The organism is Hyphococcus sp. (assembly GCF_041986965.1).
In the GTDB taxonomy this organism is placed as follows: Bacteria; Pseudomonadota; Alphaproteobacteria; order Caulobacterales; family Parvularculaceae; genus Hyphococcus.
In genome coordinates this window covers 1650344-1708014 of record NZ_JBHIXB010000001.1, presented here as the reverse complement: position 1 = coordinate 1708014, position 57671 = coordinate 1650344, and the positions used below count along the sequence as shown (strand labels likewise).

Here is a 57671-nt window from a genome sequence, read left to right as displayed (position 1 = left end):
CGCACGATGCGCCAGCCGCTGCGGGCTAGGCGAGCCTTTGCAGCGCCCATTTTACATTGAGCGCCGTTTCTTCCCGCCGGTCAAAAGCGCCGGCGCGAATGACGATTTGTTCAGACGCCGCCGGTGCCCCGCCCGCGCCGCAATAGACGCTTTTTTCAAGCAGCAATTCCGGACAACTGGATTTAAAGCGCCAGCCTTCCTTGTTGGAAAGAAGCAGGATCACCGACTTTTTGTCCCGCGCGAGCGACGCCCTGACGCCCGGATCGAGATGAAACCGCCAAACCGCGGAATCGATTTCACGAGACGCGCAGCCCGCCAGCATCTCCTCCCCGCGCAGATCAGCGCCATTGGCGGCGAGAAAAAGCCGCCGCAAATAGGACGCGCCCTCAGGGTTGGCGGTCTCAATGCGGCGCTCAATTTCTAGCAGCCTGCCGGTCGTTTCCTCGCCGCGGCGTTGCGCCACCTCTCCGAACACCGGCGACGGCCCGCCTTCGGCAAAGGAAAGCGCCGTGTGGGCGCTGCGCTGTTCGAGCGCTTTGCGCCACGCTGCGCCGCGATGAACGCCAGAGCCGCAATTGACTAAAATGCGGCTTCGGCCGGATGAGAAATGCAGCGACCCTGCGCTCTTATAGGGAGCGGCGCTGTCATCGGCAGTGTCCGCGATGAGTAAAGCACGCGCGGCCGTCAATTTATGGTAGCGGGAGTGACGCGCGAAATCTGCAGGGCCGAGATCGGCGCCCGCTCCGGTCTGGACAGCGATGAGCGCTTTTGAATCGTCTTCATACCCGCCATTGAAAACGGCGAGCTTGCCATCGGGGCAGCGAAAGAACGCAGCCATCGCGCTCGCCCGCTGCACCTGATGACGCAAAAAACCCGGCGGCTGAAACCCGCGCGTTTCGATCGCCTTGATCAACGCCTGCAATCGCAGTGCAAGTTTTAGCTGCCGCGACGGGTTGCGGCTCACATGACCGCCATCAGGCCGCAATTGCAGACGCAATTCGCGCCGCGCCATTTCAAGACCGCGTTCGGCAGGGCCTTCACAGCCCGGCAGGGAATAACCGGCGATCCCAAGGCCAAGCGCCGTCATCAGCCGATCAAAGCCCGTCGCCGCGCGATGCGCTGAGCGCGCAAGGTGACGGGTCTGACGCGCCATGCAGGCGAGCACGCGGCTGCGCCACAGGGCATCGGTTCCTGAAAGAATAAGCGGATGATGCGCGCAAAGCTCCACCAGACGCTCCGCAGTGAAATAAGGCTCCCAGCTTTCCGCTGACCAGCGTTCATGGCGGTCGAGCCAGGCTTTCATCAGGATATGCGCCGGCGCCTTGCCGTCATCGCCCAGCGCCGACAGGTGACGCAGCCAGGAAAACTCCTGCAACCAGGCGTTCAGCGCGCCGTCGGGTTCGACAAGGTCCCACAGCTTGTCGAGTTCTTCTTCGCAGTCGACGCTTTCATCTCCAAGCGCAATCCGTCCGCGCGCCAGCGCCTGCGCAATGGTTTTATCGGGCGCGTAAGGATCATCGGGCTTGAACAACAGCCGGTCCGGCGCCGGGCCTTTGAGCTGGGCCTGATAGAACGGACTTTCCCCCCAGGCGCGGCGCACACGCGCGATCACGTCGCGGGAGGCTTTTCCGGAATGTCGCTGCGCGCGCGCCATGGTGCTATGATCCCGGCCGCAGGGCGGCGATATTGGCCGCATACTGACTTTCGCCGCCACGGAAAACAGCAGAGCCCGCCACCAGCACATCGGCGCCCGCCTCAATCGCGAGCGGCGCCGTTTGCGGATCGACGCCCCCATCGACTTCCAGATGAACCGATTTACCCGACGCATCGATCAGCTTGCGGACCGCTTCGATCTTTTTCAGCTGCGAGGAAATGAATTTCTGACCGCCGAAACCGGGATTGACCGACATGACGAGAACCAGATCGAGATCCTCGATGACCGCCTCAATCGCGCTCGCCGGCGTCGCCGGATTGAGCGCCGCCCCGGCCTTCACGCCCGCGCCCTTGATGCGCTGGATCGTGCGGTGCAAATGCGGGCCTGCTTCCGGGTGAACGGTGAGGATGTTGGCCCCCACCGCCGCAAAATCGTCGATATAAGCGTCGACCGGCGAGATCATGAGGTGGACGTCGAACGGTAAATCCGTCGCCCCGCGGATCGCTTTTACGACCATGGGCCCAATGGTGAGATTGGGTACGAAATGCCCGTCCATCACATCGACATGGATGAAATCCGCCCCGGCGGCCGCAATGGCCGCGACCTCTTCGCCCAGACGGGCGAAATCGGCGGACAAAATGGACGGGGCGATCAGAACACGACTCATGGATTTCAGGTATCGTGATGCGCCGTCAACGCGCAATAAGCACGGGACCGAAATCAGCCTTGCTGTGCATAAATTCCCGCAAGAAAAACCCCGCCTTCTGGCGGGGTTTTCTTTGGGGGGGTGCGTGTAAGAGCGTCAGGGACGGACGCTTTTGGATTTCCGGTGGACGATTGCGCCAACCTGATGAGGGAATTTGTAGGCGGCGAATGGGGCAAAAGTAAGACGAAACCGCCTTAATTTCATTCAAATTATTGTTTTTATTAGTTAATTTCCGTTATCCTTTACCGGATCAGGCTTCGCCTTAACCCTGACCGGCTTCAGGGCCAGCCGAGTTTTCCACATACCGAAAAGCGTCGCGCCAGTCAGCGCCGCGCCCGAGACAAGCCCGCCGATCCACTCGACGTCATAAAGGCCGATGCCGGCGAGCGCGAACAGCGCCAGGCCCAGAAGCGCCGCCAGAAAACGCAGGGGCGAAGACACCGTCCGCCCCACCGCCCGGGCCGCGCCGGAGGCGGTGGAAGCCGCAACCCTGGCCGTTTTGACCGCTCCTTGGGCGACAGCGTCGGCCACCTTGCGGGCGCCGATGAGCTTGATAATGCCGGCGAGCGCACTGGCTGCGACAGCAAGCAGCGCCCATTTCTTAGGGCTCAGGGGCGTCTTTTCCTGATCGCCATGATCCGCCGCATGGGCGATGACCGGCGCTTCCACCGCCACGGTGGGCGATGTCACCGCGGGATCGAAGTCGCTGGCGCCCGCAGGCGAAAGCGCCACTGTCGCCGCCGTGACGGACACGGCTGCAAGCAAGCCCGCCTTCATTTTCTTGAAATTCGTCATGTCGTCCCTCCAGAACGCTTTGCTTTGTAAATGGTGATGCAAAACAGCATTTTCAACAGGGATTGCGCTTCCCTATCCGCCGCGATCCTTCACACTCAAACCGTCACTATGCATGAAAACGGAGCCATACATGGAAAAACGCCGCCTTGGCCGCACGGATTTAGACGTTCCCGCCCTTTGCCTCGGGACCATGATGTATGGCGATCAGATCTCCGAGGCTGACGCCGTTTTGCAAATGGATGCCTGCCTGGACCGCGGGATCAACTTTCTCGACACCGCGGAAATGTACACCGTGCCGCCAAAGCCGGAAACGCAAGGCGAGTCAGAACGCATTGTCGGGCGTTGGGCCGCCTCCCGCAAAGCGCGGGACAAGATCATTCTCGCCACCAAGGTCGCCGGCCGCTCTCCCGCGGCCTATATGCGCCCTGAAGGCGAAGAGACGCGGCTAACGCCCGAGCAGATCCGTTTCGCGGTGGAACGCAGCCTTAAAAATCTGCAGACGGATTATATCGATCTCTATCAGCTACACTGGCCCGATCGTCAGGTGTCTCTCTTCGGCGGCGGCCGCACGGGCTATATGCATTACGAAGACAAAGGCGTTCCCATTGAGGAAACCCTCTCTGCGCTGGACGATCTCGTGAAAGAGGGCAAGGTGCGCCATGTGGGCCTTTCCAATGAAACGCCTTACGGCGTCATGAAGTTTTTGAACGCATCGCGCGATCAGGATTTGCCGCGCGTCGTTTCTATCCAGAACGCCTATAATTTGTTGAACCGCTCTTTCGAGTCGGGCCTTGCGGAAATCGCGCTTGAAGAACAGGTTGGCCTCCTCGCCTATTCTCCCATCGGCCAGGGCGCGCTCACCGGAAAATATCTCGATGGCGGCAACCCGCCAGGCTCACGCAAGGCGCTGTTTGACCGGCTACAGCGCTATGAAACGCCCATGGCGGATGAGGCGGTGCGCCGCTATCTGGCGCTCGCAAAACAGTTCGACGCCGATCCCGCCGCCTTCGCCATGCAATTTGTGACGACCCGGCCTTTCGTGACGTCGAACATTTTTGGCGCGCGCAACATGGACCAGCTCGAGGTGATTTTTGCGTCGCTCGATATCGCCTGGACAGATGAAATGGAAAAGGCCGTGAACGACGTGCACGGGCGCATTCAGAATCCGTGCCCGTAAGGCGCTACACCTCAACCGCGCCCAACCCTCTCCGACGTGCGGCGGCAAGCACCGTATTGCGCAACAGGCAGGCGATGGTCATGGGGCCGACGCCGCCTGGCACCGGCGTGATCGCGCCTGCGTTTTCCGCCGCCGCATCATAGTCGACATCGCCGACGAGGCGCGTCTTGCCGTCTTCCTCGATGCGGTTGATCCCGACATCAATGACGATGGCGCCCTTTTTCACCCAGTCGCCTTTAATCAAGCGTGGAATGCCGACCGCCGCGCAAAGAATGTCCGCCTCGCGGCAAACGGCGGCGAGGTCTTTCGTGCGTGAATGCGCCATGGTGACGGTGCAGTTTTCCGCAAGCAGCAGCATGGCCAGCGGCTTGCCCACCAGAATTGAGCGGCCAACAACCACCGCATTGAGGCCCGAGAGGTTTTCCGTCACTGTTTTCGCGAGAATGACCGATCCCTGCGGCGTACACGGAACAAGCCCCTCCTTGCCGAGAATCAACCGCCCCGCGTTCACTTCAGTCAGACCGTCCACATCCTTGTCGGGGTGAATTTCATTGATCACGCGGTCGGAGGAAATATGCTTCGGCAGCGGCAGCTGAACAAGAATGCCGTCCACCGCATCGTCGTCATTCAGCTTTCGGACCAGCGCGACAACATCATCCTCGCTCGTGTCTTCGGGAAGCTTGTGTTCGATGGAGCGCATGCCGGATTTTTCCGTCGCGACATGCTTATTGCGCACATAGACCTGGCTTGCGGGGTCTTCGCCGACCAGCACCACGGCAAGCGCCGGTTGAAGGTCATGTTTTGCTTTGATGTCCGCAACCGCGCCTGCAACTTTTTCGCGCACGCTTGCGGCGATGGCTTTTCCATCAATGATCGTCGTCATGTTTCCTCACCACCCTCACTTATCCCCCTCGCCGGCGAGCTTTTCCAGCATCGCCGCGAGCGTCTCTTTTTCGGCCGTTATATCAACCGTTTTCAAGCGCGATGTTTCACCGGAGGCAATCAGGAACGCTGATTTCGGCAGGCCAAGAGCTTTGGCGAGAAGTTTGACGATCGCCGCATTCGCCTTGCCCTTGTCCGGGGGCGCGGCGACCTTGACCGCCAATCGCCGCATGCCGTCGGCCCCGCGCCACAGCCCTGTGATCTCGTTCGCTTTGGCGCCGGGGCTTGCGCGGACAAACAGCCGGGCGCCCTCTTGCGTCATTTCATAGAATTCAGGCCCGCTCACCGGGAGCGCATTACTTCAGCGCGAGCCGCGCCGCGAGCCACCAGTTCATTTCCCGCAGGAAGTAAATGCCAAGCAGCAAGACGAGCGGTGAAATATCGATGCCGCCAATATAGGGAATCACCTTGCGAATGGGCCGCAGCGCCGGCTCCGTCAGAGACGTGACGAAGCGCCAGATCATATCCACAAACTGGTTATGGCGGTTGACCACGTTAAAGCTGATCAACCACGACATGATCACCGAAATGAAAACGATGAGCGAGTAGATCGACAACACCGCGTCGATCAGCGAAAACACCGGCATAGGGATCATGGGCTTTAAAGGCTCCTCATCAGGCGGTCCATGGGGACTTAAGGGCAGTCGGGGAGCCTTGCAAGTTTAGACACCCCGCCGCTGGGGCGAGGCAGGCGGGGCGAGACAGGCGGCCTATTCAGCAAGGTCTTGATCCACCGGGCGGCGGGCGCACAGGAGCGGCGTCGCAATCCCGCCGGCGCGGACAAAGCCGACCCCTTCCTTTTCAATGATGAGAAGCGTCACATCCGCCTCAAACCCGCCTTCGGGCCTGGTGGAGAATGGCGCGCCGTCGCCCGCCCACAAAAGCCTTCCGGACTGGTCGATCAGGGTGGTTTTCCCCTCCCAGCACCCCGTATAGGCGCAGATCGAAAAAGCGCCGTCGCGGCTCGCCGTAATCGACATGGGCGTCATCTCGCCGTCCGGCTGCGCCGCGCAACCATCCACCGCGCACCAGACCTCGACCGTGTTTTCACAGTCCCAGACATCGGGAGGAACCTCCGATTTTGATGAGGATAACAACGCGGCGAGAAGAAGCGTCAGCATGGGTCGGGACCTTCCATAGCGGCGGGAAAAGCTTAGCCCGCCCCTCGCCTTTGCGCCAGCACCAGCCGTCCCCGGACGCTTACCCGAACGCTTCCCTGCACGCCTGCCGGTAATTGACAGCCCGGCCTGCGAAGCCGTAAGACGCCGACTTCCCGAACGGGGCCTTTCCCTGACATTGGACGCGGCCCCGCCATTCCTGGAATGGGGCTGTAGCTCAGTTGGGAGAGCGCGTCGTTCGCAATGACGAGGTCAGGGGTTCGATTCCCCTCAGCTCCACCATTAAGTTCTAATTTTTTCAGAATGTTAGAACACAGCCGCGTCTGATCAATCCTCAACAAATTCATTCGGTCACACCTGTGTCACACCGATGAAGAGGAAGTCATGGCAACCATTAGAAAGCGAGATGAACGCTGGCAGGTTCAAATAAGGCGGAAAGACGCTCCATTCATTTCAAGAAGCTTCGTTCGAAAAGCGGAGGCTTTAGCTTGGGCAAGGGAAATGGACATTGAAGCTGATCGCGGCCTGTTGCAGAGCGATCCAAGAACGTTGCAACGCATTACCTTAGGCGAATTGTTGAACCGATATAAGGATGAAATCTCAATTGATAAGGGAGCGACTGAGACGGAAACGATTTTCATCTCAAACCTTCAAGAACATCCCTTGGCATCAAAATCACTGGCAACAGTGAAAGCCTCTGACTTTGCAAAATACAGGGATGAACGCCTCACTTGTGTGTCAGGATCAACAGTGAATAGGCACCTTTGCATCATCCAACATGCATATGAAATAGCGGTCAAAGAATGGGGCCTGCCAATAAAAGAAAATCCGGTAAAACTTATTCGCAAACCAAAGAACAATCCACCAAGGAATCGGCGATTACGAACTGGCGAATATGAAAGGCTACTACGTAGCGCAGAACAATCACGAAACAAACTAATCAAACCAATAATTATTCTCGCGGTTGAGACGGCTATGAGACGTGGCGAAATCCTAAACATTCGAATGAACGATCTAGACTTAAGTACAAATCTCCTTTGGATACCAAAGACAAAAACAGGGGTGCCCAGAACAATTCCACTATCATCAATAGCCTTGGATACAGTTCAATCTGTCATGAATGACGGGAGTGACGGCAATGACAGGATATTTCCTTTAACTCCGAACGCCTTTCGATTGGCTTGGGAACGAGTGAAAAAGAGAACGGAGATTGACGATTTACATTTTCATGACCTTAGGCATGAAGCCGTGTCGAGACTGTTCGAGCAGGGATTGGGAATTGCCCATGTTGCAGCGATTTCCGGGCATCGTGACTTTAGAATGCTGGCGAGATACGCTCACGTTCGTCATTCTATTGCTTAAAAGTATGATTTTCTATGCTTGTGTGTAGATCGAATTCATTAAACTGAAATGTGATGGCAAAAATGAAGCTTACCCACATCGCCTCATTGATTCTGCTTATGGCACCGAGCCCTTCCAAAGCAGAAGCATTCGACCGCACTCAAGAAGCTTTAGATGTATTGGAGAGGGTGGATAGTGGCGCTGCCTCGATGTTGGATTTTGAAGCAATACACGTAGATGATGTTCAAGCCATATACTCTAAATTTGACGATACTGGTTTTAAGGTGACCCCGATCTCGTCCGACAGAAAATTGGCCCTGATTTCCGAACTAGAAAGTTCTAATATTTGGTGGCATTACGGTGATGGAGGTGTGATACACATTCGGTTTAAGACTTCAAGGTTTGACTTGTTGCCACTCGGATATTCAATTGCTGGATTGAGACTAAACTTTTCACCGGATGATTGTGGGGGGACAAATTCTGTTAGCTTTTGGATTAGCCCAAAAGAAGCTGCGATAATTGGAAATGGAACAGAATATGTTGCGCGTACGAATCTAATTTATCCAGAAGATGACACAGATGGCATGGGCTGTCTTACAATCACCGATGTTATTCTCGCGAATTGGCAAATTACCGAAGCACTTCCGAATTCGAGACCGATGATACAATCTCGCTATTACATCCAAACTGCTCATAATGACGAGCTATTTGTAATTAACGATGAAGTTTTTTCGGCGCAGACTTTTTGTTTTGACATGGAAGCAGGGGATGAGGTCGTATTTGTTTCCGGAAGCCCGCTTGGTGCATGTGCGTCCGCAGAATTGTTGAATGTTCGAACAAAGAAAATTTGCAAAGTCTGGTGTGAATAGGTTGATTATTATCCCGATAAATTAGGCCAAGAGAAAGCCTTGGCCTTTCTTCTGGTCTGCTGCTGTCATCAGGTGGCGGTCATAGCACAGCAAATCTGGCACTCTGTCTCTTTGTGTGCCATTGTCTAATTCAAGCTTTGATCGGGGGCAAAATGAACCGGCTGATAACACTGATTTTGCTTGGTTGGGGTATGATTTCCACCTCTGCTAATGCAGCACCCTTGACTTATCGGATGATCCTTACAGGTGAAGGCTATAACGAACTCACGGGATTGACCGAAACATTCTCAGCAATTGGCACATTCGTTTGGGATAGAAATAACACTGTCGACTTTAACGAGTATTGCAGGGCCGAATGCTCGGAGATTCCAGAGTTGGCATTAGTTTCAGGCTTCAACCTATCAATCCCCGAACTTGACGTATTTGTTGATGGAAGCGATGACGAGTTTGGTTTTTTCAACTCCGAGTTCGGCTATATTGCATTTGATGGAGAGTCCCTCTCAGGATTCTGCCTTACTGAATACGCCGAAATTCGCGTAGGTTGCGTTCAGGCAAATACCGGATTTTTCAGCGACGAATATAGCCGAGAAACCTTCGTGTACGATAATAGCGACGCCTTTGGCTGGGCCTTTTATCTTTTTTCAAATAATAGTTGGCAATGGGCTTACGACAACCAAGGTGACTTCCGAGGGCAAATCTTTGGGACTGTTGACTTTCAGCCCGTACCTCTCCCCGCCGCTTTTTGGCTTTTTCTTGCGGGAATGGGAGGCTTATGCGCGACTCAAAAAAGACGCCTAAACATTCACTAAAAAGCAGCCTTATCAACAGAATATTTTAAAGCGTTTCGCACGTAATTGAGACCAAGCCCACCAGCGGAAAGTCTCAACGATTTACCCATGGGACGAACGCTTTGGTAGCTCCATTATGGGTTGCACTGAGCACAACTGGAAGGCAGTGATCGCGCAGGAAAAAGGGGCCAAGCAAATATCTTGACCCCATAGTCTTGATTAATTTGCCGTCATCGCTGTCATTCCGTCATGCGATAGAGACGCGAGCATATTCCTCAACCAGTTTTGTTATGGAGGATGCACGGCTTAACCTTATGGTTCGGGATTTTGCCGTCCGTTCTTTCTCATACTTAATGCCCATCCCCAATAAATTACCTTGGAGTCGATTCAGGTCTTTTGAGAAGTTTTCGACCGTCTTGGGCCAGTTTGATGGCCTTGGAATGCCGTCGGCGCTAAAGGTTTCTCCCAGAAGGTTATACAACTCCGTCGCTGTCCCATCCCATTCGGTGACCTTTTCCATAAGGCTCTGCACTGCTTGAAACACGGGATCAACCGACGCAATGTAGAGCCTTTGGTTATCTTGGACCTTCTCCATTGCCTTCACAACGGCGTCCGGTGTTGAGCCAAAAGCAGGTGATGCGCTGGCTGCAAACTTTGCACAGTCCGCCATCCTTGGTGGCTTAAGCAGTTTCGTGACCTTCCGCATCTGCAGGCCCATCTGAATCGCCTCACAAATTCCACGGAAAATTACAGGCTGATCTTCGACAAAGGATTTCTTCAACTCGGATTTAGTTTTCCGGTTCTTTTCTGATAGGCTGGTTAATTCGAGGATGTAAGTCCTTTGCGCTAGGTCTGGCTTTGAAACCAAATCGACGATACTATTCATGATGACGGGCTTAGAAAAATTGATCTCTAATACGTCTGTGTCTGTGTAAAGTCTTCGGATTTCAAAGGTTCCTCCTGTCGACAAACGGCACAGAAAATCCGAGATATTGAACCGAATTCCGGACAGATTGTCGAAGGTCATAAGATGAGAGCGGGATGCCGAAATTGCTAACTCGCGCTCGTTCTGGTTCATCGCCCGGTTAACACCTGTCCGAGGATCAATCACCGACGATAAAAACTCGGTAGCACTAGTTTTGCCGGAGCCCTCTTGCCCGGTTAAGATAAGCAACGGATACGGCCCTTCTGGCAGCAATGCATTGATGACAAATGACAGCAATGTCAGCCTTTGTTCATTTCCATCGACATTGATGTAGTCGAACAATTTCAAGATATCACCGCTGTCAGCCGGTTTTGGTAGAGGTAAAAGATTCTGCGGCCTTAGGAAGAGCACCGAAGGCTGATCAACTTCTATACTGTTCTTGGTAATTCGAACGCATTCACCTTGATCATTTCCAAGATCAATCTCTATTCCCTCGAAAGGGTTTGTAGGATCAATAGGAGCAGTTCGGATGTAGACGTTGCGTTTATCCTCTCCGAATAGCGCCTTGGCTCGACATGCCACAGCAATGGTCTTTAGCTGCCGGTCATCCATAGCTTTCCCGAACTTTTCGTATATCCGCAGCATCACGAATTGTTTGAAGTCGCCGGAATCCAAAGAAAGCGCGTAGGTTGCATCGCCTTTGCTAATTTTAGCATAGCAAAGCCCTTGGTCCGATTGAAAGAATTCAATCCCAAGTTCCTGAAGGTATTCTATGTACTGATTTTTAGTCACAAATTTTCTTCCTATAAAATCACTAGCCCGGACTTCCGGTATTAAAATTTCTAAGTACCAAATTTGCCCAACATGATGGGCTAGTATTTGTTTCAATAGTCTACGTTCGAAATACGAACGTTTCTCCCATGTAATACGATTAGGGAGTTTCATGTATAACGTCTCTGTACTGATGATTGCGGCCTAAGTCAATCTGGGGTTTTGTTAAAATAATCTAATGAAAATAGCGGTTTACTTTATCGCAAAAATATGCAAGCCTTTTTGCATATTAGCAGTTAGCCTCGAGTTCGCCTGCCCCCACCCAATCACTCTGATTGCCACTCCCGAGAATCACCTAGCAAAGCTAACATTCACCAAGGGTCAACCTGAGGAATCCCACTGCTCGCATAGGCTTTAAGTCAGCGGTGATTTATTGCTAACTCTGGGCTAATCCGAAGCTTGGTTGTACCAATTCACCGAATGTTAGCTCCAGATTTTTCATGTGCATATTTCTGTTCTGTTGAGCCGGGCCATTTTTTCCGGGTACCCCTTTCTCGGTCACACCTGTGTCACAGCAGGTCACAAGATATCGACATGAAGAGCAGGTATTGCCAAGGGAGCTTTCAGGGCTTATTTTGGTTTGTCCGTTGTATTTGCTAAGGTATTTTGATCAGACACTGTAGCTCAGTTGGGAGAGCGCGTCGTTCGCAATGACGAGGTCAGGGGTTCGATTCCCCTCAGCTCCACCAGGCTTTCTGAAAATATTTTTAGACTACCGTGACCCGCCTTTGAGGCCGGGGGGATACTTTATCTTTTTCTAAAGCGCCTAGATATTCCAATCAGCCGTTCATGCGCGCATGAATTTCTTACTCACCATCACACTCAACAATCTAACATGATTATGGGCGGCAAGCGGTGCGGGCTTGCGTCGCCATCTGGACATGCAAGGTGGATTTATAGGCGGCATCGCTCTGGAGCCAGAGCGCCGCAACTTTGTTTGCCGAACATGCGCAATACGCATCAACATCGCCGATATTGGACATCGTAGATGCGGACCGGCGGCATTCGTCATTTTCCTTCGCCTTCAAATAAGTATCGATTTTGCAGCTTGCGCCTTGATAGGTATAAAGCCCGACATTGCTCACTGGATGAGACATGGGATCAGGACGCGTTCTCAATTTTTCGAGTTCTTCTTTTGTGCGGGCGATCCCCTGTTTCAGGCTTGCAATCCGTTTGGGATCGGTTTCCTTCGCCAGACGCTCCTCTGAAAGGCGCAGCTGGTTTTCGCGATAGGGAATCCACTTTTCTTTCGCTTCAGCGAATTGTTTATCGCTGATATCCTCGCGGACCTGTTTCGCTTTTGTGTCGATGCAGCTGCAATCATAAAGCCCGCTCAATCTGCTGTCGCGCCCGCACGCCTCGCCGACTGGATCGGTGAAACTGACTTTCTTCAAATCAGCTTGTGGTTCGGGACTAGTAGAATGGTTTTTTTCCGGCGCCTTGGCTGCAGGTTCAGGTGTTTTCTCCTGAACGGCAGACGCCGGCGACGCGGCGGTTTTAAACGGCGCCAGAGACGCCATCTTCATATCCGCTGGAGGCACTTCAAGCGAAATGCGCACCGTGCGGGTTTCCTTGGTCGAAGGCGAATAGACATTGATGGCCTGCACGCCCGGGCGGAAAGGTTTTTCCGTCAGCAATCGTTGCGCCGCCGCGGATGACCCAACTTTCACGATCATGTCGCCGGAACGCAGGCCGACAGCATGCGCCGGACCGGCTGGCGCCATGTCGCCGAGGACAACAGCCCCTTCGGGGGCGCCGGCCCCCGCCGCTGAAAACCGGGCGCCGAACAGAACCTCCTGAATGCTCAATTGACCCAGGAGAGGGTTGGCTTGAATATTCGCGTCGCATTTCGCCTGCGCAGTTTCAAGCAACGGGCCAGCGTTTCCGTAATGCATGCCTGCAGGGGCTTCGAGAACAAATGTGTTTTGAACGCATGCGCATTTGTAGCTGAACTTTCCCTCACGCTGGACGCAACGATTTCCGATATTTTGCGAGAGCATCAACGCGCCCTGTTCGACATCAATGTCGGCCGGGGAAAGCGCATCTCCAAAACCTGAGAGAGGCAAGGTGACAGCCTTAGGCGCTGCAGCGGCGCCGAGTTCAATTGTCAACGCTTTGCCGGATTTCATGTCGTCGATGACGGACGCTTCGCGAAATCCTCTGGGGCGGTCCATGCCGCCGAAAACTTCACTGGCGATTTCAGCGCCGTCAACCTTGAGGCGGATCACACCTTGTGAGGGGGCGCTGTCGCTCGTCAATACAAGCGTATGGTAATTCGGCCCACTGGACGGGCGGCGAATATCGATTTCCAGTCCGCGAATTCCCGTCTCCGCAATGATGTTTGGATCGTGAATAAATGCGCGCACCGTTGTCGGCGGCTCAAACGGTTTGCGCTCCGCGACCCAGGCCATCTCGCTGGCCGGGACATCGATGGCGCCGGATGCTTTCACGGATTTCTCGGGAGCGGGTTTCTCACTCGACGGCGCAGGCTTTTCCGGCTTTGGCTGGTCTTTCGGGCCCGCCGCATCACCATCATCATCAGACTCTTTCAGGATCGCTTTTTCGGCTTCGTCTTTCGCTTTATCGAGAAGCTTTTTTCCAATACCGCCAAACTGAGCAGAGGCTGGGTTAGCCGCTGCGACGATGACGCATAACGCTATGACAGTTTTCTTGAGCATGATGTTCCCAGATTTCATGTGAGTTTTGGAAGCCGTGTGTCGTTCCCTGCCCCAAGGCTCAGGGCGCAGTTGGCGCCCCCGCGCGGCTTCCCGCCCCTTTGCGCGCCGCAAACAGACCGCCAAGGCCGGTAAGCAGCAATATGGCGGCGCCGGGCAAAGGAACTTCGCCTGGCGGCGTTGTCACATCGAGGATGTTGAAAGCGACGGAATTGATCGCCAGCGTGGTCGTCCCGATATTGTCCATGGCGTCATTGGTGAACACGACCTGCACCACGCTGTTGATCAGCATGGCGGTGATGAGACTGTCCGCGCCTGAAAGCAGCGCATTCGGGTCGCTGAAAAGAACATCGCCGCCGGGATTAGGGTTGGTCTGCAGAACGAGATCGAACGAAATCGGCGTGAAACCGGCGAGCATGCCGTCAAAACCGTCATAATCAAGCTCGTTCGAACCAAAGCTAAGGCGGCTTGTCTGCTGTTCCGCAAGGTTTTCCTGCTGCGTGAAGGTCATCACATTCGCCGGCTGACGGGATGGATCGGGCGCATAGGAAAGCCCGCCAAGCGGCGTATTCAGTTCAATTAGTAAGGGTGAAACCTCAAAAGACCCGAAGCTCGGCGACGCGCTGTCATCGGCGACGGCGTCCGTTTCATAAATAACACGGCCGCTAAATGTTCCGCCATCAGGATATGTCAGATTGCCGCCAGCGCCGTCGGTGGACCCGGAAAATGAAATCTCCACCGTCGCCGCGGCGGCCGGCGCCGCTACGATCGCGCCCAAGGCCGCAACCGCCGCAACGGCGCCGCTGCGGATCATCGTTCTTTGCATCCTCAACATTTACGCTCTCCTCAACCACACCACACGAACACGGGAGGGCCGTCGGCATCAGCCTCAAGCCTGATCAGGCTGAAACCTGAAACGCCCGTGTTACTTATGAAAACGCCATTGGCTCGGAGAATGGGTCAAAGTTTTTTTATTTTTTTGGCGGCCACCCAAAACGCCTTATTTCACCCGATTGTCAGGAACTCAGCCCGCATCTTCACGCCTGACAGCCCGGCAAGCGTTATAAATCCTGCGCGGCGCATTCCAGGAGAAATTCCTCAAGATCGCGAAGATTTTGCTTCTGATAATCCGCCGGCGCGTCAACGAGGGAGGCAACACGCTTCATTGCGTGCTCGGCCCGGCCAAACCCCGCACAAGCCGCCGGCCAGTCGCCCTGTTGTTTCGATAAATTCGCAAGAAGATATTCGATCCGATAAAGATGCTCCAGGTAATCCGGGTTTTCCGGTTCACGCGCCGTCTGCGCCTGACGCCTTTTCAGGAGGCGCTCACCCGTCGCCATCGCCGCCTCGACGTCGCCCAATCCGTTCTGGCACTCGCTTTTGACATAAAGAATATAGGACAAGCGCTCATTGAATAAGTCGTTATTCGGCTCATTTGCGAGAATTGACTGTGTCAGCGCTTCCGCCGTGCTGAGATCCTCGACCCCACCCGCCCGCGCATCGTCAATCTGGCATGCCGAATAAGCGCGCTTCAACAAGCCGGAAATATATTGCGCCCGTGTCAGCGGGGCTGCGTCTTCGGCGCTTGCAAGCGACCGCAGTAAATCGACCCCCTTGTCGAAATGCGGCAACGATTCTACCGGAAGGGCGCCAGCATACACCTCTTTGGACGTGCTCGCTTCACCGAGATAAATATAGGCATGCGCAAGGTTGAACAGCGTATCGAAATCATCCGGATGTGTTTCCTGTAGCGTTTCCAGCTTGGCGACGCCGCTTTGGGCCGCTGCAATCGACCCATCATAGTCGCCCAGGAAGCGCAGGCTTTGACTGAGGCTGAGGCTGACGGCGCCGTCAAGGACGCGATCCTCAAGGCGCGCTTCCGGCATTTTCTGGAGCCGTGAAAGCGCGGATTCAGCGGCGGTGAAATTTTCACGCGCCTTCTCGAAATTGCCTTTACTGGTCCATTCCAATGTGCCGAGGGCCCTGTGTATCTTTGCATGCGCGCGCAACGCCTCGGCGCTCGCGTCCGAACCTGTCACGACGAAGTCAATTTGCTCCGCCGCCTTGGTCAAAAGTTCGCTCGCTTCTGCGCGGCGCCCGAGATTGACGCTGCCGGGACTGCCCGCAACCTCGGCAAACCGCTGATACCCGCGCGCAATCTCGATGCGAAGCGCGGCGGGCGCTTCCGGCGCGGCGCCAATGGCGTCGAGATAATCAAGCGATGTCGCCACAATTTTCTCCCGCACCTTCAAAGAACCGTCGAGTTCCGTAACGTCATCATAGATGTCGAACATCATGAAGCCGGCAAGTTCACGCACTTCGTCAAAGCGATGCTGCGCCCGTTCTTCCGCGGCGTTGGCGCGAACATAAAGCGCGGACATAATGACGCTTGACGCAAGCACGGCGATGACGGCAAGACCGCCAATCGCGACGGCGAATTTTCGCCGACCGATAAAACGCGAGAGCGGATAAACCCAGCCTTTTTCAACAGCCGTGACCGCGCGCCCTTCGCGATAAGCCGTGATATCCGCCATGAGCGCATCGACCGTCGGATAACGTTCCTCCGGTTGCGCAGCAGCTGCTTTATGGGCGATAGCCTCAAGGTCGGACCGGCGCGGCGCCGGCAGGCCCTCAATCATGTCGCGCAAAATAACGCCGAGGGAATAAACATCCGTAATTGTCGAGGCGGGCGCGCCTTGCTTGCGTTCGGGCGCCCCATAGCCTTTCGTCATGGTCAGCGCTGACGCAAGCCCATCGTTGTCTTCTTCAAGACTTTGCGCAATGCCGAAATCAATCAGTTTTGCATGTCCGTCTTGCGTAATCAGGATATTAGACGGCGCCAGGTCACGATGAATGACCAGGTTTTTGTGCGCATAGGCCACAGCGGCGCAGACATCGGAAAAGATATCAAGCCGCGCCGCCAAGGACGGCGTCGCCTCCTTTAGATAAATGTGCAAAGGCGCGCCAGACGCATATTCCATGACAAAATAAGGCTCGCCGGCCGGCGTTTCGCCGCCGTCATACATTTGCGCTATATTGGAGTGCTTCAATTGCGCGAGCGTGCGCCGCTCAAATCGCAAACGCTCTAGAAGACGTTCCGATGTAGCGCTTCTAACAACCTTAATCGCAACCGCATGGTCAAAATCGGCTCCCGGCCGCCGCGCGAGATAAACCGCGCCCATGCCCCCACGCCCGATCTCGCGCTCAATCTTGAAGCCGCCGATTTCGTCAGGCATCGCCTCGCTCATCGCATCGGCAAGCCCCCCACCCGTTTTCAGGGAGCGATGACCGTCTGACCCGGCGCGCAACATCGCCATAGCGCGCTGACGCAACAGAGCGTCATCGCCAGCGGCGTCCGCAACAAAGGCTTCGCGGCGATGTTCGTCAACAGATAACGCGGTTTCGACAAGATCAATCGCACGCTTTTCAAGATCGTTGTCAGCCGATGTCATATTCCAGCGCGTCCTTCAGCCACAATCGCGCAGCCTCCCATTTTCTCTTGATTGTTGATGCCGATACTTGTTTTAAAATGGCGATCTCTTCGACCGTAAGCCCGCCGAAATAGCGTAATTCAACAATTTCTGCGCGGTCGGGATCGATCGCAGTCAGCCTGACCAGCGCCCGCTCCAGTGCTTCATAATCAGCGGTGTCGGACAGATTGCCGCCATGTGTGTCCGTAAGCGTGACATGCAAACTGCGCCGCTTCTGGCGATTGCGGCGGCGCGCGCCATCGAGCAAGACCTGACGCATGACGCGCGCCGAGAGCGCCAATAGATGCGTGCGGTCGGCAATCTCAATATCCGACGCATTAAAAATGCGGATGACGGCTTCGTTCACCAGGTCGCTTGTTGCGAGGGACACCGGACCGTTTTGCCGTCTCAGCAGCGTGGAAGCGATCGTCGCAAATTCGCTGTAAAGAATAGAAAACAAGCGGTCTCGCGCGCTGTCATCGCCGTCGCGCCAACGGCGGATAAGACTCGATGGAATATCAGCAACTGTCATGTTTGGGAGAGGTAAAGAAAACCAGCATACTCTGGGAGCTTAGAGCAACGAATTATGGATTTGCAATGACAAGGCCTCAGATCAGTTGCCGATCTACTATTTCTTCCTCCAGGTTCGCCTGAAATAGACGCCTACGCATCTCGTCGACACCCGTCTTGTTGCAGCTAAAGCCCGTTCCCGAACTTAAAGTCCGAGATCGTGAAAGGCATGACGGCCTGAATGCCGTTTTCGAAAACGATCAGTGTGGCGGAAAAAGACGCAGCATCCGTCTGATCAACAAGCCTCTTCCCCCCTTCAGAAAGATAACCCCAAAACTTAATTGAAACCCGCGTTGGCTGATTTGGCGTGAGAATGGACAGCTCGTTGTTGTCAAACATTCTCTTGCAGGAGCTGCCCCCCGGACAGCCCACAATTCCCGCCACATCTTCCTGCCGGTTCATGATCGCTTCTCCGTTTTCAGGCGTAAACGCAATTGATTCATCTTCCCCAAGCAACGCGACGGCAATGGGGTCGGGTCCGGTGTAAGTCACTTCCAAACCAATGCTCACCCAAACGCGCCCTTCAATCGAGTCCGGCGTCAGCGCGGCTGATTTTACGCAAACTGTCATATCGAAATTTTGTTGACAATTTTCACCGCTTCCCGATTGGGCCGCTGCATTGGCGGCGGAAACAAACAAAATAAGGAAAGCGGCGGCGATCTGCACAAATGATTCTCTGACTTTCATGGCGCGTCCTTCGCGTTTGAGTGATTGAGACAATCTGAATGAGGTTCAGGCGCTACTGGCGTCTCGAATTCTGGAAGTTGAATGCCGCTCGAAAAATCAGAATGAACCCGATAAAAGCGTAAATGATGCGCAAATTCGGATCACCGAGGAGGCGCGCTGACAGCGTGAGCGATATCCGGTCGCCTGTAGGAGAATCGGCCGAACTGCCGGAAGCGTCAAAAAGGGCAAGATTGTTTACAGACAATTCGTTTGCCGTCACGGCCGCGCGCACTACCATATCGTTGCTGCCTTCATCAAATGATAAATCAGCATTGCCCCACCAGACAGCGCGCTCCAGTTTGCCATCAACCAGCCGAGCTGCGCCGTCTATGTGCGAAGAGGGCGGCAACGGAAAACCATCCGCAACGTAAAACGCACCAGGTTCGAACGGGCCGAAGTTGAGCGGCAAAAAGAAAAGACGCTCAACAGCGCGCGCATAAACAGTAATCTCCGCACTGCTCATAATCGCGGGCACGAATGAGGGATCGAGGGCGATTTGAGGCTCCTGCCCGATCTCAAGATCGCCATTAAGGGGAAGCCGCAGTGACGATGGAATGCTGCAACCGCTGTTGGTATCGACCGTGATGCGCGCAACCTGGTCCGTTCCTAGCGCAATGACCTCCCCTGCGGCCTCAACGGTGGCAGGAGCCGAAACCACAACCACCAACACGCCGTCCTGATAACGGCGGTAAGTTACGTCCGAGCCCACGCCCGGACTGACATGGGTCGGGTCTTCACTGCACGCCGCTTCCGTTTCCGCCGCCTGGCTTCCGAATATTTCGGTCTGCCCGCCTGTAATGAAAAAAGCAGACTGATCCGGGCTTACGATCTTTTGACGAACGCTCTCCGTGTGCGCCTCAACTGCCAGGACCGTTCTTGGTTCCGGCAAGGAAAGCAGAATAATCAGCGCAACAATTGCGAGCAGTATAAAAGCGAAATTTCCGACAAAGGAAAGAATAGCGCTGATCAACGACCTCATGGCGACACACTCCCCAATTTCGAAAACTGTATATTCACGGCGTCCACACGGGTTGGCCCGCGTTCAGGCACGCGCCGTATAGCAAGCTCAGCTATTCCATCGATGTCCGGCGGAAGACTAAAAAGACATTGCGAATCGAAAGCGCGTGCAGCGGAACCTCGTAATGACGCGCAATCACCCTGTACGGATAAATCATCCCCCATCGTGATTGTTGCGGAAAGCTGAAGCGCGCGTTGCGAATTCAGGCTCACGACAAGCTGTTCGTTGCCCTCCCCTGTTGAAACTGGGGCTAGCGCCGCTTTTCGATTGGTTTCGCAATTCTCACCAAGACTAATCCGTGCAGCGAATTCTTCATGCGTGTAACGGCCGGCTTGATTGGCTAGCGCCCACGCATTCTCTTCGCGAACGCGATAGTAACCCGCAGGCGCGTTCGGTTTGGTCAATTCCCCTGAAGCAAAATAATACCCGTCTTTACTGACAGCGCGGAAACACACCTTTCCAGCATCTTGCGGCAAGAAAACCCCAAGCGTCCTCAAATCAACATTCTGCTGTGCGTCAGTTTGCGATTGAAACTCCAATCCAACAACCAAGCTTCCGCTAACCCTGACGAAATCGGCGAAGGTTTCCTCAATATCGCCATTGAGCGTCGCCAATTGCGCAGCGGCGACGCTTGGCGCCAAAAGGGAAGCGGCGATCACTATTGATTTCAACATCAAAGCTCATCCCTTAATACCGTGAGGTTGCTGATCGCGTCGGGCGGCATTCGGATGTCCACCCATACGCCGCGAACAATTCTGTTTTCGCGCGGCACGCAAACTGTATAATCAAAGCTTCTCATCGTGGACGGATCCGGGCGACAATTGATCAACTCCCATTGGGAATTCGCTCCGGGACGATTTTCCGACACGTAATAGCGGATTTCAGGCCGGCGTCTTCCCAGATACCGTAGCGATATGCCTTTGAAGAGATTATCGCGATCGCCAAGATCGAACTGCACCGAAAAACTCGAGAGCTTTTCAAAATCATGAAGGACAGGCGGGTCACGCTCATCCCCCCTTGCTACCCGGTAAGCCGTCCAGGCTGCGTGGCCACGATCAATTCGTGTCACCAGCCCATATTGGGAAGGCGAAATCACCTTGTTGGGGTCAATGGGCGCGAGCGCGTTATAAACCATTTCCGACGCCGTTTCGGCCGAGACTGCATCAACGCCTTGCGGAGAAACGCCGCGGACAAATCCGACTAGACGCGCGCGCTCCAAAAGGTCCGGATTCGCCGCATTCGGAGCCGTATCGGTAATGCTCCAAACCGGCATGCCGCTATCGGATTGTATGACAGCGCTTTGATTGGCCGGCTCCAGCGTCAGGGTTCCATTCGATACATTGCTGATACGCATGGGAATGAGCTGAAGTCCTCCCGCGCGCGCCGCAATACGGGTTCCAAATACGCGCGCCCGCAAATATCTTGCTTCCAATTCACTATCGGCGACGATCTCCGATAGATCGCGAACATCGCCGCAACGCTGCAGGCTGATGCGCTGGTTAAACATCGGATTTTGGGACTGAACATTTTGATCCGCAAAATCGAGAAGGGCCATGTCAAGACTGTCATCAGCAGCTTTAACAAAGCTTTTGCTGACAAAACCGGTCTGATCCGTAAGGCTGGCCGAAGCGCCGGCGCCGCCAACGACATGTTTGGGCGTTACGCCATAGCAGCTGTTTACCGTCGATCGGAAAAGAAGACCTTGACCATCTCCAACACCTCCCTCCACGTAAACAGGCACTGCTTGCGCATTTACGGCTCCGCTCATGCACCACAAGAATGCAAGCAAAAACACTACACTTCTTATCATGATTTCCCCGGAAGAACGCCCACACCCATCTCCAAATGCAGTTAAGCATTACTGAGCACTCTTTAAAAGGGGCCCACAAGCGTATCCAGCCGGATAAAATACGAAACGGAATCAATATGATCAGGCGCAGCTCAAAAACAAACGCGCCTTCCAGACCCTCAGGAGCTGTGACGTGGCGCATGCGTCATGACGACAGGAAGCGGTCAATCGTTTCGATAAAGGCCTTTGATGCAGGCTCGCGGCCCAGCAGAAGATGATTGTCGCTATCGAGGCCGACAAACTGTGCGTTTGGTATAGCCGCGGCGAGTTCCGTGCCGGTCTTCACCGGAATCCGATGGTCTCCGTTGCTGTGAAGCACCAGCGTCGGAACATTGATCGACGACAAACGCTCGCGCACATCAATATCGGCAAAGGCGTGCAAAAACCGGACAGCATTTTGAGGCGACGTGGTCTGGCGTTGAAACTCGTCGAACCAGGAAAGCTCCGCCGCTGTCGCCGACGGCATGAAGGTGCTTGAGAAAATATGCCTGTAAGCGGGGTCGTCACGGCCCCAGCCCGCTTGTGTCAGCACCATCACGGCCTCACGCTCCTGCGCCTGCTCAGGCGTCGCCGTATGGCGCCATCCGGCGGCGTAACCGCCAAAAAGGATAAGATGCGACACCCGCTCCGGATGGCGCGCTGCATACTCAATCGAAACGGATGCGCCTTGCGAAATTCCCAGCAACGGAAACCGGTCGATGCCGGCCGCATCGACCACCGCTTCAAGATCGGTGACGAAAGTTTCAAAGCTGATCTCCGCGACATTCCAGTCGGAAAGACCGCAGCCGCGCTCGTCATAACGGACAAGAGGACGCTTTTGCGCCAGGGCGCGAAAGAGCGGGCTCCAGATCGGCGCTTCCCAGTCGCGTTCGAGATGCGTCAGCCAGTTTGCGGCTTTCACAAGCGGCGCGGCGTTATTTTCAACGCCGACCCTTGACCAGGCGAGCGATGTGCCATCCGACGCTTTGCAAAAGCGCACGGTCTGTTGCGCTTGCGGTGAATTGGCGCTCTTCGTTTCGAGCGCGGCGCCCGGTTCGCCGTCTTCACGTAGCGATTTTCCTTTGTCATGAGGAATTTGTTCCACCGGCGGCAGGAAGCGATAGCCGCGCCCATGGGCGGTCTCGATAAAACGCGGTTGCCGCGCAGGGTCGTTAATAGCGCGCCGCAGCTCCTTCATCGCGGTCGCCAGGACAGAATCGGAAACGGCAAGCCCGTCCCAGACCTCCTCGATCAATTCGTCCTTGGACCAGAGTTTTTCCGGCCGGGACATAAGCGCGACAAGCAGTTGAAAAGGGCGGTTACTGAGGCGCACGGCCTCACCGTCCAGCCAGACGCGCCCTTGCTCTATATTCAATTCAAGCGGGGGCGCAGAGAGGCGCATGCCTTTGGGGAAACGATCAACCTTGTGATTCACGTCCATCGGCCTTTGGTGAGCGGCGGTGAAATCAGCTCATAAGTCACTCATAAGGACTATACCACAAGCTTTTTGCGGCTGCTCACTCCCAACATTCGTAAGTATTTTGAAGGGGTTACGGAAATTTCATCCGGCCCAAAAAGAAATCATCTCTTTCTCAAGATTTTTGCCCCGGCAGGTTCCATTCCGCAGCCATCGACGCCCCCACAAAGCGAAGAACGAACGGCGATCCCGCAGGTCACTCTGCGGGGAACAGAACCGACCGACAGAGTGGAACGGCGCCAGCAAAGAAAAGGAGAACGAACATGTCTAACTCAGGAGAACAGGCGATCGAAGTCTTCGTATTTTCGATCGCGATCGGCCTCGTCGCAATTTGCGTCGGCCTGATCATCTGACGTTCGGAGACCGCGGCTCAGTCGCACATGAGCGACGCTGCGGTCTCTGACCGTCCAACCACCACTTAAAAAGGAAACAAGACCATGAAACGCATTTCGCTTCGCGCGCCGCTTGCGGCCGCGCTCTCTACGGCCGCCCTGTTCGCAACATGCGCCGCATCGGAAATTAACGCCGTCTCCACTCAGGAAGGCGTCCTTCAATTTACAGCGGTTGAAACCGACCGCGCATCCTGCCGTCCTTATGGACCGCGCTTTTCTGAGAGGATGCAACGCTATCAGCGTTGCCTTGGTCAAAATCGCCGCCTTGAACTGGCGAAAAAAGCGTCCTTCCAGCAAGCGCAAAACCAGTCGAAGTAAGGAACAAGTCATGAGCTTTGCAGAATATATCTGGCTCGACGGCGCCGAACCGGTCAGCGAACTCCGTTCAAAGACCCGCTATGTCGGCGCGTCCAAGCAAGCCCCGGCCTTGTCGGACTTTCCTGAATGGAGCTTCGACGGGTCTTCAACCAACCAGGCGGCCGGATCGGACTCCGATTGCCTGTTGCAGCCGGTCGCTTTCTGTCGCGATCCGATGCGCGGTGAGGGAAATTACCTTGTGCTATGCGAGGTGCTTCGTCCCGACGGCGCGCCGCATGAGACGAACACGCGCGCACGGTTGCGTGACGTCCTTGACGCCGGCGCCCATGCACACGATCCGTGGATCGGTTTCGAACAGGAATATACGCTGTTTCAGGGCGGTCGCCCGCTCGGTTTTCCCGAGTCCGGTTTTCCCGGGCCGCAGGGACCGTATTACTGCTCGGTCGGCGCCGACCGCGCTTTTGGCCGTGCAATCGCAGAGCGTCACGCCGCGCTTTGCGTGGAAGCAGGACTTCTCTTCTACGGCATCAACGCCGAAGTGATGCCGGGCCAGTGGGAGTTTCAGGTCGGTTATCGCGGCATCGACGACGAAGACCCGTCGGCGCTGAACGTCGCTGACCATCTGTGGCTCGCACGCTGGCTCCTCCATCGCATCGCAGAAGACGCTGACATTCGCGTCTCTTTCGACAATAAGCCGATGAAAGGCGACTGGAACGGCGCCGGCATGCATACGAATTTCTCGACCTTGCTCACGCGCTCCGCCAATGGCGGCATCGAGGAAATCGAACGCGCCGTCTCGCGTCTCGCCGAAAACCATGAAGACCACATCGCTCTTTACGGCGACCGTCTCTCCGAACGCCTTACGGGCCTTCACGAGACATGCTCTATCCGCGAGTTCCGGTCCGGCGCGGGTGACCGCGGCGCATCGATCCGGATCCCGCTCGGCGTGGCGCAAAAAGGCAATGGCTATTTTGAAGATCGTCGGCCAGGCGCCAATGCCGATCCCTATCTTGTCGCGGCGCGGTTAGCGGCGACTGTCTGTGACGTCGACGACTCCGGATTGCGCTTCTACCGCGCGGACCGGAAAGAGGCGGCGTAACGCTCGCCCCCTCCCCCCGAGAGAGAGGACGCAGCGGCGGCGACGCCGTTGCGTCCGACCCACCCCATTAAATGAGGACGCCGACCATGAGCCCTGCAGCATTAGATCTTGCACCGAAGAACGCTCCCGCCGCTGAGAAACCGTCCGCCCCGGGGCGGCGAAGCACGCCTCAACAAGAAGGCGCGCAGCATGAATTTCGAAAAGCAGCGCCGACAAATCTGTTCAGCGCGCTCGAAGCCGACAATGATGGCGGGGTATTCGCCGACACTGTAATCGACGCTTTACAGCGGCAAGGCATACAGGATAACGACCCGCGTATCGCGTCATCCCTGCGTGAATTGCGCGCGCAGCCAGGGACGATGACGCAAGCGCGTTGCGCCGATCTGTTCCGCGAGAATTTCACGCTTGTTGAGCGCGCGATCCGCGATGATTTCGTGATCCCGCGCTTCTACGAGTTTCAGGAAGAAATCGGAGAAATCTTCGAATCTTGCACCGGCATTCGCGGCGGCGCCGTCGCCAACTACATACCTCAACTCGCACAGGTCGACCCGGAACAGTTTGCAGTCTCGGTGACGACAGTTGACGGGCAGCGCGCCGCCTTTGGCGACTGCGACACACCCTATTGCGTTCAATCCTCCTGCAAACCCATCAACTACGCCATTGCGCTCGAAGAACGCGGAGAGAAATTCGTTCACCGCCATGTCGGCCGCGAACCAAGCGGCCGCAGCTTCAACGAACTGGCTTTGAACGCGTCCGGATTGCCCCATAACCCCATGATCAACGCCGGCGCCATCATGTCCTGCTCCATGATCAGGCCGAAAGCGCCCCTGGCGGATCGTTTCGTTCATGTGATGGACACCTGGAAACGGCTCGCAGGCGGGAGTTCGCCCGGCTTCAACAATCCTGTTTTTCTTTCCGAAAAAGCCACGGCGGACAGAAATTTCGCGCTTGCGTATTTCATGCAGGAAAAAGGCGCCTTTCCAAAAAGGACCAATCTCCTGGAAACGCTCGATTTCTATTTTCAGGCATGTTCGATTGAAGTCACGGCGCGCAACATGTCGATGATCGCCGCGACGCTGGCGAATGGCGGCGTTTGCCCGGTTACAAACGATCGCGTTTTTTCCAACGACACCGTCAAGAACTGTTTGTCGCTTATGTATTCCTGCGGCATGTACGATTTTTCCGGCGAGTTCGCCTTCACCATCGGATTGCCGGCGAAATCCGGCGTTTCCGGCGCGCTGATGGTTGTCGTGCCGCAAGTCATGGGTTTCGCCATCTGGTCGCCGCGTCTCGATGCGCTGGGAAACAGCGTGCGCGGCGTCGCGTTTTGCCGCGAGCTTGTCAAGCGGTTCAGCCTGCACAATTATGACAGCCTTTTGAATCAGCAGACGAAACGGGACCCGGCGAGAAGAGATGCGCAGCATCGCGGCGATCAGGTCTATCAACTCATCAATGCGGCGAGCCTTGGCGATATCGACGAACTCTCACGGTTGATCGCTCAGGGGGCAGACATCAACGCCGCCGATTATGACGGCCGCTCTCCGTTGCACCTTGCCGCCTCCGAAGGCCGGAAAGACGCGGCCGCCTTTCTTGTCGCAAAGAACGCAAATTGCGCGGCGAAAGACCGCTGGGGCGCCACGCCGCTCGACGATGCCAAACGGCACAACCATGCTGACTTATTTGAGCTTCTTGCCTCGCCGCCTCAAAGCGCGGAGAGAATGCAGTGAACCGGGCGCATGCATTGACCGACACCGAAGACAAACTGTTTCCCGGCCCCTTTGAGAGCGATCAGGAAATCCGCCGGATTGGCCAGGGACTGCTTGATCATTCGCTGCCGAAAGAAGAGTGGGGCCACGCGGCCCATTGCGCGGCTGCAATTTATTTCACGCTCGAACGGCCGGAAATCGAGCTGGGCCGGCGCATGCCGCTCATCATTCGGTCCTATAATGTGGCGACGGGCGTCGAGAACACGCAAGATAGCGGGTATCACGAAACGATTACCCAGTTATACCTGAAAGTCATCAGGCAATTTCTCTGCGTTGTCAGCAACGACATGGCCCTGCACGAAATCGTCAATTTCTTCATGTGCTCGCCATTCTGCAAGCTTGATTACTTACTGCTATTTTATTCCCGCGATCGCTTGTTTTCTAAACAAGCGCGTCGCCAGTTTATTGAACCAGACCTGAGGCCGTTTCCGGCCTAGGCCTCGCGCCCGCTTTTTTGGCGCTGTCTCGCCCCCATATTTACAAGCGGCAATTTCGGAATCCATTCCGTTTTTCAGACGACTTTTTTGAAACGCATTCCGCATTTCACCGGTTTCATATAACGAAACCGGTTCCAGAAAATAAAACACCGCATACTGATGGTCTTTACCATGTTTTCATGCAACTGCGCGATAGTGCCATTCCGTTTGAACAAGAACATAAAAATTTCGGAGCCGGCTCCATGAAATATGTCGACAACATCAAACTCTCTGTCAAAACGCCAGCCCTTATACTGCCTATAGTGCCGGCGACCGCCGTCATGACATATTATCTGGGCCTGCCTCTTGCGGCGCTGATTGGCGCCGCGCTCGCCGGCGCGGCGAGTTTCTTCCTCGTCAGAAGCGTCACGGACCCGCTTCAGACCATCAAGAACGCGATTTCGCGCCTTACTGCGTATGAATTCACCGACACCACCGCAGAAGAAGGCGCCATTCGAGGCGATGAGATCGGCGATGTCGGCAAGGCCGTCAGCGAATTGAACGCAAGCCTCAAAGCGGACCTCGAACAACGCCAGAATGAAGTCTGGTCGGCGAGATTTAAGAGCTCCGCCTTTGAAGGCTCTACAAACGCCATGATGGTGATCGATCGCGACTTCAGAGTGATTTTTGTCAACGACGCCACCAATAAATTACTGACGGACAACATTCACACCTTCCGCGAGATCTGGCCGAATTTCGACCCGGAAAAAATCATCGGTTCATGCATCGATATGTTCCACAAAAAGCCGGAACACCAACGCCAGTTGCTTTCCGACCCGTCTCGCCTGCCTTATAAAACAGACATCACTGTCGGCGAGCTTAAATTCGAACTGGACGTCCGGGCGGTCAAGGATCGCGACGGCGAATATGTCGGAAATGTACTGCAATGGAATGATGTCACCAGCATTCGCACCAATGACGGCATCCTGAAAGCGCTGGACCGCTCACAAGCGGTGATCGAATTCACCCTCGAAGGAAAAATCCTTCACGCGAATAAAAACTTTCTCGATGTCACAGGTTATTCCCTGAACGAAATCATTGGCCGCCATCATTCCATTTTTGTTGACCGCAAGGAAGCCTCCTCGCCGGCTTACAAGGCCTTCTGGGAAAAGCTCGGCAATGGGGAATTCGACACCGGCAAATATAAGCGCGTAACCAAGGCTGGCGAAGATATCTGGATTCAGGCGGCCTACAATCCCATCCTCGACGGCAACGGCAAGCCCTTCAAAGTGGTGAAATTCGCGACAGACATTACCGAATCGGAGATCGCCACCAATGAAAACAGCGCCAAGATCAGCGCAATCAGCCGGTCTCAGGCCGTGATCGAATTCGATCTCGACGGAAATATCACGACGGCGAACGACGCCTTCCTGTCTGTCATGGGCTACAGCCTCAATGAAATTGTCGGCAAGCACCACCGCATGTTTGTCGATGAGGAATTTTCTAAATCGAGCGACTATCACCATCACTGGGAGCGTTTACGCAACGGCGAGTTCGTCGAAGGCAAGTTCAAACGTGTTTCAAAAGACGGTGAAGAAGTCTGGATTCAAGCCTCCTATAATCCCCTCTTCGATCTCGACGGAAAGCCCTACAAGATCGTCAAATATGCGTCCGACGTCACACAAGTCGAATTCGAACGCCGCCGCAATGAAGAAGAGCGTGCAAGAAAAGCTGAGAAAGTCCGGACGGTCATCGACCGTGTCGGCGCCGCTCTGCGCCGTCTTTCCGATGAAGATTACAGCCAGACTATTGATGACGCCTTTCCGGAAGAATTCGAACAGGTCCGGGCCGACATCAACAGGGCGATTGGTAAAATGGCTGAAGCCGAGCGCCAGCGCGAACTTAACGATCAACAGATGGCGAAGGCGCGTGAAGAGCAAAATGAGGTCGTCCAGGCCCTCGCCTCTGCGCTTGAGAGCCTGTCGGAAGGTGATCTGGCGATTGAAATCGAAAAGGCCTTTCCGGAAGAATTCGATCAGCTGCGACTCGATTTCAACAGTGCGATTTCGAAACTCTGCGACGCCATGCGCGGCGTCGTGATCTGTGCGGATGGCATCAAAACCGGCGCAGGCGAAATCACGCAGGCGGCCGATGACTTGTCGCGCAGAACCGAAGGACAGGCCGCGACGCTGGAAGAAACCGCGGCTTCGCTGGAAGAACTGACGGTCGGCGTCAAAGCCGCCGCCGAAGGCGCTGATCGCGCCAATCAGGTTGTCGGCGAGGCGAAGCGCAATGCTGAAGAAAGCGGCGAAGTCGTGCGCCAGGCGGTTAGCGCCATGGCCGAAATTGAGAAGTCATCAGAACAGATCTCGCAGATTATCAGCGTCATCGACGACATCTCGTTCCAGACGAACCTTCTTGCGCTCAACGCCGGAGTTGAGGCGGCGCGGGCCGGCGACGCCGGGCTTGGATTTGCTGTCGTCGCAAAAGAAGTCGGCGCTCTCGCGCAGCGTTCGTCCACCGCCGCAAAAGAGATCAAGGTTCTGATCAAAACGAGCTCGCAGCATGTGGAACATGGCGTCGACCTCGTCGGACAGGCCGGGAAGGCACTCACTGAAATCGTCTCTTCGGTGACGAATATCAATGAACTTGTCTCTGCAATCGCTACATCGTCGAAAGAACAGTCGACCGGCATCGGCGAAATCAACGTCGCGGTAAACCAGCTTGATCAGGTGACGCAGCAAAACGCCGCCATGGTCGAGCAATCAACCGCCGCCAGCCACTCCATGGCGCAGGAAGCCCAGGAGCTTGCAGCGATGGTCGCCGCCTTCAAGACAGACCATGCGATCAGCAGCGTCACGGGCAAGGCTCAACCGTCAAAGAAAAAAGCAGACGACGCCAAGCCGCAGGCGGCCGCAAAGGCGCCCGCCAGCGCTGTCGTCGCCAGTCATCAGACCACAAGCGGCAAGACCGCGAATGGTGCGGACAATTGGGAGGATTTCTGATCCTCTAACAATTGCGGAAGCGGCTGGGTTGAACCGTCGCTTCCGCGGCCGTTACAGAGACGGCTCTTTCAGTACAAAGATTAAGCAATTGATACAATCTAATGACAACGCCCGGTTCAAACGGCATGCCGCGCTGTCATGGACGGGGTCTCCATTTCGGGCGCATCGCTGACCAACGCCCGGGAAGGCGCCAGATCTGCTGGACATTGGATCGCTGCGCACTAGAATCATCGAAAATTTCGAGGATTCCCCATGCCCGCTGACACAGCGCACGCCGCCCCCGACCTCAGTGAAAACACCGTCGAGCTGAACCGACTTTTTGCATTGCAAAAGAACGCGTGGGCTACGGCGCCCTTCCCGTCCTATGATGAGCGCATCGCCAATCTGGATCGCCTCATTCGCCTGACGGAAGCGAATGAAGAAGCCTTCATCACAGCAATCAGCGAAGATTTCGGCAATCGCGCGCGCCAGGAAACCCTGATCGCGGAAATTGTAGTGACGATTTCCGGCGCGCGGCACGCCAAACGCCATCTCAAAAAATGGATGCGCCCGCGCGGCGTGCCGACCCCCGTTCATCTGCTCCCGGGACGCAGCCGCATCGAGCCGCAGCCTTTGGGCGTTGTCGGCATTATCTCCCCCTGGAATTACCCCCTGCAGCTTGCGCTGGCGCCGGCCGCCGCCGCCCTTGCCGCCGGCAACCGGGTTCTGATCAAGCCGAGCGAGCTAACGCCGCGCCTCGCTGAAGCGTTGCGCGCGGCCATCGCCGCCGAATTCGATGAAAGCGTTTGCGCCGTCATCACGGGCGGAGTCGAAACCGGACAAGCCTTCACCGAAACGCCTTTCGATCACCTTCTCTTCACCGGATCGACGGCGATCGGCGTTCGCGTGGCCGAAGCCGCGGCAAAAAACCTGACGCCGGTGACGCTCGAACTGGGCGGCAAGTCGCCCGCAATCATAGACGACAGCGCCGATATCGACGCTGCGGCGCGCTCCATAGCCTATGGAAAAATGCTGAATGCGGGACAAACCTGTGTCGCCCCGGATTATGTGCTCGCGCCAAGAGAGAAACTCGACACGACAGCAGACGCCATCGCCGGCGCCGCACGCGCCATGTTTCCCACCATCGACACCAGCAATGATTACACATCGATCATATCCGATCGGCACTTCGCACGGTTGAAATCGCTCGTCGACGAAGCCCGCGACAAGGGAGCGAAAATCATGGAGGTGGGCTCCTCCAATGCGCTTCATCCCCAGCGGAAACTGCCGCTGACCATGGTGATCGACCCACCGGCCGATATCGGTCTCATGAAAGAAGAGATCTTCGGGCCGATCCTGCCAATTCTGCCGGCGCAGTCGGCGGCAGACGCCATTGACCATATCAATCGCGGCGACCGGCCGCTCGCCCTTTACTGGTATGGCGAAGACAGCGCCGCCCGCGACAAGGTTCTGCAAAACACGGTCTCCGGCGGCGTCACGGTAAATGACGCGCTCTGGCATGTGGCGCAGGAGAACCTGCCCTTTGGCGGCGTTGGCAAGAGCGGCGTCGGCGCCTATCACGGCGAAGCCGGGTTCAACACCTTTTCGCATTTAAAACCGGTCTTCTATCAAAGCCGGTTTTCATCCGGCGCAATGCTACACCCTCCCTATACGGAGAAGACGACGAAAATCCTCTCCCTGTTACGCAAATTCATTTAGGGCGACATGGCGGATACAAAAAACGGGCGCGAGAGCGCAGGCGATTTCGATTATGTAATCGTGGGCGCCGGATCTGCAGGCTGCACCCTTGCGGCGCGCTTGTCGGAAGACCCTTCCGTCACTGTCTGCGTTCTGGAGGCTGGCGGTCCTGACACCAACCCGCTCATCCATGCGCCGATCGGCTTTGCGTTTTTCGGCGACAAGGCGCCCTTGAACTGGCGCTTCGAGACGACGCCGCAGAAACATTTGAATGGGCGAAACGGCCACCAGCCGCGCGGGCGAACGCTGGGCGGATCAAGCTCCATCAACGCAATGATCTATATCCGCGGCTCGCGCGCCGACTACGACCGCTGGGCGGAACATGGCGCCGCAGGCTGGGGCTGGGATGACGTCTTTCCCTATTTCCTCAAAGCCGAAGACAATGAACGCGGCTCCGACGCTCATCACAGCATTGGCGGACCTTTAGGCGTTTCCGATTTACGCTACAAAAATCCGCTTTCCGATGTTTTCCTTGAAGCCGCTTCAGAACTGCAATTGCCCCCGAACGCCGATTTCAATGGCGAGCGCCAGGAAGGCATGGGCTATTATCAGGTGACGCAGCGGGGCGGCCAGCGCTGTTCCGCCGCGCGCGCCTATCTCCACCCGGCGATGGAACGGCCAAATGTCACGGTTATCACGGACGCCCATACTGAAAGGGTCGTCTTTGACGGAAAGCGCGCGCGCGGCGTTCATTTTTTGCATCATGGCGCGCCGAAAACTGCAAACGCCAAACGCGAAGTCATTCTTTCCGCCGGGACGTTTCAGTCGCCGCAAATTTTACAACTATCAGGCGTCGGCCCCGGGGCGCATTTGCGCGAGCATAGCGTTGAGGTAATCGCTGATCGCAGCCAAGTCGGCGAAAATTTGCAGGACCATCTCGACTGGGCGGCGCTCTACAAGGCGAAATCATCCGACTCGATCGGCATGCATCTCGGCATGGCGATGCGCGCCCTGCCCGCCCTTAATGCTTACAAGAAGCGCCGAGACGGACTTTTCACCAGCAATATCGCCGAGTGCGGCGGGTTTTTGAAAACGGATCCGTCAGAGGCGGAAACGGACGTGCAATTGCATTTCCTGCCCGCCATCGTCGACGATCACGGACGCAAGAAACATCTGGGCGGCGGGGTTTCCTGTCATGTCTGCGTCTTGCGCCCGAAATCGCGCGGAACGGTGCGTCTAGCCTCCGCCGACCCACAAGCGCCGCCCGCCATCGATCCGAACTTCCTATCCGATGAAGACGATCTGAAGCGCCTCAAGAAAGGCGCGCGCATGGTCGAGCGCATATTCGACGCGCCGGCGATGAAAGCGATCCGCGGGAAAAGATTGTATCTGGATGAACCGGCTGATGACGCCGCGCTTGAAGCCGATATCCGCAACCGCTCCGACACGATCTATCATCCGGTCGGCACATGCCGCATGGGATCGGACGCCGACGCCGTCGTCGATCCGCAATGCCGGGTCAACGGCGTCGACGGGCTTCGCGTGATCGACGCTTCCATCATGCCGTTGCTCATTTCAGGCAACACCAACGCCCCGACCATCATGATCGCGGAAAAAGCAGCGGATATGATTAAGGGGAGCTAGCCTGTTCTTCGGATACAGGCGGCTCAATCATCGCCGGTTTCACCGGCGCGGCATCCGACAAGGTCTTCGACAGCGCCACGCGTTCTTCCGGCGCGCGGTTTTCATCGCCCAGCTTCATGGCTTTTTCGAGCACAAACCCGAGCCCCTTGCGGTTGGCGATCTGAATTGAAATGCCGGGACGCGCATTGAGTTCAAGAAGGAGCGGCCCCTTCTCCCGGTCGAGCACGACGTCGACGCCGAGATAACCGAGCCCCGTCACCTCATAGCACTTGGCCGCCATCATCAGGATGTCGTCCCAATAAGGCGTCTGGATATCTTCAAGCGGATGCGCCGTGTCAGGGTGAATGTCGATAAACTGGTCATGCTGCATGGCGCGCATGGTCCGCCCCGTGGCGAGATCGATGCCGCAACCGACGCCGCCCTTGTGCAAATTCGCCTTGCCGTCGGATTCGGCGGTCGGCAAGCGCAACATCCCGAACACGGGGATGCCTTTCACGACAATCACGCGAATATCCGGCACGCCGCGATAGGAAACCTTGCCGAACACGTCATCGAACTTTACGCGATACTCGATCAGCGCCTTGTCCGGCTGGCCGCCAAGGGAATACATGCCGGACAGCATGTTGTTGATCTGGAATTTTATGGTGTCGAGGTCGATGCGCCGCCCGGACGACAAGCGCCACCCGCCTTTCAAGGGGCCGTCGACGACGATGATGCCTTTGCCTTGCGACCCTTGCGCCGGCTTGATGACGAACCCATCGGGATGATCGATGAACTCCGTCAGCCGTTTCATGTCGCGCGCATCCTTGATCACGCCGTAAAGCTCGGGCGTCGGGATGCCTGCAGGCGCAGCAAGCTGTTTGGTCAGAAACTTGTCGTCAACACGCACCAGAAATTTGCGCGGATTGAGCGCGTTCACATATTTCACGTTGCGCTCATTGATGCCGATAACGCCGTTGGCCCGTAACGCTTTAAACGTGTTCAGCATGGCCTACCCCGCCAACGCCTTGAACCGCCAGAGTTCGGAGAGGCGAAGCCCCGTATAGCGGCCCATCAAAACGCAAAGCCCCATGAGGACCAGCAACAGCTCCGGGAAGCGGTACATCAGATACTCAACCTGGCCGTTGGTCATGGCGAGATAGGTGATCGCCGCAACCGCCAGCGACCCGATGCCCTGTTTGATCGCCTCCGAAGCGGAGTTTTCCTCCCAGACGATGGACATCCGCTCGATCGTCATGGTCAGGATCACCATGGGGAAGAGCGAAATGGAAAGACCCATGGCCTGGTTGGTCTCCGCCATCAGGACCGCGAAGCCCGCCATCAGCATGACAATAAAGATCAGCACCACCGCCAGTCTCGGCACAAGGAGCAATTGCAATCGTTCAAGATAAAATCTGAGCGCGAGCCCCAAGGCGATCAGCAGCGAGAACAACAGAACGCCATTCAATAGCGCCGTTTCGCGAAAAGCGATGCCGATCAGCACGGGCATGAAGGTGCCGAGCGTTTTAAAGCCGATAAACTGCCGCATGAAGACGAGCATCGTAATGCCCACCGGAATTGTAATCAGCACCTGATAGACGAGCTGCGTTGTTAGCGGCAGGCCGGAAAAACCGACCGTCCGCGCCATCGCGCCCAACGGCCCCGGCGCATTCTCCGCGATGGCCGAGGCGGATGTTTCAAGCGCGCGCAGCGCAATCTGCGCATCAAGATTTTCTACGCCATCCGCCTGAACCATCGGTCTCGTTCCATACCAGATGGTGAAGAACCGCGCCGGATCGCCGTCCGGGAAATAACGGAAATCATCGCCGTCAACATGATATTCAAGCCAGCGATGGGTTTCGACGCGACGGCGCGCCTCCGCAAGATAAACCCCGCCGGCGATACGCGCGGGAACGCCCTGCGAGCGCAGCAGCTGGCGCACAAGCTCAAGACGTCCGGCGTCGCCGGTCGTCTCATCCAGAAGCGCTGAGATTTCGTCCGCATATTGCTCGCTGCCCGTGCGCTCGCCAAAGGTTTCGGCGATGGCGAGGTCGGCGAAGGAGCGATCGTCGGCGGAACGTTGTCTGAGATTGCCGGACCAGACGATAAAAGCCTGACGTTTGACGGGATCGGCCTCGAACGGAACCGGCCCCGGCCCTGATTCCCGGAACGACAGCGGCAGCGGCGTCGACTTTGTTTCACCGAGGGTCTGCGCCGCATAGCGCAAAACCTTGCGGTTCGCCGGGTAACGATAGGTCCAGACCGCCTTGCGGTTTCGCGTCTCCGGTTCGCCGACAAGCGACAGGCCGAAAGAACCGTTGTAAAATTCCTCCTGCGGGAAAGCCCGCTCCACATCGGTCGTCGGAATATAAGCTTCGATGCGCGCCGGCTGGTTGCGGCCGTCAAATTCCAGAAACAGTTCGAAATCCCAAAGCGTCGCGCGCGCGCCCGGCTCCAGCGGATAATGGAGCACCGCCGCCTTGATGAAAAATATGGAAAACCCGGCGGCGATCAGGGCAAGGCCCAAAACCACTGCATGGCGCAGCTTAATCTTCATTCACTGGTTCGCATTCTTCTTCGGCCATAAAAGTGCGGCTCGCATCCACCAGAACCCGATTGGCGAGAAACTCGCGGCCGATCAGAATCTCATATTCAAAATCGCCCCGGTCCGCCAGATTGATTTCAGCGCGCCCCCACTTGCCGCCGACGCAAAGCGGCAGGTGGATAACCGGGCGGCGGATCAATCCACCTGTCTTGGTCTTGATCGCGGCGAAGCGGATGACGTTCTGGTCATAGCGGATGGCGCGGCCGTCCTTGCCGATCAGGCGGAAGCGGACCCAATTGTCCCGCTCGCCGCGCTTATAGACCTTGACGTTATAAGCATGGACGGAACTGGTGTCCGCGCCTGTGTCCAGCTTGCCCTTCATGGAAAGCGCCAGATTCCCGAGCGCTACATTTTCAATATAACCGAAGGTGACGGGCTCGCCGCGCGCCTCGCCCTCATCATCGGCGAGGGCGTGCGCGGACTGCGCGGCCAGTCCGGCAAACAAGGATAAAAACAGGGGCAGGCGAAGTCGTCTCATCAATCGTCTCCGGCGGCTTTTCTGGCTGAGGGGCTGGCCGGGCGACCAGTCCCTTGGGACCGCGTGGGGATAGCAAAGCCGTTTATAAAGTAAACGGCGCCCCCGTGTACAACGGGCCATATGCGTCTTAACTAACGGAAAGCTGGTCAGGTTCCCTCGGTAACCCTTTAGCGGCCAGAATTTTGCTATATTTCAGCCGATAACCCCTGAAATAGACGGCGATAAGCTGTTTGGGCGGCGAATCTCACGAGGTCGAAGCGAAATGTGTGGCATTATTGGCGTTCTGGGCTCCAGCGAAGCGGCTCCCCGGATCATGGCTGGCCTGAAACGGCTCGAATATCGGGGCTATGATTCGGCCGGCGTCGCGACGGTTAACGGCGGCAGGCTCGACCGCCGTCGGGCGCCGGGCAAGCTCGGCAATCTCGACGCCGTGCTTGCCGACAATCCCCTGCCCGGCGCAGCCGGCATCGGCCACACCCGCTGGGCGACCCATGGCGTGCCGAACGAAACCAACGCTCATCCCCATTCAACCGGGCGCTGCGCTGTCGTTCATAACGGCATTATCGAAAACTTCGCCGAGCTCCGCCGGGAGCTGGAAGACAAGGGCGTCGTCTTCGAATCGGAAACCGACGCCGAAGTCTGCCCGCAGCTCATCACCCATTATCTTGAAACAGAAAACATGACGCCGGCTGAGGCGTTCAAAAAAGCCATCGACCGGATGCGCGGCGCCTTTGCGTTCGCGGCGATCTTTTCCGGCGAAGATGACCTCATGATCTGCGGCCGCAAGGGCAGTCCGCTCGCCATCGGCCGCGGCGACGGCGAAATGTTCCTCGGCTCGGACGCTTATGCGCTGGCGCCGTTTACGAACCACGTCACCTATCTTGAGGAAGGCGACTGGGCCGTCATCACCCGCGACACAATCGATGTCCGCGATGAGAGCGGCGCAAAGGTAAAACGCGCTGAAAAAATTTCCGCCGCCAGCCAGGGTCTCGTCGACAAGGACGGGCACCGCCATTTCATGGCGAAGGAAATTCACGAACAGCCTGAAGTCATCGCGCACACCATTTCGCGCTATGTGGACCCCGTGGCGAAAACCATTCGCCTGCCCGAAGGCTCCTTTGATTTCGCCAGGCTCGACCGGCTGACGATTTCCGCCTGCGGCACAGCCTATTACGCCGGTCTCGTCGCAAAATACTGGTTTGAAAAATGGGCGCGCCTGCCGATCGAAATCGATGTCGCCTCTGAACTGCGTTATCGCGACGTTCCATGGACGCCGAATGGCGGCGCGCTCTTTATCTCCCAGTCAGGCGAGACCGCCGACACGCTGGCGGCCTTGCGCGAAGCGCGCGCCAACGGCCAGCAAATCGCCACGGTCGTCAATGTACCGGAAAGCTCCATCGCCCGGGAAGCGGACACCATTTTCCCCATGGCGGCGGGGCCTGAAATCGGCGTCGCCTCCACCAAGGCTTTTACGTGCCAGCTTGTGTCGCTCGCCTGCATCGCCATCGCGGCAGGACGCGCGCGCAATGTTCTGTCGCCGCAAGAAGAACAGGAGCTCGTCTCCGGCTTGCTTGAATTGCCGCGCCTTGTCACCGAAGCGTTGAAGCAAAGCGATCATATCGAGACGATCGCCCGCGATATCGCAAAAGCCACCGGCGTTTTTTATATCGGCCGCGGCGTTTCCTATCCCATGGCGCTCGAAGGCGCGCTGAAGCTCAAGGAAATTTCCTACATTCACGCCGAAGGCTATGCGTCGGGCGAATTGAAACACGGGCCGATCGCACTGATCGATGAAAACCTTCCCATCGCCGTCATCGCGCCCATGGACGCGCATTTCGAAAAGACGGTTTCGAACATGCAGGAAGTGATGGCGCGCGACGGCAAGGCGCTTTTAATTTCCTGTAAGGACGGCATCGCGAAAGCCGGCGCCAAAGCCTGGGCGAGTATTGAAACGCCGAAAACGCACCCGATGCTTTCGCCGATCGTTTATGCTGTTCCGGTGCAACTCCTCGCCTATTTCACGGCGACGACCAAAGGCACTGATGTGGATCAGCCGCGCAACCTCGCCAAGTCGGTGACGGTTGAGTAATTCGCCGTTCTGGGTGAGACTAATGCTGCAGTTGCGAAGGGCCGCCTCAGCGCCATGACAGGTCTTCAATCTTCCCTGGAGCGGTTTCGCCACTGGTTCGTTGCGGACAGTCTGCCTTTTTGGGCCAAGCACGGCGTTGAAGCGGACACCGGCGGTTTTTACGAAGCTCTCAATTACGATGGAACGCCCTCGACTGGCCGGCCCCGGCGCGTGCGAACCCTCTTCCGTCAGGTTCATACCTTCACCCAGGCAGGGCTGCTCGGCTGGCTCGATGGGGCTGATCCCATCGCGGCGCGCGGCTTTGATTATCTCCTGACGCATGCCTGCCCCGAGGACGGCGCGCGCGGCTGTGTCTTTCATCTCGGCGACGATGGACGGGTGCTCGACGAGCGACGCGATCTTTACGATCAGGCGTTTCTCCTTCTTGCCTGCGCTTCACGCATCAAGGCCGGAGACGGCGCCCGCGCAAAGTCTCTTGCAGACAACACCATTGCTTTTCTCGACCGGGAGCTCGCCTCACCTCATGGCGGCTGGCTTGAAAGCGACCGTAAAGAACTGCCGCGGCGCCAGAACCCGCATATGCATCTTTTCGAAGCCTTCATGGCGCTCCACCGCGCGACCGGCGAAAAGGGGTATCTCGACTACGCGGACAAAATCTACGACCTCTTCTGCTCGGCGTTTTACGGCGCCGCCAACAGCATCGTTCGTGAAAATTTCGCCGAAGACTGGAAACCGCGAGAAGATGACCCCATCGAACCGGGTCACATGCTTGAATGGGTCTGGCTTTTGAACGCCTATGAAGCCTGCGGACGGCGCACGCCCCTGGATATGCGGAAGCGGCTTTACACAAACGCGCTCGCCTTCGGCGCCGATCCCGGTTTTCATGGCCTGATCGACAATGTAGCGGCGCCGGTTGTGAACAAGATTCACGGCGCCAAACGCCTGTGGCCGCAGACGGAATATCTGCGCGCGTCCCTCGTCATGGTGAAACACGGCTCAAGCGACGCCCCAGCATATGCACAGAAACTGATCGCTGATCTTTTCGAGACGTATCTCGCCGTCGAGCCCACGGGGCTCTGGATTGATGAATTCGACAGCGACGGCGAGCCTCTCGCCCGTGACGTTCCTGCCAGCATTCTTTATCATCTGTTTGAAGCCGTCGCCGAAGCCAACGCCTTTTTGAAAGCAAGAGTCCCATCGTGAAAATTCAACCAGTCATCATGTCCGGCGGATCTGGAACACGGCTCTGGCCGCTTTCGCGCAAGGCGCGCCCGAAGCAGTTCCTCAATCTTGTCTCCGACCGCTCCCTGTTTCAGGAAACGGTCCTGCGCCTTGATGATGGCGGTGAAAATTTTGCGCCGCCCCTGGTGATCTGCGGGCGCGGACATGCGGGCCTTGTCGCCGATCAACTCGGCGCCATCGGCGTCAAGGCGGCGGACATTATCCTTGAACCCTGCCCGCGCAACACGGCCGCCGTCGCGGCCGTCGCCGCCGCGTGGGTCGCCGGCAACAATAAAGACGCACTGGCGCTGATTGCACCCGCCGACCACCATGTCGAAGACGCAGGGGAATTTCGCCGGAACGCCCTGACCGGAGGCGCCGCCGCCGCCGACGGCGCGATCGTCACCTTCGGTATCAAGCCGACCCACCCGCATACAGGTTATGGCTACATCGAGTCAGCGGAGGAAATTTCCGGCGGCGTTTATCGCGTCGCTTCTTTCCGCGAAAAACCCGACGCCAAGACCGCCGGCGATTACCTTTCCAAAGGCGGTTATTACTGGAACGCCGGTATTTTTCTGTATCATCCAACAACGATGCTCAACGCCTTCGCCGCTTATGCGCCCGAAATCGCTGAAGGCGCCCAGAAGGCGCTTGCAGCAAGCACGCCTGAAAATGGGGCGCGGCTTCTTGATGAAAAGATCTTTTCCGAAACGCCGAGCGATTCCATCGATTACGCCATCATGGAGAAAACCGACAAGGCCGCCGTCGTGGCGCCCGTCGATGTAGGCTGGACCGATATCGGCAGCTGGAGCGAGGCGGCAACGGACCCAGACGCCGCAGGACACATGACCGTTGACAGCGCCAACGTCACCTTGCGTTCAGACGGCCCCGTAATCGGCGCGGTCGGCGTCGACAATCTCATCATCGTCGCGACCGGCGACGCGGTGCTGGTGGCGCGCAAGGACAAGGCTCAGGATGTGCGCGCGATCGTTGACGAATTGAAACGCCGCGGACGCGAGGATTTATTATGACCCGGCGCATCGTTGTCGCCGGCGGGGCCGGCTATATCGGCAGTCATGTTTGCGTCGAGCTTTTGGAGCGCGGCGACGCTCTTTTGATCATTGACGATTTTTCAAACTCTCACCCTGAAGCTGTGGCGCGCATTCAAGAACTCGCCAAAGGCGATGTTGACCTGTTGAAAGCCGACATGGCCGACGAAGCGCAACGCGATATGATCATCAAGGCAGTCAAAGCCTTTGGCGCCGACGGCGCGGTTCATCTCGCCGGTCTCAAAGCCGTCGGCGAATCCGTCGCCGAGCCGGCGCGTTATTACCGCGTCAATCTCGGCTCGGCGTTGACGCTCGTCGCCGCGCTCGAAGCCGCTAACGCTAAAACCATCGTCTTTTCGTCTTCCGCGACCGTCTATGGCGAGCACAACCAGAACCCGGTCGATGAGAACGGCGCCAACGGCCCCACCAACCCCTATGGGCGGACCAAGTATTTCATCGAGGAAATGCTGAAAGACATCGCCCGCTCAGATCCTGAATGGCGCGTCATCAATTTGCGTTACTTCAATCCGGTGGGTGCGCACCCCTCGGGGCGTATCGGCGAAGACCCGAACGGCATCCCGAACAATCTCTTTCCCTTCATCGCGCAGGTCGCTGTGGGCAAGCGCGAAAAACTGTCCGTTTTCGGCGACGATTACCCAACCCGCGACGGCACCGGCGTGCGCGACTATATTCATGTGACCGACCTTGCGCGCGGCCATGCGGCGGCGCTCCACTATCTTGGGAATCTCAAGGAAGGCGGCGCCACCGACATCAATCTCGGCGCCGGAGTCGGTTATTCCGTGCTCGAAGCGGTGGCCGCGTTCAAGCGCGCATCGAACCGCGACATCCCTTACGCCGTAACGCCCCGGCGTGACGGCGACATCGCCGAAATCTACGCCAATCCGAAGCGGGCCAGAGACCTGCTCGGCTGGCGCGCGGAAAAAACCCTCGAGGAAATGTGCGCCGATCACTGGCGCTGGCAGAGCAACAACCCGAACGGCTACAAAGACTGACTATGCGGCGTGCTCAGCGAATTGTCCGTAACGGCGATAGCGCACCATGTATGACGGCAGAATGGATTCGACCGTCTGCGCGGCGACGCCAAGATCAGCGAGCGTTAAGGCGCCCTCGCCGACCACATTGTCATGCTTTAACAGCTTCACCTGATCGCGGGTCAGCGGCGGCTCTACAAACGGCGCCCAGCCGGCGATTTCGCCGCCAAGCCCCATGAGCGATGCGATCGGGAAAGGCACGGGCAAAAGAAGCCGGCGCAGGCCCGTTTCCGCCAGCATCAACTCCATCAGTTCACGGAAGGTGTAAATGCGCGGCCCGCCAATCTCGTAAACCTTGCCGGCCGCTTCCGGCCGGACAAGCGCTTCACAGATCGCGTCGGCGACATCGTCCACATAAACCGGCTGAAACTTCGTCTTGCCGCCGCCAATCAGCGGCAGTGCGGGCGCAACGCTCGCCATGCCAGCGAACTTGTTGAAGAACTCGTCTTCCTGCCCGAACACAATCGATGGACGGATGATTGTCGCGGAGGGGATGGCCTCGCTCACGGCGCGCTCCGCCTCGCCTTTGGTGCGGGCGTACTGGCTTTCGCTCTCGGCGTCAGCGCCAATCGCCGACATATGGACGAAAGTCTTAACACCGGCCTTCGCCGCAAGCCGCGCCACCGTCGCGGCGCCGCCAGCCTGCACCGTATCGAAACGCTGCGCCCCGGATTGATACAAAATTCCCACAAGATTAACGACAGCATCCGCATCCGTGAGCGCATCGGCGACCGACGGTGCGTGGCGCACATTGCACTGCTTCAACTGGATCTGGCCGACCGCGCCCATGGGTCTCAGGAACTGCGCGTGATGGGGCCGGCGCACAGCGACCCGCACCCGCCAGCCGCGCCGGGCGAGCTCACGCACCACATTGCGGCCCACAAAGCCCGATCCTCCGAAAACGACCGCCAGTTTTCCCGTCACGTCCTACGTCTCCTTATCGGCGCGGAGGCGCGCCCGAAACCGGCCGCCCCCTATCCTTCAACGGCCCCGGATAGAGCCGCGAATGCTCCATGGGGCCTATCCGAATTCCGCCGCGGGGACAATCGCCTAGCTTGCCGCAGACAGCCCGGAAACGGCTTTTGGCGCGGGATTTGCTGGTCACCCCCTATACGGGACGGGGAAACGGGGGAGCGCCAGGCCTGGCCATCACCAGGACGGGCGCGCCGAAAAAGCGTCTCGGGCCCAGGCGGATGAGCGGCCGCAAAACGTTTGGGACCCGGTGGGGGGGCGTTATCGGCCTTGGCCGGCGTGGCAAATGCGCAGCGATTGCGCGGCGCCCACAAGCCCGGCGGAAGCCAGCAACCCCAGGCCATCAGCCATCAATTGACATCGCGCCCGCGCGCCCCTAAGTCAGCCGCCTTCACCAGCCCAGGTGGCGGAATTGGTAGACGCGCTGGCTTCAGGTGCCAGTGGCCTTACGGTCGTGGAAGTTCGAGTCTTCTCCTGGGCACCAACCACTCTTTTCTCATGTTTGCGGACCGGCGCTGAAATTTGTTCAGCGCCGTTTTACTGTCTTGAAAAGCTTACGCTTTTCGGCATGGCCGCAAACCTCCCCCGACATCCGCAAAAATGCGCAGCGATGGCCGAGCTGTTGGAAAAGTTGGTACGATTGTTGGTCGTCGATTCCCGTTTGTTGGTACTTCGTTTCCAACAAATCTGCGCGGAACCGAATAGAGGAACCTCATGCGCTTAACTGATTTGCAGTGCAGAACCGCAAAGCCCGGTCCCAAGGTCCGCAAGCTGTCAGACGGGGGCTGCCTCCAATTATGGATACAGCCGGCCGGCTCCCGGCAATGGCGCTTCGCCTATCGCTTTGACGACAAACAGAAAGTTCTCGCCATCGGTCCGTATCCCCTGGTCTCGCTCGCAGAAGCCCGCGCCGCGCGGGACGACGCCAAGCGCCTCCTGCTGCAGGGCGTCGATCCGCAGGCGAAGAAGAAAGAGGAACAGGCCGCGAAAGTCCCGTTCCGTGTGTTGGCGGAAGAGTATCTCGACAAGCTCCGGCGCGAGGGCCGCGCCGAGCAGACCATGCGCAAGCTTTCCTGGCTTATGGATATGGCGAATGCGTCGCTTGGGGATAAACCGATCCGGGAAATCACCGCGCCCATGGTGCTTGAAGCGCTGCGGGTTCTCGAAGGACGCGAGCACTATGAGTCCGCACGGCGGATGCGCTCCACCATCGGCGCCGTCTTTCGCTACGCCATGGCGACGGCGCGGGCCGAGACAGATCCGACCATCGCCCTGCGGGACGCCCTTATCCGACCGCAGCGGACGCCCCGCGCCGCCATCACCGACCCAAAGGAATTCGGAGGGCTCTTGCGCGCCCTCGACGACTTCACGGGCCAGCCGACGACCCGCACCGGGCTCCAGCTTCTCGCCCTTCTGTTCCCGCGGCCCGGCGAGCTGCGCCTCGCCGAGTGGAAGGAATTCGACTTCGAAAAAGCCGTCTGGACCATCCCCGCCACGCGCATGAAGATGCGGCGTCCGCATAAGTCGCCGCTCTCCCGCCAGGCCCTGCACATCCTCATGGAGCTGCGCGAAACCGTCGGCGGACGCCTCGTGCTTCCAAGTCTGCGCTCCATGGAAAAGCCCATGAGCGACAACGCCATGAATGCAGCGCTCCGCCGCATGGGCTACGCCAAGGACGAAGTAACCGCCCACGGCTTCCGCGCCACGGCGGCGACGCTCCTCAATGAAAGCGCCAAATGGCATCCCGACGCCATCGAACGCCAGCTCGCCCATGTCGAGGAAAACGAAGTTCGCCGCGCCTATACGCGCGGCGAGCACTGGGATCAGCGCGTCGAGATGATGCAATGGTGGGCCGATTATCTGGACAAGTTGAAAAGGCCAATGCGGCCTAAACCTGTGGTGCAGCACGCAACCGGCCAGCGCGACTTCATTATTATCGGAAAATAATCGCATTAGGGAACCGCCAGCATGAGTTTATCCGACATCAGCGATCCGCAATTCGTTCTCAATGCCATAGAGGAATGCGACCGCATGGGCCGCGAGGCGTTTCTCCTTGAATATGGTTATGGCGCGGCGAGAGCCTATTGGCTCCTTCACAATGGAAAGCCTTACGACTCCAAAGCGATCCTCGGCGTCGCGCATAAATATGCAAGGCCCGATCTCGGCGCATTAGGCGCGCATGATTTTGTTGGCGGCGACAACACTGTCCGCCGAAAGCTTATTGAATTGGGATTTGACGTCGAGGTGACAACCGATGTTGACGCCCAAGGGGCGCGAACATCTGACTCGCTCAGCCCTGGCGAGGTATACACTCGCAAAGACCTTAAAGAGCAATTCGACATCACCGACGCAACTATCAATACGGGCGTCTTTCAGCCCAAAGGCACTCCATCCATATGGCTCTTCGTAACGGAGGACAAAACTGCCGACCGCACGCAATATAAAGACCGCCTTGAAGGCGACATGCTCTACTGGCAAGGTCAACTCGCCGGCCGCAAGGATGCGCTCATAATTAATCACAAAACCCGCGGGCTGGAGTTGCTGGTCTTCTTCCGCAAAAACAAAGGCGAGTTCGCCGGTGCAGGATTTTGCTATCTCGGCTCTTTCGATTATGTGGAGCATTCCGGCTCCGCCCCCGCCAGCTTTGTCTTGCGCCGGCAATCGCCCGGCCCGCTGATCGACGCTCGCACTGCGGATGAAGGGGAGTTCGATCCGGCGAATATCGATGACGCGCGCAAGAAAGTCATGCGCGCCATCGCTGTGCGCCGTGGCCAGCGCGCTTTCCGGGAAGCTCTATTACAAGCGTATGATTACAGATGTGCGATCACTAACTGCAGCATTATCGATTTGCTCGAAGCCGCACACATTCATCCATATCGGGGCGAGGACACCAACCGCGTTGACAACGGCTTGTTGTTGCGCACGGACATTCATACGCTCTTCGACTGCGGCCTATTGGCAATTGATCCCGAGTCTATGTGTGTCGTTGTCGCCGACCCGCTGAAATCCACCGAATATGGCGACTTAGACGGCACCGCGCTACGCCGGCCGCAATCGCCGGAGACGGCTCCAAGCAAGAAAGCGCTGCAATCGCACCGGGAGGAGGCAAAGCTCTGACGGGGCTTTTTCGATGAGTGTCACGACCCGGAACTCCTTACGAGATACATAGCCCGCGGAACGTTCCTTGAAGACCACCAACGCAGGTTTCTTCGTTTCGCCGTAACCGATGAAGCGATTGAGAAAGCCCGACGCTATCCAAATCAAACTGTCATTCGCCAGGCGGGTCTTGGATTGTCTGGGGCGTGAATTGGAGGAACGGCGCTCGCGCCAGACAAAATTTAACCGTTTCCTCGAATGGAATGCCAAAAAACGAACTCGCATCAATTTCGACTGAACAGTTACGCGACACGCAAACGACGCAGCAGCTTTTCAAGTTCGCCTTCGAACTTTTCGTCGTCGCGGAAGTCGGCGTAAAGTTTTCCTTTCAGGAAGCCAGGCAAATTGCACTCCTGAAACAAGAGCGGCAAGACTATGACCTCTTCTCCCTTGATTTCGTTGGTCATAGCGATTTCTACTTCTCGCTGAACCCATTCTGCTTCGACAGCTTGCGGCGACAGAACAACCCCGAAATAGCGCGATTCATCAATGCCCTTTTCAATCTTTCGAATGAGAGAATCGCCAATCTGAATTTCGGCTTCATCGATCCAAACATTAGGAACGCCGCGCTTGATGAGTTCATCGCGAAGTTTGCGGGCAAATGGCTTGTCTTCGCCCGTATGGCTGAGAAAAATGCTATGGTAGGCTTCGCGCTTGCCATTCTCGCCAATAAGGCCAAGCGCATTTCGGATTAGCAGATTTGCGCTTGCCTGATCCGTCGGCGGGGTCACAAACCAACCGACCGTGTCGTCCAGCTCGTCCACGAACCGCCCGCCCAGCGTGTAGCCGTCTGGTGTTTCTACGAATGATCGATAATGCACCGGCGTCTCGGCAAAGCATAACCGCCACCCTTTGACGGCAAGCGATTCGTAATACTCCGCAAAAGGCGTTTCGCGATCCGTAATGTTGAGGCGGCGCCCCTTTTTGACCTCAATGCCGGCGTCCCGCACCGCCTTTTCGGCAGCCGCATGAACATACCCCAAATGGGTTGTGCGATATCCGAAGAAATTCCTGCGCCGGGGTTCGGAAAGACACCAAACCACCGCTGCGCCTTCCTTCAACGCCGCTTCTAACTCGCGCTGGCGGTCATCGCCGTAGAACAAAGCATCAAGGTCGTAATCGTCCTTGAAGCTTTTAAGATCCGCCAGTTCAGTTTCCGAATCGGAGAATTCGCCGGGCCCGCCAAACAGAAAATGGCTATATGTGGCGGGATTAATGATGATGAGGTCGTATTCGTAAAGTGGGTACGCAGCATGTTCGTCGCTTATGGCGCCCCGGCAAAGACCGAGATTATCGATCTCGACATCGGCGATCTTTTCACCTTCATATTTCAGGCCGACGGTAAGAACTTTCAACATGGCTGTTCTCAATCTTTCGCTGCGAAATTAGCTGCAATCGCGCAAGCCTTTTCCATGCGCTCCCATATTTCCTGAAGCACCCGATCCAAGGCGATGCCTTCAAGCTCCGTGGACTGCGCATAAGCGTTCCATTGCGTTATCTTCTTCTCCTCGGTCAAAAACTGAGGCGAAAGCCCAACGGGGCGTTCGACGGGTATTTCCGTCCTACGCATTTCAAATGTCGCCTTGATTGATTGCGCCAGTTCGTTGTCATCGATTTCGACAGCCTTCGGCACAGCCCACAAATCATAAAAGTCTTTCATCCGGCCATTGGCGAGGCCGAGATTGACGACTGCTTGCAGTTTTTCGGCGATCACCGTCGCCGGCGAATAGGCTCTAATCGTCGCCGTCGGAAGATCGAGAAGCGATCCATAGTCGACCTCATGCTTCGGATCGCTCAGCGCGTCGCCAAACCCGAGATCAATCGTGATTGGAATTTTCGTCTTGCCGAGATAGGCGGTCGTTTTAAGACGCATGCCGCCATAGACCTGATCTTCACGGATTGGCGCTGCTGTGATGTTCGCTGCGTCGAATGCAAGCCCGTCGCCGCCATCTATGGTGAGTATCTCCGCAAATGCGGCTTTGAGCTTGTCTTCGTCTTCAGCGCCGAACGCCAAGAAATCGACGTCGCGCGTAAACCGCCCAGGATCGGCGGTCCAGAGCGTGACGAGCATCCCGCCCTTTAAGACGAATTCGTTTCGATATTTGGAAATCGATAGCCTGTAGATCAAACGCTCCAATCCGAATGCGACGAGAACAACGTCAAACACCCGTTCTTCTTCGCGCGCCAGATTGAGGAGGCGTTGACGCACGGATGCTGCGAGGTCTTTCGGTTCCCTAGCCATTCGATGTCAGCGCCTCCAGATAAGGACGCATTTGCGTCCAAGCGCCATAAGCTCTGGCGGCGTCAGCAAGCTCGGCGGGCCGCGCGTTTTTTTCATCGAGCGCATTTCTCAGGCATTCGACGGCGACCGACCGATCAACCAGTTTTGGATTCCTGAAGGCGTCCGCTATCGATTTCGCCGCAGAGTAAATTTTAACGGTCGCGCCTGTGACCTTGTGCGTTTCGACGCCTTCGGACAGATAAGGCTCTCGAAATCGAACCGTTCGAATTTTTGGATAGGAAATCTTCGGCTCCCAGTCTTTGGCGCCAATGGCGATCCAGACTTTTCGGGGGAGTTGATCGGTCAGTCCGTGATAAGCCAGCGCCGACATTAGACATATAATCGCATTGGGCGCGCGCTTGGCGATTTCCGCAAGACTTGCATTCGCGTCAATCTCAGCGTCCGGCAGTTGGTAGAGACCGCGGCCCAGGCGCAGGATATCGCCGTCCGCAACAGCTCTCGATATGGCTGTGGCGGAAACGCCGATTTCTTTCAGCTCCCTGGCCCTGGCGATGGCGTGTTCGGCCATATACGCCATAAGCTGGTCATGTTCTGTCGCTCGCTGCGGCATCGATTTGTTACATTTCCTTGGACAAAAACCATTCTTGTCCGAGGTTTTGTAACACAAAAAAGCTAAACATTCCACTATCAAGCGGCATGGCGCCCACCGCCGGGAACGCTGGAGGACCAGCGGGAGCCATAATCGTTGACGAATTCCTTTTACAACATTATTGTTGTAATCATGATTCCGCCCCTTATCTCTTTGTCAGGGTCGCCCTGGACGGTTTTGCCCCCCGGCATTCACCCCGGCAGCCTTGAAGACGTGGAAACAGCCTTCGCGACGAATTCTTGGCGCAGGCAGTTATTCGACGGCCTCGTAGACGCCGCCGGGCAATTGCGATCCGCAGGATGTGGGCAGGTCTATTTGGATGGAAGTTATGTGACCGGCAAACCTCGACCAAACGACTACGACGCATGCTGGGAACCAGCCGGGGTTGATGGTCAAAAGCTCAACCCGGTGTTTCTCAACTTCAACAACGGAAGAGCGCAACAGAAAGCGACATTCAAAGGCGAATTTTTCCCCTCCTCAATGATATGCGCCGATGTTGGACGAGCATTCGTCGATTTTTTTCAATTTGATCGTTTCACCGGAAAGGAGAAAGGGATCGTTTCAATTTCGCTTGCGACAGATCCAATTCTGTCATGAAGGACGCAGCCATGATTTACAGCGAAAAGCAGTACAAGGTATCTCGAACCGCGCTTGCAAAACTCAAAGACGCGCTCTCGGAGGCTCAAAAAAGCGAGTCTGATAAGCTATGGCTAAAGCAAGCTGAACTAAATGCATTAAAGAGCCAAATCGCTGAGATTGAAGCCGAGATATCCGAATACGAACTTCTAAAGTCAGGGCAAATCTCATTCTCGAAAGCATACGCGTTAGAGGAATTACCACGCGTTCTTGTCCAGGCGCGAATCGCCGCCGGGATAAGTCAAAGTGATTTGGCGGAGCGGCTTTCCATGAAGCCACAACAAATTCAGCGGTATGAAGCAACCGATTATATGGGCGCAAGTCTCGCAAGACTCATTGAGGTCTCGCGGGCTTTAGGCGTGAAAACGTCAGGATCGTTTCAGGCATCAGGCAAAACCGGTGGATCGATATTCGCCTGGGCTGACGCTGACGATATTGCTTGGGCTCGCCTGCCATACAAAGAGATGATAAAGCGAAAATGGTTTTCGGTTCCTCGTGATGCAAACATTATAGAGAAAACGAAAGAATATTTTCTAGAAGCCGCAGGCTCTCAATTCGCCACCGCCTTTCACCGAAAGAAAATGCGTAGCGGCAACGTACCGAATGAATATGCATTGCTTGCATGGCAAGCACGCATCCTAGAACGGGCGCGCAATAAGGTCGTGCATGGCGAAATCGCAGATTTCGAATTGAACGACCGATGGACAATCGAACTGAGGAAATTGACCAAGCGCCAGGATGGCCCCGCGCGCGCGCAGCGGTTGCTTGCCGAGAAAGGCATTGTTCTTGTCATCGAAAAGCACTTACCGGGGTCTTATCTAGACGGCGCCGCGATGCTTGGCGAAAATGAACGACCAGTTATCGGCCTCACCCTTAGATATGATCGATTGGATAATTTCTGGTTTGTCCTACTTCATGAACTTGGACATGTCTTTTTGCACCTATTTGATGGACTACACTATGACTTCTTCGACGAAGAGAGCGCCACAAACGATGACTCAATAGAAGCGGAAGCGGATCGATTTGCTCTCAATACGTTGATTCCAGACGACTTGTGGGATCAGTGTCTTTCGCGCTTTGCCCTATCTGAGGAAGCAGTACGCATAGATGCGGAAAATTTAGGTATTGATCCCAGTATTATTGCCGGACGCATTCGAAAAGAACGCGGCAACTACACAATTCTTAATGAACTCGTAGGCCAAGGTCGGGTTCGAGAGCAGTTAAAGGAACAAATCGATGATCTTGACTAACGATATGTATGTTCCCGGCCTGCGTTGGCGGCAGGGCGAATATCAAGCCCTCATGAGGCTGCATGCAGACGCCAAGCTAAGAACCGTGCCCTTCATCACTATTCCCGATGTAGAGTTCGACTTTGAAATATGGGCGCCCAAAAAGTCAGTACAGCAACATGTTCATCCATTCATTGCGCGATATAAGGCAAAATGGGGGAAAAGACCTGGGTGGATCTCAGTTCATAAGAACATAGTTGAAAAGCCGATGGACGATGGCCGCGACATCCTTACATATGTATTCGATGGTTTGCGCGCATTTGAAGCGAACGCTGTACCCGCGATACCGTTAAGTGCAGCGCCTGGAACTATAAATTCGTTAGCGCAGATCGTAAAAAGAGACACCCAGGGTGCCGCCTTCGTGATTCAGCTCGAAGACCTAATGAAGCCGAATCTTGCAGCAGTCATTCGAAACCTAGCGAAGGCTGTTCGGGCAGAGATCGACGAGGTAGACTTGATAGTCGATCTAGGCGCTCCCAATTTTGAGCCCTATCCGACATTCTCTGGGGCCCTCATTGCCTCACTTGGAAAGGTCGATAGCCTAAACAGCTTTCGTAATTTTGTTGTTTTGGGCACCGCGATCCCTTACTCGTTCAAAGACGTTGCCAAGGGGCATGACGCAATCGTCCGGCACGATTGGCTTTTTTACAAAACTTTTCTCGAAAATTTGCCCGACGCCGTTAGGCGGCCTGTTTTCGGCGACTATACAATCGTCCATCCCGATTTTGTTCCGCTCGATATGCGAAAGATCAAGTCTGCAGGCAAAGTAGTCTATACGACGCCGGACTTCTGGTGGGTGCGTAAGGGGGGCGCTTTCCGCGACAATCCCGAACAAATGCATGACCATTGTTCAGCGCTTGTAAAACAGGATTTTTTCTGCGGCGCCGATTATTCAAATGGTGACGAATACATTGCGCAGTGCGCGAAACGCGAAGTCGGCCCTAGCAATCAAACGCGGTGGAAAGACATCACAATTAACCACCACATTACGCGCGTACTAGACGATCTTTCCAGGCTTGGCGGCGTGGCATAAATTCACGAATGGCGGCAGTTATCTCGCGCGGCGTTAGCGTTTCAGAAAGCAGCTTGTACAAATGTTTGCGCGGTTGACGTAATTCCTTAGCCGGATAGCCATGGCGTTTGAGTAAAGCAAGCGCTTCCGGACGCCAAAGAAGGTGCGCCAACATGGCCGGCTCAACATCCGGATTGAACTGCGCCGACCTGATTGCAATAAAGCTTATGCCGCCGCGAGGCCCACGTTCCACCTCGATTATACCGCACCACTCCGGCACACAATCAGCGATGGATTGCAAATGTTTCGTATCTGCGACAATGGTCAATTTTTGCAGAGTTCGGCGATAAATGCTCAATTGATTTTCTAGTCGGACCAGATCGTCTTGGCCGCTCTTAATCTCATATCCGTGGACGCACCCGTTTATAACCGCAATATCAATCCGGCTTTGGGCGTGCGCCAAACCTAGCTCATCAATAACCAACGTATTCGGCTGCCGCCTTTGACGGTTCAGCCGCCGCCGATGAAGGGCAAGGCGAATTTCAGAGTCACTTGTGGCGGCCGGAGCGGGCATATCAGACATTGAGTTGAGGCTAATGAGGCACTATTGCTCAGTTTCCATTCAGCACCAAGGTCCAATTCAGCAAAAGTTAGCGCTAGAAGAAATGGCGCCCCCGGCAACGCCCGAAGCTGAGCCCTGTCGCGCCTGACAATGCGCAATTATGTCGGCAATGTCTGAGGCTTCGAGAAGCCCATTTGCCTCATCTCAGCATAACGCCGCCTCTAAGAACGGCCAAACTGTGCCTTTTGGGGAAAATTTGAGGCCCAGAAAGGGTCTGCTGACCTAGCTGACCGGCTCCGACCCGCGTTTCGGGAAAAACGCCGCTAACGAGGCGGCGAACTGCAACCACAAAGGGGCTTGCACCGCAGAGAAGGCACCCCATCTACAGCCTATATTTTTGGCTGTATTCAAGGAGCATTGCATGGCTGATTTATTGAAAAAACAAGACACAATAGGAACCGGCGATATCTGGGACGTCTATCTCAAAAGCGGTGAAGTGAAGCGGGATGCGACCTGGCGCGGCGATCATTTTGTCGGCGCGGACGGAATGCCCATTCCTAACGCTGATATCGCCGATTGGGGCAACGAGCGTAAGAAGCAATCGGCTGAGTAGCGCTCGCCTTGTCGCGGCTGTCGGGATGCTGTCGTGGCGCGAGGCGGTCTTCGTTGGCTACCTTCCGTGGAAAACGAGGAGACCTAAATGACCGTTGCTGAACCCCAATTTATTAAGCCTTCGTCGCTGGCAATATGGATTAAATCGCTCCGGACCGCACAAGACCTATCACAAGAGGCCGTCGCGGTCGCTGCAGGAATTGACGTTCGGTCCGTACAACGCGCCGAAAAAGGGCTCGCGGTGAGCCGCCAGACCCGTCTCTCTTTGGCGCGTGGATTGGGGTATGACAATATTGATGTTTTCGACAACCCGGCCTCTGCGGAAGTAATCAACGGCTTTGTGTCTGACTTGGCCGCTCTTGCAGAAAAAGAAGAACTTAGAAAGCTGGAAGAGGCATATCCCGATTGCATTCGCCTGAATGCGCATCGGGCGAAATCCGCCCGCACCTTGTGCGATCTAGCCTGCGGTTGTCAGGGACTCAGTATTCACTTTGGTCATGATTTTCCCAAAGAGCTGGAAGACCTCGCAGCAACAATATCCGATTGGCTTCGCGACTTTGGCGACATCGCCGATGAGTTGTCCATAGCCGACAAACTCTCCTTGGAACGAGAACTCAATTCTCTTGTCGACGAACTGACCGAGCAAAGCGGCGCGATATTCGCAGCTCAAAGAGATGTTCGATTTCGAAGCAGCCAGAGACCGGAAACCAAACCGTTTGAATGGACGATTGGCTATTTGGCTTTTGGCGGCGGAGGCAAAGACGAGGCGCTGATTATTGCTCCGCGCCAAGTGCGTATGACTTGAACCCGTGTACTAGAGTCCGACTAAAGCTCTCCTGTTGACGGACTGCTCAGGGCTGGACGCGGGCTCGGACGAGCCTCACCAGGAGTGCCACCCAGCGGAGCGCTGCACCTTAAATCCCATGTGCCACGTGCCAGGCGGTTACGGGCAAAGCGCGCTCCCTCTTCGGCCTGGCCCCACCCTAAGGGCTAAAAAACTTCGAAAAACGCAACGACGAAAATTGTTGGCGCCTCACTTGGTATGGCGCACGCCCGCGCTCCGTAATCAGCTTCTTCGAGAAGCTGAATCGCCATGTGTGTGTCCTGGGGGTGCAATCGGTTCTGAGAACGATCTCGAAGCTTTTCCGATTAGATTAGTGGTGCTACCGCTTCGCAGCCAAGATCAAATCTAGTTCAGCGAGGACATATTCCAAGTAGTCACGTCTTTTCCGATCGCGCGCTTGTTGCAACGCACGATCCAAATCATGGCGCAGGCTTTTGAGATCACTATGAATGGCAGACGCAACCACGGCATATGATTTGTCCCCTGTTCTGAATTTGAATAGTTGATCAAGAACCGCGAGGTACTCCTTTTGAAGCTGCTGGCGATAGGCCGTAATTTCGGCATTTTCATCTCCGAGCTCCGACCAGATCGCATGCCGAACATCGGTCAAAAATTCCTCCTGACTGTAAATATCGACATTCGCTGGGGCGGAAAGCTCGAATTCAACCAGAGCCTTCAACCGCTCATATCTTACAAGCCCCTTCAAAACACGGGATTGCAGGCCGACAACATGATCGACGCTACCTAGAGGGGGCTCAAATCGGTTAGAGATTGCAGGATTTATCAAATAAGCAGGCGTTTGAAAGGCCGCCTCGCCAAGATAGGCCATGGCTTCACGCTGTCGTTCTGCCGGAATGGGGGTGTGGACCGGACCAGGCTCAGTCGCGCTTTTGGGGGCGATCGTATAACCGCCGACCAAAGTCGCGACGTGACTCATCAGGGTCACCCAATAGCCAGTAGCGTCAAAATACATCTGCTCAAGGAGGAATTGCCCGCCCCCTTCATGCAGCGTGGCCTCCGGCAGCCTGTTGATTGCATTTTTCAGATTATTGAGGCCAAGCTTCGTCGCCATAACAGGATCATCGCTATCGACGGCATTATGGTATCGCTGCGGGATATTGCTTCTTCGACCTTCAATATAAGTATACCATGGCTTGGCTTTCATTTCTTTGATAATCGCCTCAAGAAACGGCGACTCATCCTGCCAGCTATCCGCTTCAATAAACTGTGTATAGGCCCATTTGATCATGTGAATATCGGCCGGACCCACTCTGGGAAGCAGGTATTCAGCCGGAATCTTATCTTGCGGCTGTGCAACATAATTACAGCGCGAGTAATTCATCACGCTTGGGGTAAAGCCCATACGCGATAGCCATTCTTTATCGCGCAATTTTTCCGTCGGGTAGACAAATTCACCATAATTTCCATCGATGATACCAAACGCATGCCCCGATTCATGGGCGGCGGTGTTTTGCAAGAACGCTCCCTCCAATGATTCGGGAAAAGGCGCGCGTCGCGCCCTGGAATCCAAAACACCACACAAGGCAAAATAAAGATTTTGCATCAATTCGTGTGGCGCAGTTACAATAATATCTGCTTTCAAGATTTCTCCGCTGCGTGGATCGATAACCACATCCACGGTTCCACCACCGCTCGCTTCATCATGTGGGTCCCGATATCGCCAGAACTGTTCTCTATTCCTGACTTTTACAACGGAGTAACGCATACTGCGCCCGTCAAATTCTGCATCGTTATCAGGCGTATCCCGCACGATCACCGCGTCTTTAAACCCCGCAGCCTCAAATCCTTTTCGCCAGGATTCAATTCCAGCCTTTAGCCAAGGCTTCATCCATGCGGGGGTATTCTCTGCGAAATAGAATACAATCGGCTTTTTTGGCTCGCTTAGACTTTGTCCGGAATCTTTCTTTTCCAGCCGCCATCTCGCAATCCCAGCTGGAGACACAGGACTTCTCAAGTCCCACGCATCGGAAAAAAATCCCATGCGTGTATCGTATAGCCGGGGTCGCATGTGCGTTTCCGGCAATTTCAGAAAACTCCAAAATGCAGATATGGTAAGCGGTTCCTCTTCGTAGCGGTCCCGGTCATATTTTATAAGACCTGCTGCTGAACGCGTCATCGTCGCGCGTATTTCAACCAACCCTTTGTAAGAAAAAACTTTGTTTACCCTGCATTTGTCGTAATCGATCACGCCTTCTATAGAAGGCAACCCTTCAATCCGTTTCAAGAAAAGGTCCGTTACATCGATCTCGTATCCAATTTTTTTACTCTTCGTACGGATCGGAAAGGTCGCCAATATGGAAGGCCGCCATGCATCAAAAAGGTCATTTCTGAGTTTAACGCCGACGTGGGCGTCACGACCAATCGATTTCTCAACTATCGGCGCAATGAGTAATATTTTGTCGCCCTCGCGAACCCAGCGCACAAGCTTTTGGCCAATCCCTGCTCTTACGACGAGGAAATCTTTATCCAGTTCGGCAGGTGGTACCGTTAAGATCACGCGGTCTTTTTCGAGGCGAGCAGCAAATGCAGTTGCATCTTCCTCGCCGGAACCACTGATCGCCCCGGCCTCTATTGTCATACTTGTTAGAATGGAAATCGCAAGAAGCACGACCACGATCTTACGTTTCATATTATCACCCACGCTTGCCAGTCCGCCGCCGACGCAAGATCGCCGGCGGCAAAACGCATGCTAAACTTTTTTCAAATTAAAGACTAAAAGGCGCCCGTAACGCCAATCCGAAATTGGCGGCCGCCGAAATAGTTTTCCAAGCGAATATATTTCGACGTATAACCATCATCCGCGCCAACAGATTGTGAAATGCTGGGGTCATTAGCGCCGTGCAACAGATCCGCACCCTCCAGATAAATGCGAAAATCTCCAAAACTCTGATCGAATCGATATTCGAGTCGCAAATCGAGTGTTCCATAGGCTTCCTCGTAGCGGCTCAAATTGTTTTTCTCGAAGCTAAGTTGCCGGCGCGCCTGCTTGGTATAGGCAAGGTTAGCGTCAATCCCGTATTTGTTATAAGTTAGTCCGGCCGTCCCGGAATGCTTAGCTTGCCCGTTAAAGGCAACATTCGGGACGGTGATATCAGCCGACTCAAATCCGCTGACATTACCGTCTCCGTCTAAAACCGGACGCTGCGACCAGTTGATTGGCTGGTTCTTCGAACTGTCAGTAAATGTGTAATTGGCATAAACCCCAAACCCGCCCCAGAAACCAGGCAGGAAGGTGAGCTGTTTTTCGATAGAGGTCTCAATCCCCCAGATTTTAGCGCTATCCGGGTTATTCGCAGGAACTTGCAAGATAAGGTCGTAATCTTGCGGATTGTCCAGCACATCCTGGAACCTGGGATCGTCGGGTAGAATTTCTCGTACCTGATCCAATACCGCTTCGCCTGAAGTTACATTGCTTTCCAGAAGATTGGAGATATTTTTGTAGAAAGCACCAATTTTTAAAACGCCGATATCTCTGTCATAATATTCCGCGCTGAAATCCAGGCTATGAGTTCGCGCGGATTTAAGGTCTGGGTTTCCTTTGCTCACGAAAAGCTGCGGTTGATCTCCGTTCGGACCAAAAAAAGGCAATAAAAAAAGAAGCACGGTTGGCTCACTTGAAAGGAGTGACACCTGCGGTCGTGCAATGGACATATAATATCCGGCGCGGAAAATTAAATTATCACTTTGACGATAGTTGATAAGCATACGCGGCAGGTACTCGGTCTGAGTCGCTTTCTCTGACACAAGCCTAATATTGGATTCTCGGAAGGCGATATCATAGCCGCCGGCCTCATATATGTTCGGGCTGTTCAGGTTTGTAGCCTCGAGTTCCACCCGCGACATTCGCACGCCGCCAATGAATTCGAATTTTCCGACATCGACTTTGCCCTGAATATACGCCGCGAACTCATTCTCCTTTGTGAAAGCCTCCGAGAGTCTTGGATCACGGTCAAAAACGCTTTTATAAATCAGCGCC

The 57671-nt window shown here is 55.9% G+C and carries 49 protein-coding genes and 2 tRNA genes (1 of these 51 cut by a window edge); 24 read left to right on the top strand and 27 right to left on the bottom strand.

Annotation, left to right across the window (positions count from 1 at the left end; genetic code table 11):
• Positions 1-25: 25 nt before the first annotated feature.
• From ACFC5L_RS08475 to ACFC5L_RS08465, 3 genes are all read right to left on the bottom strand, one after another.
• Entirely contained in the window at positions 26-1654 is a 1629-nt protein-coding gene (locus ACFC5L_RS08475; protein WP_375204184.1) for a heparinase II/III family protein, read from the bottom strand.
• Between the two features lie 4 nt (positions 1655-1658).
• The gene (gene rpe, locus ACFC5L_RS08470; RefSeq protein ID WP_375204185.1) at positions 1659-2321 is read right to left on the bottom strand and encodes a ribulose-phosphate 3-epimerase; all 663 of its coding nucleotides are present in this window, start codon (positions 2319-2321) and stop codon (positions 1659-1661) included.
• 264 nt (positions 2322-2585) lie between these two features.
• Positions 2586-3155 (bottom strand): hypothetical protein, encoded by a 570-nt coding sequence (locus ACFC5L_RS08465; protein WP_375204186.1) that lies wholly within the window; start codon positions 3153-3155, stop codon positions 2586-2588.
• A 130-nt stretch (positions 3156-3285) separates the two neighbouring features.
• On the opposite strand from ACFC5L_RS08465, the gene ACFC5L_RS08460 reads away from it, so the two are divergent.
• Positions 3286-4332 carry an aldo/keto reductase gene (locus ACFC5L_RS08460; protein WP_375204187.1) on the top strand — a complete coding sequence of 349 codons (1047 nt, stop codon included), beginning with the start codon at positions 3286-3288 and terminating at the stop codon, positions 4330-4332.
• 4 nt (positions 4333-4336) lie between these two features.
• On the opposite strand, the gene folD is transcribed toward ACFC5L_RS08460, so the two are convergent.
• The 4 genes from folD to ACFC5L_RS08440 all read right to left on the bottom strand — a co-directional run bounded on the left by folD (position 4337) and on the right by ACFC5L_RS08440 (position 6395).
• Positions 4337-5215, bottom strand: coding sequence for a bifunctional methylenetetrahydrofolate dehydrogenase/methenyltetrahydrofolate cyclohydrolase FolD (gene folD, locus ACFC5L_RS08455; protein WP_375204188.1), 879 nt, complete (start codon positions 5213-5215; stop codon positions 4337-4339).
• A gap of 15 nt (positions 5216-5230) precedes the next feature.
• A complete protein-coding gene (locus ACFC5L_RS08450) occupies positions 5231-5560 on the bottom strand; it encodes a DUF167 domain-containing protein (RefSeq protein WP_375204189.1) in 330 nt (109 codons plus the stop codon).
• 10 nt (positions 5561-5570) lie between these two features.
• Complete coding sequence (locus tag ACFC5L_RS08445; protein ID WP_375204190.1) at positions 5571-5870, bottom strand: YggT family protein; 300 nt, start codon at positions 5868-5870, stop codon at positions 5571-5573.
• A 114-nt stretch (positions 5871-5984) separates the two neighbouring features.
• Positions 5985-6395 carry a hypothetical protein gene (locus ACFC5L_RS08440; protein ID WP_375204191.1) on the bottom strand — a complete coding sequence of 137 codons (411 nt, stop codon included), beginning with the start codon at positions 6393-6395 and terminating at the stop codon, positions 5985-5987.
• A gap of 203 nt (positions 6396-6598) precedes the next feature.
• Between ACFC5L_RS08440 and ACFC5L_RS08435 the strand changes: the two genes are divergently transcribed.
• The 4 genes from ACFC5L_RS08435 to ACFC5L_RS08420 all read left to right on the top strand — a co-directional run bounded on the left by ACFC5L_RS08435 (position 6599) and on the right by ACFC5L_RS08420 (position 9411).
• A tRNA-Ala gene (locus tag ACFC5L_RS08435) sits at positions 6599-6674 on the top strand.
• 102 nt (positions 6675-6776) lie between these two features.
• On the top strand, positions 6777-7754 hold the full coding sequence (locus ACFC5L_RS08430; RefSeq protein WP_375204192.1) for a tyrosine-type recombinase/integrase: 978 nt from the start codon (positions 6777-6779) through the stop codon (positions 7752-7754).
• A gap of 53 nt (positions 7755-7807) precedes the next feature.
• Positions 7808-8602 (top strand): hypothetical protein, encoded by a 795-nt coding sequence (locus tag ACFC5L_RS08425; RefSeq protein ID WP_375204193.1) that lies wholly within the window; start codon positions 7808-7810, stop codon positions 8600-8602.
• Positions 8603-8754: 152 nt separating this feature from the next.
• On the top strand, positions 8755-9411 hold the full coding sequence (locus ACFC5L_RS08420) for a VPLPA-CTERM sorting domain-containing protein (RefSeq protein WP_375204194.1): 657 nt from the start codon (positions 8755-8757) through the stop codon (positions 9409-9411).
• A gap of 226 nt (positions 9412-9637) precedes the next feature.
• Here ACFC5L_RS08420 and ACFC5L_RS08415 read toward each other — a convergent pair whose 3' ends face one another.
• The 10 genes from ACFC5L_RS08415 to ACFC5L_RS08370 form a co-directional block, all read right to left on the bottom strand.
• Positions 9638-11260, bottom strand: coding sequence for a hypothetical protein (locus ACFC5L_RS08415; protein WP_375204195.1), 1623 nt, complete (start codon positions 11258-11260; stop codon positions 9638-9640).
• A 725-nt stretch (positions 11261-11985) separates the two neighbouring features.
• Positions 11986-13824, bottom strand: a complete 1839-nt coding sequence (locus tag ACFC5L_RS08410; RefSeq protein ID WP_375204196.1) for a hypothetical protein — start codon at positions 13822-13824, stop codon at positions 11986-11988.
• A gap of 58 nt (positions 13825-13882) precedes the next feature.
• Positions 13883-14656, bottom strand: coding sequence for a hypothetical protein (locus ACFC5L_RS08405; RefSeq protein ID WP_375204197.1), 774 nt, complete (start codon positions 14654-14656; stop codon positions 13883-13885).
• A 226-nt stretch (positions 14657-14882) separates the two neighbouring features.
• Complete coding sequence (locus tag ACFC5L_RS08400) at positions 14883-17273, bottom strand: serine/threonine protein kinase (RefSeq protein WP_375204198.1); 2391 nt, start codon at positions 17271-17273, stop codon at positions 14883-14885.
• Positions 17260-17823: an ECF-type sigma factor gene (locus ACFC5L_RS08395; RefSeq protein ID WP_375204199.1), complete on the bottom strand. Its 564-nt coding sequence runs from the start codon at positions 17821-17823 to the stop codon at positions 17260-17262. The genes ACFC5L_RS08400 and ACFC5L_RS08395 overlap by 14 nt, the downstream gene beginning before the upstream one ends.
• Before the next feature lie 164 nt (positions 17824-17987).
• The gene (locus ACFC5L_RS08390; RefSeq protein ID WP_375204200.1) at positions 17988-18548 is read right to left on the bottom strand and encodes a hypothetical protein; all 561 of its coding nucleotides are present in this window, start codon (positions 18546-18548) and stop codon (positions 17988-17990) included.
• 52 nt (positions 18549-18600) lie between these two features.
• Positions 18601-19557, bottom strand: coding sequence for a hypothetical protein (locus ACFC5L_RS08385; RefSeq protein ID WP_375204201.1), 957 nt, complete (start codon positions 19555-19557; stop codon positions 18601-18603).
• Positions 19558-19562: 5 nt separating this feature from the next.
• Complete coding sequence (locus ACFC5L_RS08380) at positions 19563-20279, bottom strand: hypothetical protein (RefSeq protein ID WP_375204202.1); 717 nt, start codon at positions 20277-20279, stop codon at positions 19563-19565.
• The gene (locus ACFC5L_RS08375) at positions 20279-21346 is read right to left on the bottom strand and encodes a hypothetical protein (RefSeq protein ID WP_375204203.1); all 1068 of its coding nucleotides are present in this window, start codon (positions 21344-21346) and stop codon (positions 20279-20281) included. Before ACFC5L_RS08375 ends, ACFC5L_RS08380 begins: the two co-directional genes overlap by 1 nt.
• A gap of 253 nt (positions 21347-21599) precedes the next feature.
• Positions 21600-22868, bottom strand: a complete 1269-nt coding sequence (locus ACFC5L_RS08370) for an alpha/beta fold hydrolase (RefSeq protein ID WP_375204204.1) — start codon at positions 22866-22868, stop codon at positions 21600-21602.
• Between the two features lie 479 nt (positions 22869-23347).
• On the opposite strand from ACFC5L_RS08370, the gene ACFC5L_RS08365 reads away from it, so the two are divergent.
• The 7 genes from ACFC5L_RS08365 (at position 23348) to ACFC5L_RS08335 (ending at position 33227) form a co-directional block, all read left to right on the top strand.
• Positions 23348-23620, top strand: a complete 273-nt coding sequence (locus ACFC5L_RS08365) for a hypothetical protein (protein ID WP_375204205.1) — start codon at positions 23348-23350, stop codon at positions 23618-23620.
• 10 nt (positions 23621-23630) lie between these two features.
• A complete protein-coding gene (locus ACFC5L_RS08360; protein ID WP_375204206.1) occupies positions 23631-24719 on the top strand; it encodes a glutamine synthetase beta-grasp domain-containing protein in 1089 nt (362 codons plus the stop codon).
• 86 nt (positions 24720-24805) lie between these two features.
• Positions 24806-26446, top strand: a complete 1641-nt coding sequence (gene glsA / locus ACFC5L_RS08355) for a glutaminase A (RefSeq protein ID WP_375204207.1) — start codon at positions 24806-24808, stop codon at positions 26444-26446.
• A 14-nt stretch (positions 26447-26460) separates the two neighbouring features.
• Positions 26461-26922, top strand: a complete 462-nt coding sequence (locus ACFC5L_RS08350) for a hypothetical protein (RefSeq protein ID WP_375204208.1) — start codon at positions 26461-26463, stop codon at positions 26920-26922.
• Between the two features lie 242 nt (positions 26923-27164).
• Positions 27165-29906, top strand: a complete 2742-nt coding sequence (locus ACFC5L_RS08345) for a methyl-accepting chemotaxis protein (protein ID WP_375204209.1) — start codon at positions 27165-27167, stop codon at positions 29904-29906.
• A 252-nt stretch (positions 29907-30158) separates the two neighbouring features.
• The gene (locus tag ACFC5L_RS08340; RefSeq protein WP_375204210.1) at positions 30159-31604 is read left to right on the top strand and encodes a coniferyl aldehyde dehydrogenase; all 1446 of its coding nucleotides are present in this window, start codon (positions 30159-30161) and stop codon (positions 31602-31604) included.
• 6 nt (positions 31605-31610) lie between these two features.
• On the top strand, positions 31611-33227 hold the full coding sequence (locus ACFC5L_RS08335) for a GMC family oxidoreductase (RefSeq protein ID WP_375204211.1): 1617 nt from the start codon (positions 31611-31613) through the stop codon (positions 33225-33227).
• Here ACFC5L_RS08335 and ACFC5L_RS08330 read toward each other — a convergent pair.
• The 3 genes from ACFC5L_RS08330 to ACFC5L_RS08320 are packed head-to-tail and all read right to left on the bottom strand — an operon-like array spanning position 33214 to position 36289.
• On the bottom strand, positions 33214-34215 hold the full coding sequence (locus ACFC5L_RS08330) for an alpha-L-glutamate ligase-like protein (RefSeq protein WP_375204212.1): 1002 nt from the start codon (positions 34213-34215) through the stop codon (positions 33214-33216). The genes ACFC5L_RS08335 and ACFC5L_RS08330 overlap by 14 nt on opposite strands.
• A 3-nt stretch (positions 34216-34218) precedes the next feature.
• Entirely contained in the window at positions 34219-35763 is a 1545-nt protein-coding gene (locus ACFC5L_RS08325) for a UUP1 family membrane protein (protein WP_375204213.1), read from the bottom strand.
• Positions 35753-36289, bottom strand: a complete 537-nt coding sequence (locus tag ACFC5L_RS08320; protein WP_375204214.1) for an ATP-dependent zinc protease family protein — start codon at positions 36287-36289, stop codon at positions 35753-35755. The genes ACFC5L_RS08325 and ACFC5L_RS08320 overlap by 11 nt, the downstream gene beginning before the upstream one ends.
• 262 nt (positions 36290-36551) lie before the next feature.
• On the opposite strand from ACFC5L_RS08320, the gene glmS reads away from it, so the two are divergent.
• Genes glmS through galE form a run of 4 tightly spaced genes read left to right on the top strand, consistent with a single transcriptional unit; the run spans position 36552 to position 41661 of the window.
• A complete protein-coding gene (gene glmS, locus ACFC5L_RS08315) occupies positions 36552-38378 on the top strand; it encodes a glutamine--fructose-6-phosphate transaminase (isomerizing) (protein ID WP_375204215.1) in 1827 nt (608 codons plus the stop codon).
• Between the two features lie 54 nt (positions 38379-38432).
• Positions 38433-39581, top strand: coding sequence for an AGE family epimerase/isomerase (locus ACFC5L_RS08310; protein ID WP_375204216.1), 1149 nt, complete (start codon positions 38433-38435; stop codon positions 39579-39581).
• The gene (locus ACFC5L_RS08305) at positions 39578-40630 is read left to right on the top strand and encodes a mannose-1-phosphate guanylyltransferase (RefSeq protein WP_375204217.1); all 1053 of its coding nucleotides are present in this window, start codon (positions 39578-39580) and stop codon (positions 40628-40630) included. Before ACFC5L_RS08310 ends, ACFC5L_RS08305 begins: the two co-directional genes overlap by 4 nt.
• Positions 40627-41661 carry a UDP-glucose 4-epimerase GalE gene (gene galE, locus ACFC5L_RS08300; protein WP_375204218.1) on the top strand — a complete coding sequence of 345 codons (1035 nt, stop codon included), beginning with the start codon at positions 40627-40629 and terminating at the stop codon, positions 41659-41661. The genes ACFC5L_RS08305 and galE overlap by 4 nt, the downstream gene beginning before the upstream one ends.
• On the opposite strand, the gene ACFC5L_RS08295 is transcribed toward galE, so the two are convergent.
• The gene (locus ACFC5L_RS08295) at positions 41662-42624 is read right to left on the bottom strand and encodes a complex I NDUFA9 subunit family protein (RefSeq protein WP_375204219.1); all 963 of its coding nucleotides are present in this window, start codon (positions 42622-42624) and stop codon (positions 41662-41664) included.
• Between the two features lie 445 nt (positions 42625-43069).
• Between ACFC5L_RS08295 and ACFC5L_RS08290 the strand changes: the two genes are divergently transcribed.
• The 3 genes from ACFC5L_RS08290 (at position 43070) to ACFC5L_RS08280 (ending at position 45789) form a co-directional block, all read left to right on the top strand.
• Positions 43070-43156, top strand: a tRNA-Leu gene (locus ACFC5L_RS08290).
• 230 nt (positions 43157-43386) lie between these two features.
• Entirely contained in the window at positions 43387-44619 is a 1233-nt protein-coding gene (locus ACFC5L_RS08285) for a tyrosine-type recombinase/integrase (protein WP_375204220.1), read from the top strand.
• Positions 44620-44640: 21 nt separating this feature from the next.
• Positions 44641-45789 (top strand): HNH endonuclease, encoded by a 1149-nt coding sequence (locus ACFC5L_RS08280; protein ID WP_375204221.1) that lies wholly within the window; start codon positions 44641-44643, stop codon positions 45787-45789.
• A gap of 281 nt (positions 45790-46070) precedes the next feature.
• On the opposite strand, the gene ACFC5L_RS08275 is transcribed toward ACFC5L_RS08280, so the two are convergent.
• From ACFC5L_RS08275 to ACFC5L_RS08265, 3 genes are read right to left on the bottom strand one after another with little or no spacing between them, the layout of a single operon-like run.
• Positions 46071-47186, bottom strand: a complete 1116-nt coding sequence (locus ACFC5L_RS08275) for a toll/interleukin-1 receptor domain-containing protein (RefSeq protein ID WP_375204222.1) — start codon at positions 47184-47186, stop codon at positions 46071-46073.
• A gap of 8 nt (positions 47187-47194) precedes the next feature.
• Positions 47195-48070, bottom strand: coding sequence for a nucleotidyl transferase AbiEii/AbiGii toxin family protein (locus ACFC5L_RS08270; RefSeq protein WP_375204223.1), 876 nt, complete (start codon positions 48068-48070; stop codon positions 47195-47197).
• On the bottom strand, positions 48063-48680 hold the full coding sequence (locus ACFC5L_RS08265; RefSeq protein WP_375204224.1) for a type IV toxin-antitoxin system AbiEi family antitoxin domain-containing protein: 618 nt from the start codon (positions 48678-48680) through the stop codon (positions 48063-48065). Before ACFC5L_RS08265 ends, ACFC5L_RS08270 begins: the two co-directional genes overlap by 8 nt.
• A 135-nt stretch (positions 48681-48815) precedes the next feature.
• On the opposite strand from ACFC5L_RS08265, the gene ACFC5L_RS08260 reads away from it, so the two are divergent.
• The 3 genes from ACFC5L_RS08260 to ACFC5L_RS08250 are packed head-to-tail and all read left to right on the top strand — an operon-like array spanning position 48816 to position 51677.
• Positions 48816-49316 carry a DUF6932 family protein gene (locus ACFC5L_RS08260; RefSeq protein ID WP_375204225.1) on the top strand — a complete coding sequence of 167 codons (501 nt, stop codon included), beginning with the start codon at positions 48816-48818 and terminating at the stop codon, positions 49314-49316.
• 11 nt (positions 49317-49327) lie between these two features.
• Positions 49328-50605 (top strand): ImmA/IrrE family metallo-endopeptidase, encoded by a 1278-nt coding sequence (locus ACFC5L_RS08255; protein WP_375204226.1) that lies wholly within the window; start codon positions 49328-49330, stop codon positions 50603-50605.
• The gene (locus tag ACFC5L_RS08250) at positions 50592-51677 is read left to right on the top strand and encodes a beta family protein (RefSeq protein WP_375204227.1); all 1086 of its coding nucleotides are present in this window, start codon (positions 50592-50594) and stop codon (positions 51675-51677) included. The genes ACFC5L_RS08255 and ACFC5L_RS08250 overlap by 14 nt, the downstream gene beginning before the upstream one ends.
• On the opposite strand, the gene ACFC5L_RS08245 is transcribed toward ACFC5L_RS08250, so the two are convergent.
• On the bottom strand, positions 51631-52239 hold the full coding sequence (locus ACFC5L_RS08245) for a sce7726 family protein (protein WP_375204228.1): 609 nt from the start codon (positions 52237-52239) through the stop codon (positions 51631-51633). The two genes, ACFC5L_RS08250 and ACFC5L_RS08245, sit on opposite strands and share 47 nt — an antisense overlap.
• A 400-nt stretch (positions 52240-52639) precedes the next feature.
• Between ACFC5L_RS08245 and ACFC5L_RS08240 the strand changes: the two genes are divergently transcribed.
• Positions 52640-52831, top strand: coding sequence for a hypothetical protein (locus ACFC5L_RS08240; RefSeq protein ID WP_375204229.1), 192 nt, complete (start codon positions 52640-52642; stop codon positions 52829-52831).
• 87 nt (positions 52832-52918) lie between these two features.
• On the top strand, positions 52919-53635 hold the full coding sequence (locus ACFC5L_RS08235; RefSeq protein WP_375204230.1) for a helix-turn-helix domain-containing protein: 717 nt from the start codon (positions 52919-52921) through the stop codon (positions 53633-53635).
• Between the two features lie 358 nt (positions 53636-53993).
• Here the strand turns inward: ACFC5L_RS08235 and ACFC5L_RS08230 are convergent, their stop codons facing one another.
• Both ACFC5L_RS08230 and ACFC5L_RS08225 read right to left on the bottom strand, forming a co-directional pair.
• Positions 53994-56324, bottom strand: a complete 2331-nt coding sequence (locus ACFC5L_RS08230; RefSeq protein WP_375204231.1) for a zinc-dependent metalloprotease — start codon at positions 56322-56324, stop codon at positions 53994-53996.
• An 83-nt stretch (positions 56325-56407) separates the two neighbouring features.
• A protein-coding gene (locus ACFC5L_RS08225; RefSeq protein ID WP_375204232.1) for a TonB-dependent receptor crosses the window boundary here: on the bottom strand, positions 56408-57671 show its final stretch. 2351 nt of this gene lie beyond the right edge of the window; the window shows 1264 of its 3615 coding nt (coding positions 2352-3615); its start codon lies beyond the right edge, outside the window; it ends in the stop codon at positions 56408-56410.

Excerpts from the sequence above, each read along its gene's own strand:
- ACFC5L_RS08475 (WP_375204184.1), bottom strand. The coding sequence starts at position 1,654 with ATGGCGCGCGCGCAGCGACATTCCGGAAAAGCCTCCCGCGACGTGATC.
- rpe (WP_375204185.1), bottom strand. The coding sequence starts at position 2,321 with ATGAGTCGTGTTCTGATCGCCCCGTCCATTTTGTCCGCCGATTTCGCC.
- ACFC5L_RS08465 (WP_375204186.1), bottom strand. The coding sequence starts at position 3,155 with ATGACGAATTTCAAGAAAATGAAGGCGGGCTTGCTTGCAGCCGTGTCC.
- ACFC5L_RS08460 (WP_375204187.1), top strand. The coding sequence starts at position 3,286 with ATGGAAAAACGCCGCCTTGGCCGCACGGATTTAGACGTTCCCGCCCTT.
- folD (WP_375204188.1), bottom strand. The coding sequence starts at position 5,215 with ATGACGACGATCATTGATGGAAAAGCCATCGCCGCAAGCGTGCGCGAA.
- ACFC5L_RS08445 (WP_375204190.1), bottom strand. The coding sequence starts at position 5,870 with ATGATCCCTATGCCGGTGTTTTCGCTGATCGACGCGGTGTTGTCGATC.
- ACFC5L_RS08440 (WP_375204191.1), bottom strand. The coding sequence starts at position 6,395 with ATGCTGACGCTTCTTCTCGCCGCGTTGTTATCCTCATCAAAATCGGAG.
- ACFC5L_RS08430 (WP_375204192.1), top strand. The coding sequence starts at position 6,777 with ATGGCAACCATTAGAAAGCGAGATGAACGCTGGCAGGTTCAAATAAGG.
- ACFC5L_RS08425 (WP_375204193.1), top strand. The coding sequence starts at position 7,808 with ATGGCAAAAATGAAGCTTACCCACATCGCCTCATTGATTCTGCTTATG.
- ACFC5L_RS08420 (WP_375204194.1), top strand. The coding sequence starts at position 8,755 with ATGAACCGGCTGATAACACTGATTTTGCTTGGTTGGGGTATGATTTCC.
- ACFC5L_RS08415 (WP_375204195.1), bottom strand. The coding sequence starts at position 11,260 with ATGAAACTCCCTAATCGTATTACATGGGAGAAACGTTCGTATTTCGAA.
- ACFC5L_RS08410 (WP_375204196.1), bottom strand. The coding sequence starts at position 13,824 with ATGCTCAAGAAAACTGTCATAGCGTTATGCGTCATCGTCGCAGCGGCT.
- ACFC5L_RS08405 (WP_375204197.1), bottom strand. The coding sequence starts at position 14,656 with ATGTTGAGGATGCAAAGAACGATGATCCGCAGCGGCGCCGTTGCGGCG.
- ACFC5L_RS08400 (WP_375204198.1), bottom strand. The coding sequence starts at position 17,273 with ATGACATCGGCTGACAACGATCTTGAAAAGCGTGCGATTGATCTTGTC.
- ACFC5L_RS08395 (WP_375204199.1), bottom strand. The coding sequence starts at position 17,823 with ATGACAGTTGCTGATATTCCATCGAGTCTTATCCGCCGTTGGCGCGAC.
- ACFC5L_RS08390 (WP_375204200.1), bottom strand. The coding sequence starts at position 18,548 with ATGAAAGTCAGAGAATCATTTGTGCAGATCGCCGCCGCTTTCCTTATT.
- ACFC5L_RS08380 (WP_375204202.1), bottom strand. The coding sequence starts at position 20,279 with ATGTTGAAATCAATAGTGATCGCCGCTTCCCTTTTGGCGCCAAGCGTC.
- ACFC5L_RS08365 (WP_375204205.1), top strand. The coding sequence starts at position 23,348 with ATGAAACGCATTTCGCTTCGCGCGCCGCTTGCGGCCGCGCTCTCTACG.
- ACFC5L_RS08360 (WP_375204206.1), top strand. The coding sequence starts at position 23,631 with ATGAGCTTTGCAGAATATATCTGGCTCGACGGCGCCGAACCGGTCAGC.
- glsA (WP_375204207.1), top strand. The coding sequence starts at position 24,806 with ATGAGCCCTGCAGCATTAGATCTTGCACCGAAGAACGCTCCCGCCGCT.
- ACFC5L_RS08345 (WP_375204209.1), top strand. The coding sequence starts at position 27,165 with ATGAAATATGTCGACAACATCAAACTCTCTGTCAAAACGCCAGCCCTT.
- ACFC5L_RS08340 (WP_375204210.1), top strand. The coding sequence starts at position 30,159 with ATGCCCGCTGACACAGCGCACGCCGCCCCCGACCTCAGTGAAAACACC.
- ACFC5L_RS08335 (WP_375204211.1), top strand. The coding sequence starts at position 31,611 with ATGGCGGATACAAAAAACGGGCGCGAGAGCGCAGGCGATTTCGATTAT.
- ACFC5L_RS08330 (WP_375204212.1), bottom strand. The coding sequence starts at position 34,215 with ATGCTGAACACGTTTAAAGCGTTACGGGCCAACGGCGTTATCGGCATC.
- ACFC5L_RS08325 (WP_375204213.1), bottom strand. The coding sequence starts at position 35,763 with ATGAAGATTAAGCTGCGCCATGCAGTGGTTTTGGGCCTTGCCCTGATC.
- ACFC5L_RS08320 (WP_375204214.1), bottom strand. The coding sequence starts at position 36,289 with ATGAGACGACTTCGCCTGCCCCTGTTTTTATCCTTGTTTGCCGGACTG.
- glmS (WP_375204215.1), top strand. The coding sequence starts at position 36,552 with ATGTGTGGCATTATTGGCGTTCTGGGCTCCAGCGAAGCGGCTCCCCGG.
- ACFC5L_RS08310 (WP_375204216.1), top strand. The coding sequence starts at position 38,433 with ATGACAGGTCTTCAATCTTCCCTGGAGCGGTTTCGCCACTGGTTCGTT.
- galE (WP_375204218.1), top strand. The coding sequence starts at position 40,627 with ATGACCCGGCGCATCGTTGTCGCCGGCGGGGCCGGCTATATCGGCAGT.
- ACFC5L_RS08285 (WP_375204220.1), top strand. The coding sequence starts at position 43,387 with ATGCGCTTAACTGATTTGCAGTGCAGAACCGCAAAGCCCGGTCCCAAG.
- ACFC5L_RS08280 (WP_375204221.1), top strand. The coding sequence starts at position 44,641 with ATGAGTTTATCCGACATCAGCGATCCGCAATTCGTTCTCAATGCCATA.
- ACFC5L_RS08275 (WP_375204222.1), bottom strand. The coding sequence starts at position 47,186 with ATGTTGAAAGTTCTTACCGTCGGCCTGAAATATGAAGGTGAAAAGATC.
- ACFC5L_RS08270 (WP_375204223.1), bottom strand. The coding sequence starts at position 48,070 with ATGGCTAGGGAACCGAAAGACCTCGCAGCATCCGTGCGTCAACGCCTC.
- ACFC5L_RS08265 (WP_375204224.1), bottom strand. The coding sequence starts at position 48,680 with ATGCCGCAGCGAGCGACAGAACATGACCAGCTTATGGCGTATATGGCC.
- ACFC5L_RS08255 (WP_375204226.1), top strand. The coding sequence starts at position 49,328 with ATGATTTACAGCGAAAAGCAGTACAAGGTATCTCGAACCGCGCTTGCA.
- ACFC5L_RS08250 (WP_375204227.1), top strand. The coding sequence starts at position 50,592 with ATGATCTTGACTAACGATATGTATGTTCCCGGCCTGCGTTGGCGGCAG.
- ACFC5L_RS08245 (WP_375204228.1), bottom strand. The coding sequence starts at position 52,239 with ATGTCTGATATGCCCGCTCCGGCCGCCACAAGTGACTCTGAAATTCGC.
- ACFC5L_RS08240 (WP_375204229.1), top strand. The coding sequence starts at position 52,640 with ATGGCTGATTTATTGAAAAAACAAGACACAATAGGAACCGGCGATATC.
- ACFC5L_RS08235 (WP_375204230.1), top strand. The coding sequence starts at position 52,919 with ATGACCGTTGCTGAACCCCAATTTATTAAGCCTTCGTCGCTGGCAATA.
- ACFC5L_RS08230 (WP_375204231.1), bottom strand. The coding sequence starts at position 56,324 with ATGAAACGTAAGATCGTGGTCGTGCTTCTTGCGATTTCCATTCTAACA.